50 protein-coding genes and 5 tRNA genes are annotated in these 57,671 nt (G+C 62.2%); 7 read left to right on the plus strand and 48 right to left on the minus strand.

Annotated elements, in window-relative coordinates:
- The 43 genes from F2P44_RS36520 to F2P44_RS02515 form a co-directional block, all read right to left on the minus strand.
- Nucleotides 1-95, minus strand: a 95-nt coding sequence (locus F2P44_RS36520; protein WP_223164990.1) for an IS4/Tn5 family transposase DNA-binding protein, incomplete at its 3' end; no start/stop codon positions are given.
- Between the two features lie 1,186 nt (nt 96-1,281).
- Nucleotides 1,282-2,415: a nitroreductase family protein gene (locus tag F2P44_RS02310; protein ID WP_167084697.1), complete on the minus strand. Its 1,134-nt coding sequence runs from the start codon at nt 2,413-2,415 to the stop codon at nt 1,282-1,284.
- A gap of 9 nt (nt 2,416-2,424) precedes the next feature.
- A complete protein-coding gene (locus F2P44_RS02315; protein ID WP_167084699.1) occupies nt 2,425-3,171 on the minus strand; it encodes a 4'-phosphopantetheinyl transferase family protein in 747 nt (248 codons plus the stop codon).
- A complete protein-coding gene (locus tag F2P44_RS02320) occupies nt 3,168-3,488 on the minus strand; it encodes a RedY/HapK family protein (protein ID WP_167084701.1) in 321 nt (106 codons plus the stop codon). Before F2P44_RS02320 ends, F2P44_RS02315 begins: the two co-directional genes overlap by 4 nt.
- Before the next feature lie 15 nt (nt 3,489-3,503).
- Nucleotides 3,504-6,233 (minus strand): beta-ketoacyl [acyl carrier protein] synthase domain-containing protein, encoded by a 2,730-nt coding sequence (locus F2P44_RS02325; RefSeq protein WP_167084703.1) that lies wholly within the window; start codon nt 6,231-6,233, stop codon nt 3,504-3,506.
- Nucleotides 6,226-7,854 (minus strand): D-alanine--poly(phosphoribitol) ligase, encoded by a 1,629-nt coding sequence (locus tag F2P44_RS02330; RefSeq protein WP_167084705.1) that lies wholly within the window; start codon nt 7,852-7,854, stop codon nt 6,226-6,228. The genes F2P44_RS02325 and F2P44_RS02330 overlap by 8 nt, the downstream gene beginning before the upstream one ends.
- A 153-nt stretch (nt 7,855-8,007) precedes the next feature.
- A complete protein-coding gene (locus F2P44_RS02335) occupies nt 8,008-9,951 on the minus strand; it encodes an aminotransferase class I/II-fold pyridoxal phosphate-dependent enzyme (protein ID WP_223164985.1) in 1,944 nt (647 codons plus the stop codon).
- The gene (locus F2P44_RS02340; RefSeq protein WP_167084706.1) at nt 9,948-10,226 is read right to left on the minus strand and encodes an acyl carrier protein; all 279 of its coding nucleotides are present in this window, start codon (nt 10,224-10,226) and stop codon (nt 9,948-9,950) included. Before F2P44_RS02340 ends, F2P44_RS02335 begins: the two co-directional genes overlap by 4 nt.
- Nucleotides 10,227-10,272: 46 nt before the next feature.
- Nucleotides 10,273-11,295 carry a methyltransferase gene (locus F2P44_RS02345; RefSeq protein ID WP_167084708.1) on the minus strand — a complete coding sequence of 341 codons (1,023 nt, stop codon included), beginning with the start codon at nt 11,293-11,295 and terminating at the stop codon, nt 10,273-10,275.
- 13 nt (nt 11,296-11,308) lie between these two features.
- Entirely contained in the window at nt 11,309-13,822 is a 2,514-nt protein-coding gene (gene pigE, locus F2P44_RS02350; RefSeq protein ID WP_167084710.1) for a prodigiosin MAP biosynthesis aminotransferase PigE, read from the minus strand.
- Between the two features lie 112 nt (nt 13,823-13,934).
- Nucleotides 13,935-16,376, minus strand: coding sequence for a prodigiosin MAP biosynthesis protein PigD (gene pigD, locus F2P44_RS02355; protein ID WP_167084712.1), 2,442 nt, complete (start codon nt 16,374-16,376; stop codon nt 13,935-13,937).
- A gap of 52 nt (nt 16,377-16,428) precedes the next feature.
- The gene (pigC, locus tag F2P44_RS34855) at nt 16,429-20,805 is read right to left on the minus strand and encodes a prodigiosin ligase PigC (RefSeq protein WP_187363222.1); all 4,377 of its coding nucleotides are present in this window, start codon (nt 20,803-20,805) and stop codon (nt 16,429-16,431) included.
- Between the two features lie 128 nt (nt 20,806-20,933).
- Nucleotides 20,934-22,082: a prodigiosin MBC biosynthesis dehydrogenase PigA gene (gene pigA, locus F2P44_RS02370; protein ID WP_167084714.1), complete on the minus strand. Its 1,149-nt coding sequence runs from the start codon at nt 22,080-22,082 to the stop codon at nt 20,934-20,936.
- Nucleotides 22,083-22,898: 816 nt separating this feature from the next.
- On the minus strand, nt 22,899-23,417 hold the full coding sequence (locus F2P44_RS35030; RefSeq protein ID WP_223164986.1) for a tyrosine-type recombinase/integrase: 519 nt from the start codon (nt 23,415-23,417) through the stop codon (nt 22,899-22,901).
- Nucleotides 23,418-23,533: 116 nt separating this feature from the next.
- Nucleotides 23,534-23,971, minus strand: coding sequence for a site-specific integrase (locus F2P44_RS35035; protein WP_223164987.1), 438 nt, complete (start codon nt 23,969-23,971; stop codon nt 23,534-23,536).
- Nucleotides 23,972-24,170: 199 nt separating this feature from the next.
- Nucleotides 24,171-24,244, minus strand: a tRNA-Cys gene (locus tag F2P44_RS02380).
- Nucleotides 24,245-24,308: 64 nt separating this feature from the next.
- Nucleotides 24,309-24,384 (minus strand) — tRNA-Gly (locus F2P44_RS02385).
- 54 nt (nt 24,385-24,438) lie between these two features.
- Nucleotides 24,439-24,514: transfer RNA gene (locus tag F2P44_RS02390), tRNA-Gly, on the minus strand.
- A gap of 53 nt (nt 24,515-24,567) precedes the next feature.
- Nucleotides 24,568-24,643 (minus strand) — tRNA-Gly (locus F2P44_RS02395).
- 77 nt (nt 24,644-24,720) lie between these two features.
- Nucleotides 24,721-24,796: transfer RNA gene (locus F2P44_RS02400), tRNA-Gly, on the minus strand.
- Between the two features lie 76 nt (nt 24,797-24,872).
- Nucleotides 24,873-25,460: a CDP-diacylglycerol--glycerol-3-phosphate 3-phosphatidyltransferase gene (gene pgsA / locus F2P44_RS02405; RefSeq protein ID WP_167084716.1), complete on the minus strand. Its 588-nt coding sequence runs from the start codon at nt 25,458-25,460 to the stop codon at nt 24,873-24,875.
- A gap of 121 nt (nt 25,461-25,581) precedes the next feature.
- Entirely contained in the window at nt 25,582-27,471 is a 1,890-nt protein-coding gene (gene uvrC / locus F2P44_RS02410) for an excinuclease ABC subunit UvrC (RefSeq protein WP_167084718.1), read from the minus strand.
- Between the two features lie 26 nt (nt 27,472-27,497).
- Nucleotides 27,498-27,890, minus strand: coding sequence for a holo-ACP synthase (acpS, locus tag F2P44_RS02415; RefSeq protein ID WP_167084720.1), 393 nt, complete (start codon nt 27,888-27,890; stop codon nt 27,498-27,500).
- A 16-nt stretch (nt 27,891-27,906) separates the two neighbouring features.
- A complete protein-coding gene (gene pdxJ / locus F2P44_RS02420; RefSeq protein ID WP_167084722.1) occupies nt 27,907-28,662 on the minus strand; it encodes a pyridoxine 5'-phosphate synthase in 756 nt (251 codons plus the stop codon).
- Nucleotides 28,663-28,696: 34 nt separating this feature from the next.
- Nucleotides 28,697-29,500, minus strand: a complete 804-nt coding sequence (gene recO / locus F2P44_RS02425; protein WP_167084724.1) for a DNA repair protein RecO — start codon at nt 29,498-29,500, stop codon at nt 28,697-28,699.
- A gap of 24 nt (nt 29,501-29,524) precedes the next feature.
- Nucleotides 29,525-30,427 carry a GTPase Era gene (gene era / locus F2P44_RS02430; protein ID WP_167084726.1) on the minus strand — a complete coding sequence of 301 codons (903 nt, stop codon included), beginning with the start codon at nt 30,425-30,427 and terminating at the stop codon, nt 29,525-29,527.
- Nucleotides 30,424-31,266, minus strand: coding sequence for a ribonuclease III (gene rnc, locus F2P44_RS02435; protein ID WP_229423341.1), 843 nt, complete (start codon nt 31,264-31,266; stop codon nt 30,424-30,426). The genes era and rnc overlap by 4 nt, the downstream gene beginning before the upstream one ends.
- A gap of 26 nt (nt 31,267-31,292) precedes the next feature.
- Nucleotides 31,293-31,700: a DUF4845 domain-containing protein gene (locus F2P44_RS02440; RefSeq protein WP_167084728.1), complete on the minus strand. Its 408-nt coding sequence runs from the start codon at nt 31,698-31,700 to the stop codon at nt 31,293-31,295.
- 17 nt (nt 31,701-31,717) lie between these two features.
- Nucleotides 31,718-32,632, minus strand: coding sequence for a signal peptidase I (gene lepB / locus F2P44_RS02445; protein WP_167084730.1), 915 nt, complete (start codon nt 32,630-32,632; stop codon nt 31,718-31,720).
- The gene (gene lepA, locus F2P44_RS02450) at nt 32,629-34,422 is read right to left on the minus strand and encodes a translation elongation factor 4 (RefSeq protein ID WP_167084732.1); all 1,794 of its coding nucleotides are present in this window, start codon (nt 34,420-34,422) and stop codon (nt 32,629-32,631) included. Before lepA ends, lepB begins: the two co-directional genes overlap by 4 nt.
- Nucleotides 34,423-34,744: 322 nt before the next feature.
- Nucleotides 34,745-35,005 carry a glutaredoxin family protein gene (locus F2P44_RS02455; protein ID WP_167084734.1) on the minus strand — a complete coding sequence of 87 codons (261 nt, stop codon included), beginning with the start codon at nt 35,003-35,005 and terminating at the stop codon, nt 34,745-34,747.
- A 73-nt stretch (nt 35,006-35,078) separates the two neighbouring features.
- Nucleotides 35,079-36,539 (minus strand): DegQ family serine endoprotease, encoded by a 1,461-nt coding sequence (locus F2P44_RS02460; RefSeq protein WP_167084736.1) that lies wholly within the window; start codon nt 36,537-36,539, stop codon nt 35,079-35,081.
- Nucleotides 36,540-36,837: 298 nt separating this feature from the next.
- Entirely contained in the window at nt 36,838-37,437 is a 600-nt protein-coding gene (locus F2P44_RS02465) for a sigma-E factor negative regulatory protein (protein WP_167084738.1), read from the minus strand.
- A 63-nt stretch (nt 37,438-37,500) separates the two neighbouring features.
- Nucleotides 37,501-38,103 (minus strand): RNA polymerase sigma factor RpoE, encoded by a 603-nt coding sequence (gene rpoE / locus F2P44_RS02470; RefSeq protein ID WP_054267245.1) that lies wholly within the window; start codon nt 38,101-38,103, stop codon nt 37,501-37,503.
- A gap of 69 nt (nt 38,104-38,172) precedes the next feature.
- Entirely contained in the window at nt 38,173-38,670 is a 498-nt protein-coding gene (locus F2P44_RS02475; protein ID WP_167084740.1) for a protein YgfX, read from the minus strand.
- Nucleotides 38,671-38,850: 180 nt separating this feature from the next.
- Entirely contained in the window at nt 38,851-40,098 is a 1,248-nt protein-coding gene (gene fabF, locus F2P44_RS02480; RefSeq protein WP_167084742.1) for a beta-ketoacyl-ACP synthase II, read from the minus strand.
- Nucleotides 40,099-40,125: 27 nt separating this feature from the next.
- Nucleotides 40,126-40,365 carry an acyl carrier protein gene (gene acpP, locus F2P44_RS02485; protein ID WP_018059410.1) on the minus strand — a complete coding sequence of 80 codons (240 nt, stop codon included), beginning with the start codon at nt 40,363-40,365 and terminating at the stop codon, nt 40,126-40,128.
- Nucleotides 40,366-40,542: 177 nt separating this feature from the next.
- On the minus strand, nt 40,543-41,280 hold the full coding sequence (fabG, locus tag F2P44_RS02490; RefSeq protein ID WP_167084744.1) for a 3-oxoacyl-ACP reductase FabG: 738 nt from the start codon (nt 41,278-41,280) through the stop codon (nt 40,543-40,545).
- A gap of 55 nt (nt 41,281-41,335) precedes the next feature.
- Complete coding sequence (gene fabD / locus F2P44_RS02495) at nt 41,336-42,283, minus strand: ACP S-malonyltransferase (protein ID WP_167084746.1); 948 nt, start codon at nt 42,281-42,283, stop codon at nt 41,336-41,338.
- A 174-nt stretch (nt 42,284-42,457) separates the two neighbouring features.
- On the minus strand, nt 42,458-43,444 hold the full coding sequence (locus tag F2P44_RS02500) for a beta-ketoacyl-ACP synthase III (protein WP_308609928.1): 987 nt from the start codon (nt 43,442-43,444) through the stop codon (nt 42,458-42,460).
- An 11-nt stretch (nt 43,445-43,455) separates the two neighbouring features.
- Entirely contained in the window at nt 43,456-44,517 is a 1,062-nt protein-coding gene (gene plsX / locus F2P44_RS02505; RefSeq protein WP_167084748.1) for a phosphate acyltransferase PlsX, read from the minus strand.
- Between the two features lie 196 nt (nt 44,518-44,713).
- The gene (rpmF, locus tag F2P44_RS02510) at nt 44,714-44,896 is read right to left on the minus strand and encodes a 50S ribosomal protein L32 (RefSeq protein WP_008449924.1); all 183 of its coding nucleotides are present in this window, start codon (nt 44,894-44,896) and stop codon (nt 44,714-44,716) included.
- Nucleotides 44,897-45,107: 211 nt separating this feature from the next.
- Nucleotides 45,108-45,605, minus strand: coding sequence for a YceD family protein (locus tag F2P44_RS02515; protein ID WP_167084750.1), 498 nt, complete (start codon nt 45,603-45,605; stop codon nt 45,108-45,110).
- 181 nt (nt 45,606-45,786) lie between these two features.
- On the opposite strand from F2P44_RS02515, the gene F2P44_RS02520 reads away from it, so the two are divergent.
- The 3 genes from F2P44_RS02520 to F2P44_RS02530 all read left to right on the plus strand — a co-directional run bounded on the left by F2P44_RS02520 (nt 45,787) and on the right by F2P44_RS02530 (nt 47,809).
- A complete protein-coding gene (locus F2P44_RS02520) occupies nt 45,787-46,389 on the plus strand; it encodes a Maf family nucleotide pyrophosphatase (protein WP_167084752.1) in 603 nt (200 codons plus the stop codon).
- Between the two features lie 5 nt (nt 46,390-46,394).
- Complete coding sequence (locus tag F2P44_RS02525) at nt 46,395-47,141, plus strand: SAM-dependent methyltransferase (RefSeq protein WP_167084754.1); 747 nt, start codon at nt 46,395-46,397, stop codon at nt 47,139-47,141.
- A gap of 209 nt (nt 47,142-47,350) precedes the next feature.
- Nucleotides 47,351-47,809, plus strand: a complete 459-nt coding sequence (locus tag F2P44_RS02530; protein ID WP_167084756.1) for a nuclear transport factor 2 family protein — start codon at nt 47,351-47,353, stop codon at nt 47,807-47,809.
- Nucleotides 47,810-47,921: 112 nt separating this feature from the next.
- On the opposite strand, the gene F2P44_RS02535 is transcribed toward F2P44_RS02530, so the two are convergent.
- Nucleotides 47,922-48,959, minus strand: coding sequence for a chemotaxis protein CheB (locus F2P44_RS02535; protein WP_167084758.1), 1,038 nt, complete (start codon nt 48,957-48,959; stop codon nt 47,922-47,924).
- 312 nt (nt 48,960-49,271) lie between these two features.
- Between F2P44_RS02535 and F2P44_RS02540 the strand changes: the two genes are divergently transcribed.
- Nucleotides 49,272-49,955: a DUF6445 family protein gene (locus tag F2P44_RS02540; RefSeq protein ID WP_167084760.1), complete on the plus strand. Its 684-nt coding sequence runs from the start codon at nt 49,272-49,274 to the stop codon at nt 49,953-49,955.
- Nucleotides 49,956-49,968: 13 nt separating this feature from the next.
- Here the strand turns inward: F2P44_RS02540 and F2P44_RS02545 are convergent, their stop codons facing one another.
- The 3 genes from F2P44_RS02545 to aceA all read right to left on the minus strand — a co-directional run bounded on the left by F2P44_RS02545 (nt 49,969) and on the right by aceA (nt 54,118).
- Complete coding sequence (locus F2P44_RS02545) at nt 49,969-51,219, minus strand: EAL and HDOD domain-containing protein (RefSeq protein ID WP_167084762.1); 1,251 nt, start codon at nt 51,217-51,219, stop codon at nt 49,969-49,971.
- A gap of 67 nt (nt 51,220-51,286) precedes the next feature.
- Nucleotides 51,287-52,498, minus strand: coding sequence for a 23S rRNA (adenine(2030)-N(6))-methyltransferase RlmJ (locus F2P44_RS02550; protein ID WP_229423342.1), 1,212 nt, complete (start codon nt 52,496-52,498; stop codon nt 51,287-51,289).
- 321 nt (nt 52,499-52,819) lie between these two features.
- Nucleotides 52,820-54,118, minus strand: a complete 1,299-nt coding sequence (gene aceA, locus F2P44_RS02555) for an isocitrate lyase (RefSeq protein ID WP_054267231.1) — start codon at nt 54,116-54,118, stop codon at nt 52,820-52,822.
- 544 nt (nt 54,119-54,662) lie between these two features.
- Here aceA and F2P44_RS02560 point away from each other — a divergent pair.
- From F2P44_RS02560 to F2P44_RS02570, 3 genes are read left to right on the plus strand one after another with little or no spacing between them, the layout of a single operon-like run.
- Entirely contained in the window at nt 54,663-54,860 is a 198-nt protein-coding gene (locus F2P44_RS02560; RefSeq protein WP_167084766.1) for a hypothetical protein, read from the plus strand.
- Nucleotides 54,857-55,933 carry a cache domain-containing protein gene (locus tag F2P44_RS02565; RefSeq protein ID WP_167084768.1) on the plus strand — a complete coding sequence of 359 codons (1,077 nt, stop codon included), beginning with the start codon at nt 54,857-54,859 and terminating at the stop codon, nt 55,931-55,933. The genes F2P44_RS02560 and F2P44_RS02565 overlap by 4 nt, the downstream gene beginning before the upstream one ends.
- A 21-nt stretch (nt 55,934-55,954) precedes the next feature.
- On the plus strand, nt 55,955-56,545 hold the full coding sequence (locus F2P44_RS02570; RefSeq protein ID WP_167084770.1) for a DUF8082 domain-containing protein: 591 nt from the start codon (nt 55,955-55,957) through the stop codon (nt 56,543-56,545).
- 66 nt (nt 56,546-56,611) lie between these two features.
- Here the strand turns inward: F2P44_RS02570 and rraA are convergent, their stop codons facing one another.
- The gene (rraA, locus tag F2P44_RS02575; RefSeq protein ID WP_167084772.1) at nt 56,612-57,106 is read right to left on the minus strand and encodes a ribonuclease E activity regulator RraA; all 495 of its coding nucleotides are present in this window, start codon (nt 57,104-57,106) and stop codon (nt 56,612-56,614) included.
- Nucleotides 57,107-57,671: the final 565 nt, after the last annotated feature.

Raw genomic sequence — 57,671 nt, forward strand, 5'->3', positions numbered from 1 at the left:
GCAAAGGTGTCCATCAATGTTCTCGCCCTCTTGTTGAGGCGCCCGTCGCCAAGATTCAGATCGGCAAATTCGTCGTCCGTCCACCGCTGTGTCATCTTGTCCAAGTGCGCCACCCAAAAGGCAAGAGTAAACGCGATCTTGGCAAAGTTTACAAGCCCCTCTGGCAACTCATTGAATGTAAACGACTTTTTGGAACGCTACGGACTTATGTATAAGGGCATGCTTTTACCGATAAAACAGGAGTCCCGTACTACTACTGCAATGTCTACAAGAATTTGGATGATTTGAACGATGAAACGCTGCTCAACTGGTGGGTATGAAACTCAGGGCATCGGACAGTTTAGTACGGTGCTGACGCTGCGATATCTGCGTTCCACTTTTAAGTTGCCCTTGCGTCTGATATAGACGTACTGCGCCGCGATTGCCTGGAGTGTGTGACCAGCCACTAATCGATTCAGATGAATTGTCTTTTTCGCAAGACTGACCTGATCTGATCCAAGTGTGTCGCACTCGCGCATCCGCATCGCTGGTTCGAGCGCCAGTACAAAAAAGCATTAACGCATCTGGCGACTCGGACAGGCAAGCAATGATTCGCGCCTCCTCGTCCGCATCCACGCGCCTGTTGCGCTCAATGTCCACTGTTGTTTTGCCACCATTCGCGGCAGCCAGGTCCGCGTCCTCGGCTGTATAGCTTACGAAGCCGCGCTTGAAAAGCCGGGCGGGTTCGCTAGAAGGATCTGCGGATGGCGTCGGCAAACCCAGTCGATACACCTGGCTAACGCGCCGTGTCGGTGCCTGATTGTGTTCGGAGACAGGTTGTCGATATGCTTCATCCTGCGAATCCACGTTTCGGCCCACTCATAGTTCAGGTCATTGCTATCAACGTCGGCTACGCGTACTCGTATGGTGTCAAGCAACTTCTCCTCGGTGACGAGCACGGACTCATCGTACCTTGTATCGAATTCTTCTCTCGTTGCTTCGGCAGATCGGGCGAGCTGAAGCGGGTGCTTGCGACCTCCCCGCGGAACGGGCAAGGCGACACAGCTACTCATCGGCTCTACACCCCGCTGGATACGCCTGAAGAGCCTGGACGGTGGCAGGTCCGGTTCAAGCATGGCGCGACAGACGCTCACGCCATCCAGACTCTCGTTGCGCCATGGTTGACGTGGATGCTTGCTGGTTCATGGCTCCCCCGTGTTGTTGACCGTGAGGAGATTGTGCTGGCCATGCTGGCCGATGAACATCACGCCACGGGCTTAGCGCTTACTGATGGCGGGAGGATCAGACTGTCTCGCCGTGGGTTTCAATGATGGCGGCAAGCGGCCGACGCAGGCATTCGCCGTGCCGCTGCCTGATCGCACCGAGGCGCGCGAAGAAAACCATGCGCCGGTCGCCGCCGGCCAGGCGCTGCAATTGGCCGCGCGCCCGGTCGTGCTGCAGCATCACGCTGAGCGGGTGCAGCGCAAGTCCGAGCCGCTGCGCGTTCAGCCATACTTCCATCAGGCGCGCGCCGGCCTGGACCATCACCGTCGATGCAAGGTCGTCCGACGGCAGGCTACACAACAGCAGTTGCGCTGAGTCTTTTACCAGCGCCGCCAGTTGCGCCGCCATGTTATGCGGCACGCGCACGATGCGCAGCACTTGCATGACCTCCGGCGCCAGCACACATTGCATGATGCGCGTACGCAGCGGCGACATCGGTCCCATCAGGCTATGCAGATAAAAACCGTCCTCGGCCGGCTTGCGCGGATCGAAATGCAGGTAGCGGTAGGTTTCCTTCCATGCGCGGTAGCTGGAAAAGTCCAGCGCCGCGAATTGCCGTACCAAAGCGGCGGCACGGGCAATGAAGGCCGGGCTGCGTTCCACCCGGATATGCAGTTGGTCCCCGGTCAGCTGTTCCGGCCAGTGCCGTTCCAGCAATTGCGCGAGCACCATGTCACTGCAACTGCTCTCGGCAAACGGCGCGCGATGAGTACGGCGCTGCCGGACGCTGTCTTGCAACCCGGCGAATGCCGTAGCATCTGGAACGCGCTGCGGCTGCACAGCAAGCAACACCAGGCCCCGGCAGCCATGCCCTTGTTCCAGCGATTGCAGGGCCTGCGTATCGAGCATATCCAGCCAGTGCCAGTTGCAGTGAAAGCCCAGCGCATCGAAGGCCGCGCTCAACAAGCCGAGGAACATGCCGCAACTGAGCTGCATTTCCAGCGTAAGACTGGGTAATGCTCTCAAGGTACGCTTACGATCGATGCCCAGCAGCAGCAGCTGCCCATGCTCCGGCCAAGCATATGCCGGCAAAAGTTGCGCCCGCATCCGCCTGTCTTCGATATGCACCAGCTTCCATGGCTGGCAGTTGTGCGACGACGGCGCCTGGCGCGCAATGTCGACTGCTTGTAGCAGGTTTTCTACAAAGTCCATGAACGTCCCTTACCCTTCCCCGTGTGACACGCACTGTCCTACCAGCGCCAGCGCGTAATCGCCGATCAGCCCGCCGTAGCCGCTCAGCTGCGATCCTTGGCTGCTCGGCAACTGTGCCACCAGGCGCGGCGACACGCACCATGCCAAGCGGCCGTCGCAGCCGGTTGCTTCGAGCTCGAGGTCGGCAAACCAGCCGAATATGCTTTTCCCGTGTGCCTTCATGAAGGCTTCCTTGAAGGCCCAGACCGCAGTACAGGCGGCATCACCGCCGGCGGCGCTGACGCGCAATTCATGCGCAGTAAATGCCATCTCGCGTGCTGCATCCGGAAACGGCCTCACACGCTCTATATCGATGCCGACCGGATAAGCACTGGCCGCAGCCACCGCATATCCTTGCGAATGGCTGATGCTGACATGGGCACCGGCTGTCTCCGGCTGGCCGCGATTGTGTTCGGCACTGCTGTTGCCGATGACCAGCGCATGCAAGGGCGATTCGGCACCGGCCTGCGCATGCAGATGCTGTAATGCGGCCTTGGCGGCGACACGCCCGGCCATCCATTCGCGGCGCCGCTTGGCCAGCCGCAATCCGTGCAGCCGCTCGCGCTCGGTATCGCCAAACATGCGTGCGAGGTAAACATGATCATGTTCGCGCCGCGCTACCGCGTCGACCGACACTGCGCTGACAACGCAGTCACCGATGCCCACTGTGCAAGCCGTTTCCGTCTGAGGCAACATGATTGCGGCAATGCCGCTCATGCAGGCGCCCGGTAACCGGCGCCGAGCTGCGTGCCGGCGACTTCCTCCTCCACTTCCGCCATCGTGGAAAAGCCTTCCACCAGCCGCGCGAAGCTCGCGCTGCCCATGTCGCGCTGGAATGCCTCGTCGCTGCTCACCTTGATTACCTCGATATAGTGGAACGGCGCATCATGCGCGCTACTGACCCGGTACACGGCGAAACTGCGCACACTCGGCAATTCCGGACAGGTCGCATAGTCGGTGTCCAGTACCCAGTTTTCGAAAGCCTGCGCATGGCCGATGTCAAGCAGGCGGATTTTATGGATGATGGATTGCATGTGAGACTCCCGTGGTTAGTGAACGCTGCCATCTGCTTGCAGCAGCAGGTGGTAATTGATGCCGCCGGTGCCGAAGGAACTGACCGCCGCGCGCCGGCTGCCGTCGATCGCATCCCAGCGCGTGTTGGCGGTCACCAGTTCGGCCGGGATGCCCGCCAGCGGCAACTGCGGATCGATCCGGCGGCGCAGCAGGGTGGCCGGCAGCGCATGCCGCTGCAAGGCGAGCACCGTTTTCAGCAAGCCGGCGGCGCCAGCGGCGGCGAAGGTATGACCGATGTTGGATTTGACCGAACCGATGCGCAGCGGCACTGCGCGCGCGCCGCCGTACACGCTGCCGATCGACGTCAGTTCCGCCAGATCGCCCAGGCGCGTGCCGGTACCGTGCGCTTCGACGTACTGCACGGTCGCTGGCGCATAGCCGGCCTGCGCGAAGGCGCGGCGCATCGCCAGCGCCTGCCCGTCCGGATCGGGCGCGGTCATCGACACTGCATCGGCGGAGCCGCCAACGCCGGTAATCGTCGCATGAATACGGTCGCCGTCGCGCAGCGCATCGCTGAGCCGCTTGAGCACGAACAGCGCCGCGCCATCGCCCGGCGAGAAGCCGTCGGCATGCTCGGCAAACGGCGCTATCCTTTGTTGCGACAGCATCATTTGCGACGAACAGAGCACCAGATCGCGCAGGTTGGCCGGCAATTCGACGCCGCCGGCCAGCACCAGGTCGTAGCGATGCCGACGCAAGGCCAGCACCGCATTGTTGAACGCTGCCAGTGACGACGCGCAGGCCGCTTCCACCGCGACCGGCATCGCGGCCAGGCCGAAGCAGGCCGACACCAGTGCCGCACTGCCGCTGGCAAGGTAGCCGTCCAGCGTGAAATGATCGATGCCGTGGTCCGCCGTAGCGGCATCTGGCGCGCTTCCCAAGGTGCGCGCCAGTTCAGGCGCGTGCAGCCGGCACGCGAGTTCGCGCTCGCGGCCCAGGCTGAGATTGGAGGCGACCATCACCGCGGTGCGGCCGAGCTTGCCGCGCTTGTGCGCCAGGCCGAAATCGGCCAGGGCTTCGGCGGCGACATGCAGGGTCAGCTTTTGCGCGATATCCAGCCCGGCAGCCCGCTTCGGGAATATTTTATATGCGGCAAGACCGGCATCGTACTGCTCGCGCTGCTTGAGGTCAGCGCCGTATTCCGCGTAGCTCGACAGCAAACCGGCCTCGCCTTCGCCAAAATAGGCGGAGCGCGGCAGCACGTTTTCCGGCAGCGGCTGCACTGCATCAAGGCCGTCGAACAGGCGCTGCGCGAAGTCGGCGCTATTGCTGCAGGGACCGAAGGCACCGCCGATGCCGACGATCGCAATCGGTTCCTGCTGTTCTTGCGCAGGCGGCATAGCGGACGGCAATGCATGACTGGCACTGTCGGGTGCCGACAGCACTAGATGCCATTGCACGCCGGTCAGGCTGCTGCCAAAGACGCCGGCAAGCTGCGGCGCGTCGCCAGGCCAGGCAATCGCAGCATCGGGATACGCCATACCGGCACGCGCATGCAGCGCTGCCGCACTGCGCATCTGCGGCAAGGTTTTTTCGTGCAACGCCAGGCTGCTGCCTGCTACCGCGGCCAGTGCCGCATTGGCAAAGGTATGACCGAATGTGGCGACACTGGCGCCAACCTGCAGCGGCCGCTGCTTGCCCTGCGCACAGGCATCGCTCAAGACGCTCAACAACTGCGGCGCCTGGCTGCCGATGCCGGGCAGCACGCAGTCGATATACTGTTGCGCCGCCGCCGTCACGTCCGCCTGTGCACAAGCTTCATTGATCACATGGAACGCCGCCGTGCCATCAACTGCATACGCCAAAGCCCCCGGCACGTCCTGCCTTGCCGCACCCATGCCGCGCAGCACGCTGTAGATGCGGTCGTTGTCGCGTCGCGCATCGGACAAGCGTTTGAGCAGCAGCGCGGTGGCGCCTTCGCCCATGGGCGTGCCTGCTCCGTCCTGCGCAAAAGGGTGGCCGCCGCAGGCGCCGGTAAAACCCTTTCTTGCCAGTGCCAACGGCGTCAGGAGGCTCTCGATGCGTTGTCCGCTGGCGACGATGACTGCCCTGCTCTGGCCGCTGTGAAGCGACAGGCTGGCCGCCTCCAGCAGCGCGTAGCCGGTCGCATCCGCGCATTCCATTGCCTGCACCGGACCACGCAGCGACAGGAAGGATGCAATGCGCGCCGGAATGCTGCTTGCCATTTCGCCGACCCGGTCATGCGAGGAGGAACCGAAGCGCTCGCGCAATGTCTCCTTCAGGCGCGAAAATTGATCGGCGCTGCCAGCAAGTTCATGCGCCAGGCGCACGCCTTCCACCTTCAATGCGTTGGCGATGGTGCTGTCGAAGCCGAAGCAGGTGCCGCACATGACGGCCACCTCATCGCGCGGCAGATCGCGCTTGTCATACCCGGCATCGCGCACGCACTCGTCCGCCACCTGCAACAGCATCAACATCATGTGCGATACCGATTTGCGGTAGGCCGGCGGAATGCGGAAGCGCTTGAAATCGACTTCCATCTCGTCGAAAAAGGCGCCGTGCCATCCTCGCAACTGTTCGCGCACCTTGCCGTCAGTGTCCCAGTAACGTGCCAGCGGCAGCGGCGCAAAGTGAGACGTCCCCGCCTGCAGCTGGCGCCAGAACGCATCCTTGCCGCGCGCCTGGGGATACAGGCAACCGATGCCGACGATCGCGATCGGCTCGAACACCGGCGGCTTATGCATCGGCGCTGGCGATGTCGTTGCGCTCGCCCGCATGCGGCATGGCTGCGCTGTCGCTGGTGGGGCGAGTCAGTTGCTCCAGCGCGCGGTAGTCGATCTTGCCATTCGCATTCTTCGGCAATTCTTCCAGTTGCCGGGCCAGCCTGGGAATCATGTAGCGCGGAAGGCGGGCGCTGCAGTAGCTCTTGATATCGAGCACGCCAAGTCGTTCGCCGGCATGCCGCAGCGTGTAACAGGCAACGAGGTGTTGCGTATCCCCCGCGCACTGGGCCACGACCGCGACTTCTGCGATACCCGGCATCGCGCCCAGCACCGCTTCGATTTCGCCCAGCTCGATACGGTTGCCGTTGAGCTTGAGCATGCGGTCCTTGCGGCCGTGGTAGTACAGCAAGCCGTTCTCGATGCCGACCAAGTCGCCTGTGGCATGCCGCCCGTGCTGGTGGTTGACGTGATTGGCCGCTTCCTGCCGGCGCCAGTAGCCCGGCGTCACGCACGCGCCAGAAACGACCAGTTCGCCGATCGCATGTTCGCCGCTGACCGGCTTCCCGTCCGCGTCGACAATTTCCGCAATCACGCCGGGCAGCGTGCTGCCGATATAGACTGGCTTATCGCGGGCCATGTCAGCGTCGCGCACGTGGTAGTACAAGCAGACGTTGGTCTCGGTCGGGCCGTACAGGTTATACAGCGCGCATGCCGCAGGCAGGCAGGATTTCAATGCCTGCAGTTGCCGTATCGGGAATACCTCGCCAGCGAACAGCACATGGCGCAACGATGCGGCAAGCTCGGATGTCAGCTCGCCGCTGCCAGCGAGCAGCGCGAGTGCCGACGGCACGCTGTACCAGACGCTGACCTTGTGTCGCCGGATGCCGGCGATCAGTGCCGCCAGATCGCGCTGCTCGTCCTCGCGCACGATCCATACCGCAGCGCCGACTGCGGCAGCGGCGAAGTAATCGAAGGTGCTCAGGTCGAAATGAAAACCGGCATGGTTGGCGAAGACGTCGTGCGGCGTCATCTTCAATTCCGCCAGTGCCCAAGCGATGAAACTGTGCAGGTTAGCGTAGCTGATCTGCACGCCTTTCGGCACGCCTGTCGAGCCGGAGGTAAACAGGATGGCGGCGAGATCGTCCACAGCGGCGGCGAATGGCGGCGCCAGTTCGACCGACGGCTGTATTGCGGCAAGCTTCATGATCGCAGTGTGACCAAGCGGCGCATCATCGCCAGGCACATCATCCACGATCAGCACCAGTTTCAGCGTATCGCACTGCCATCCGTCCAGCGCACGGAAATGTGCGGCATCCGTGACCAGCACCGTCGGTTCGGCGCTGTCCAGGATTTTCCTTGCGCGTTGCGCCGGCTGCGTGCCGTCCAGCGGCACATAGACGGCGCCGATTTCCATCGCCGCATAGAGCGACAAGGCATAGTCCCGGCATTTCGGCAGCCAGATGGCGACGCGGTCGCCATGCTGTGTTCCATGGCGCGCAAAATGGGCAGCGCGCTGGCGCACGGCCTGGTAGAACTGTCTATAACTGATGGCGTCAGGATCAACGAACGCAGGACGATCGGGATGTTGCTGCGCGGCGCTGCGCAGGTAATCAATGACTGGGGTGAAGGTTGGAGTGCTCATGTTCTTTTGTTAATTAGATTGAGGTGCTGCACTTCTTTGTAAAAAAGAGGGTACCCGGTCCTGTGCCGTTCCCGTGCGCGCAGATTGCGATCCGGGATACGGCACCTCCCCCCTTACAGAGGGGGAGGAACCGTCAGTCCTTCACCTGAACACCTATCCCCGCACCTCCACCCCCACCTCCTTGGCCGCATCCACCAGTATCTGCGCCGCCTCATCGAGATCATCGGCCGTGTGCTCGCAGCTCACGCTGATGCGCAAACGCGCATCGCCGACAGCGACGCCGGGAAACACCACGGTCTGGCAATACAAGCCGCGTGCACGCGCCGCGCGTCCAAATTCCAGCGTCTTGCGATCATCGCCGACCACCACCGGGATGATCGCGCTGGCGGAATGCTCAAGGTCGAACCCGGCTTCCAGCAAATGGCCGCGCAAGTGATGGACGTTGCGCCACAGCTTGCTGATGCGCTGCGGCTCTCGCTCCATCACGTCGATCGCGGCGATCAGGCCGGCCGCGACCGCCGCCGGGATAGTGGCTGCAAACACATAGGAATGCGAATAGAAACGCAGGTAATCGACCACCTCCTCGTCGCCGCAAACGAAGCCGCCGACGCCAGCCAAGGTCTTGCTCATGGTGCCGACTTCCAGGTCCACCGCGCCCTTCATGCCGAAATGCTCGGTGGTGCCCGAACCGGTGCGGCCAAGCACACCGGTGGAATGCGCATCGTCAATCAAGACCCGCGCACCGTATTGCTTCGCCAGCGCGACCAGGCGCGGCAAGTCGACCACATCGCCGTGCATGCTGAACACGCCGTCGGTGACGATCAGCTTGCCGCCGTCGTGGTCGGCATATTTCTGTAGAATATTTTCCAGTCCGTCCAGGTCGTGCGGATAAATCTTGCGCGCTGCGCCGGCCAGCTTGCAGCCGTCCTGGATGCTCATGTGGTTCAGCGCATCGGTAAAGATCAGATCGTTCTGCCCGGCCAGCGCGGAAATGCAACCCAGGTTGGCGGAATAGCCGGACGGGTAGACGATACATGCCTGCCTGCCCTTGAGCTTCGCCAGCCGCCGCTCCAGTTCCATGTGCAGCACATTGGTGCCGCCGATCAGGCGGCAACCGGTATTGGTGGCACCGTATTCGCGCACGCCCTTGACGATCGCCTCGATCACTTCCGGATGATTCGCCAGGCCCAGGTAATTGTTCGACGCAAACATCAGGAATTCCCGGCGCTTGCCGCTGACCTCGTCGTAGATCACCGCACGGTTGCTGCAGCGCGATTCCAGCGGCATGCCGTACCAGTACAACTGTTCTTGCTGCTTGCGCTGATAGAAGGTATTGAACTCGCGCGCCTTGTGGAACAGGTCGCGATGCGGGATGTTGACGAAATCCCTCATCGTACGCGCGTCGTCCGCTGCCGGCTCTGCCGCCACGGAAAGCGCACTGGCGTCAGCATGGCCGAGGTTGTCGATGAACTCCGACCACTTCTTTTCTTCCGTCGCCGACGGCACTGCCATTGCCGGCGCTGCCGGTTCCAGCATGTCCAGGTGCACGAGAGGGCGCAGATGCGCGATGACCTGTGCAATGCTGGTCAAGCCTGTGGGAAAAGTGACGGCGGCAATCCCAAGCAACTTGGGAAGCTCGGACAACACGGCTGCCTGGGTAACGGAGTCGATGCCGAGATCACTCTCCAGCTCGGCATCCGGCGCGAGGTCGCCCGGCTTGTAACCGGTGTGGCGGCTGTAGGCGGCGATGACCGCCGTCGTCAGCGCATCGGCTGCGTGCTCCGGCACGCAGGGTCGCTGCGGCAAGGCAAGCGTCTTTCCGTCCTGTTCCAGGCATTGCCCGATATGCGCCAGCACCAGCGCAATCGTGCTTGTCTGTTGCGGATTTTGCCGGCTGGGCAGGCCGAGCGCCTTGTAAAGCTCCGCAAGGGTTGTGGCCAGCGTCACCGAGTCGATCCCGAGATCGCTCTCGAAATCAGCATCCGGCACGAGGTCGGCGCGTGCGTAGCCGGTGTGGGTTTGGAACATGCCCAGCACATACGCCTGCAGTCCTGCGTCCGGCGTTGCGATATGGTCGATTACCTGCTCGTTCATCATGCTCCCCCCGCTGCCGCTGCCAGTGCCGGCCGGCTTTCGCTTTGCAAGCGCTCGACCAGATCGAGCATGTGCTGCACCGATTTGAAATTGCTCGGGACCACCTCCTTCAGAGGCACCGTCACGCCGGCTTCCCGCCGCAGCAGGTCGACCAGATCGAACAAGGCACTGGAATCGATGATGTTCAATTCCAGCAAGGGCGTGTCCAACGCAAACTGCTGGCACTCGCCGCCGAGGTAGTTCTCCGCGATATACGCGAGAAGCTTGTTTCCTAACATGGTGTCCTCTCCTTCGATGATGTTTTCAGGTTGCTGACAGGCGCGCTCATTTCCGCTTTTCGCCGATGAACAAGGTGCGCGGCCCCGGTATCGCCTGCACCCTTGCATTGACGAAGCCCGCTTCCGTGAAGCGTTGCAGGTATTGCGCGCAGGTCGATTCGATGCCGCCGTCAGTGGACACCAGCATGTTGATCGACAGCAGCGACGTGAACAGTGGGCCGCTTTCGTCATCGGCCAACGGTGTCTCGCTGGCGATGAAGGTGCCGCCCGCCGGCAGCGCCTCGTGGATGTGACGAAGGATCTGCATCTGGATGTCCGGCGCATAGTCGTGCAGCATCCAGCCGAGATGAATCAGGTCGTGTTCCCCCTTGGGGATGGTGCCGCTGATGACGTCGCCCGCCACGATCTTGATGCGCTCGGCATAACCATGCTCGGCGATCTTGTCGCGCACGAAGCTGGTCGCCTGCGGCAGTTCGCAGATGCTCAGGCCAAGCTGTGGATAGCGCGCAGCGACAGCCATCGGCAAGGTGCCGATGCCGCTGCCGATATCCATGAATTTGCTGTAGCCGGAAAAATCGAATCCCTGCAGCATGCCCTCGATAAAGGGTTGCGCGAAAATGCCGAGGAATTCCTGGAAATCAACGACATCCTGCGGGTTCTGGTACAGGATGCTGAACCAGCTGCGCTCATCACCGAAAGCCGCCTGACGCTGATCCTTGTCCTCATGCACCCCTTGCGCCGTATGTGACCACAGCGGATACAGGAAGGTATCGATATGGCGGCCGAGCCAGCCCAGCCATTGCGCTGAACCACTCACCATGTAGTCGCGCGCGGCCTTGGTGAGGCTGAAATGATCCTCCTCCTTCGCCAGCAGGCCGATGGCAGTCAAGGCGATCAGCAGGCGCTTGCCGGATTGCAGCGGAATCTTGCGGTGCTCGCAAATGGCTTCTGCCGTTGCCGGGCCTTGCTCCAGCGCGTCGAAGACTTTCAGTTCCAGGGCGGCAGTAATCGTCTTGGTCTTGAAAAATCCCATCATCAAGTCAACGATCTGCTCTTTATTCATTTCCATGTTTCGGTTCCCATTAATTTAAAAAGGTGGACATTTCTTCGCAGACGGTCGCGAACGAACGCACGAAGTGATCGATTTCTTCCCGGCTGATCACCAGCGGCGGCTGGATGCGGATCACGGTCGAACTATTGGCCGTGACGAAGGTGAGGATGCCGTGGTCATTGCTGAGCTTGGTGACGAAGCGCATGCAGAACATCTCGGCCAGCGACTCTTCCATCTTGCTCATCGCATCGGCCAGGTGCTGCTTCACTTCATCGGGGAAGAAACGGTAGGTCAGGTGCCAGTCGCCCGGCAGGCGCGTGCCGAATTCGCGTGCGCAGGCTTCCACCGCGCCCGCGAAATCGTTGTCGAGCTGGATGCCGAGCATCAGGCCGCGCCCGCGCACTTCGGCGATGAACGGGTAGTGCTCGGTGGCTTTTTCCAGCTCCGCCTTGAAGTAGGTGCCGAGTTCGTCCGCGCGTTCGGCCAGACCCTGCTGATGCAGGCCGTCGAGCGCGGCCAGGCCGGCGACCGCGGCGATGTTGCAGCCACCGAAGGTGGATGTGTGCAGCAGGAAACGGCCCATGGTGCCGTAGGCGGCATCCCATACCTGCGCGCTGCTGAGCGTGGCGCCGATCGGGATCAAGCCGCCCGACAGCGATTTCGCCAGCACCATAATGTCCGGCTCAAGTCCTTCCCACTCGCTGGCGAACATGCGGCCGGTGCGTCCCAGCCCGGTCTGGATCTCGTCGACGATCAACAGCGTGCCGGTCTGGCGGCAGATCTCTTGCGCCGCCGCCAGGTAACCGGCCGGCGGCATCTTGACGCCACCCTCGCCCTGGATCGGTTCGACAATATAGGCCGCCACCTCTTCGGATAGCAATTCGTTGCGCAATGCCTCGAGATCGCCGAAAGCGACGCCGACACAGCCCGGCACCAGCGGCCGGAAATGCTTCTTGTGCTTTTCGCGGCCGGTCACCGACAAGGCGCCCAGCGTCTTGCCGTGGTAACTGTTTTGCGCGTACACGAAGCGGGTGCGGCCGGTGGCGGCACGCGCCAGTTTCAGCGCCGCCTCCACCGCTTCGGTGCCGGAGTTGCTGAAGAACACACGCTCGAGTTCGCCGGGCGCAATCGCGCACAAGCGCTCGGCCAGCCTTGCGGTCTCCTGCGGCAAGGACACGTATTGCACGAAGTTGGGCGTCGAATCGGTCAGGAACTTCTGGATCGCATCGGTCACGATGCGCGGATTGTGGCCGAGGTTCAGGCAACCGTAACCGGACACCATGTCGAGGAATTGCCGGCCTTCGGTATCGGTCAGCGTGCATTGCTCGGCGCGATCGAACACATGATCGCAGCGCTGCATGCCGAGGAAGTCGGCCAGCATTGGATTGATGTGGCTGCGGTAGCGCTGCAGCGTCTGGGTACGACGCTGTTCGCCGTCATCCGCCTGTGCCGGAGCCGACTCCTGGCGCCGGTGATAACGAGCCAGGCCGCTGATGATTTTCTCATTGATGCGCTCACCCCAGGACGCCAGCGGGAATGCGTAAAAGCCGTGGCGCTCAGCCAGCGCACCGATCTCCAGCACCTTTTCCGGCTCCAGCGTGCGCCCGATGGAAAAGCACTCGGCGCGCCCTTCCAGGGCCAGCACCATGGTCTCGGTCAGGCAGCCGTTGATCTGCTGCTTGATCGCCATGTTCAATGATTCCCCGCCCAGCTTCACCTGCGGCGAGGCGGTCATGCAGCCGCCGTCGATCACCAGCGTGTCGGTACGTGGCGGCGAGCTGCGGACCGCATCGCGCGGCAAGGCAATATCGACCACGATCGAACCCGGCAGCAGGCGCGCCTCGTCGATCACGTCGCCGGACGAGGTAGCCGATGCGAAGATGCGGTTGTTCGCATAGCAGTCGTCGATGCTGTCGCGCAGCGTCACCTGCGCATGCCATCTCGACGGCAAGTGTTCCAGCAATTCATCCCGACTGGCGCTGCCGCTGCGGTACAACAGGTCGAGGCGGCAGCCTTGCGCCAGCAACAGTTTCGCCAGAGACAGGCAGATCGAGCCGGGGTAACCGACAATCGCCACCTGTGCCTCCTGCGGGCGTAGTTGCAGCCATTCGAACACCTGCAGCAGGGCCTTGTAAGCGGCATAGGTCGTGAGCGAATTGCCGCTGGTGACCGGCAGGCTGGCGCGCTCGGCGGTGACCAGGCCGCGCTTGCCGATGATGGACGTGAAGCCTCCCAGGCCGACCAGCTGTGCGCCCTGTTTGCCGAGCGTATCGATGCCTTCGAAGATGCGTTCCTGCACCTCGCGCGCCGACGCCAGCATTTCATCAGCGGTCAGCGGCAGGTAGTGCACGACGCCTTCGCAGGTGGCGCCGGTGGCGGAACGGATCTGGCCGAAGTCGACGAAGGGAACCATGTTTTCGCGGCGCCACAAGTCACGTTGGTAGCCGCTTTGCAGGTCTTTCGATTGACGCTGCAGCAGGTCGAGCATCTTCACGTAACGCTTGAGTCCGACCGACGTCGGATGTGCGATGAATCCAAATTTCATTGTTTTTCCTGATACTTGTTTCTGATGGGGTTCATTAATTTAGCTGCCGTCACACGTTATCCCCTCCTCCTGGCAGGGGAAAGCAGCCCGTCCGCGCACGCCTTATCTGTCGTCACACGATCAAGGGCACATCTTCCGCCACGGCAGCCGGCTCAATCTGCATCGCATCGCGCTGCCATCCGGTCGCCGTCGCCAGGCTGATGCCGTCGCCTTCGTTGTTATGCCCAACCACCACCGAGAACAGATTGATGCGCCCCGGCTTCTGCAGCGCCTCGGCCAGCATGTCGGCGTCGAAGCTGTCGAGCGTGCGCGCGCAGACCTGCAGACCGCAGATGTCTTCTTCCCAGTCCGCGGACATCAGGTTCACCAGACGCATCTGGCGCGAAGTGCGGTTGAACAGGATGCGCTCCTGGTAGGTGTTGATCACCGAGTGGCCGCCGTTCATAAAGTAGAAGACGGTGAAGTTCTTGCGCATGCGGTCCGGATAATTGAGCGCGTTCTCGATAAAGCTCGGCAGAATGTCGGGCACCAGGCCCTTGGCGCCGTCGCCGATGAAGGCGACCACGTTGGTGCCGCTGGTGTACGCGACGCTCAGCGTGGCCTGCAGCGCATCACCCATCAGCGCCCGTCCGTACCAACCGGAAAAGCCGCGCCGGGTGCGCGCGACATTGCGGATCGCCGAGATGCCGCAGCGGCCGACGTCGTACAAGCCGGTGTAGTCGTAAGCGCGCTCGACGATCAGCTTTTCCACCAGGTGATTCAGGCGCGCGAAAAAATAGTTCGGGCTCATCGGTGTCGACGGCAGTTTGCTTGCCACATCCGACGGCGTGTCCGCCACCGACGCCATCAGCCGGCAGCGGCGTTCGCGCAAGGCCGGCGAGACGTCGAGGTGGCGCTCCACATGGCGCAGGAAGCTACGGTAGTCCATCACCAGCCCATGGTCGGTAAAGGGTGACATGTGGGCGGCGTTGCGGGTCAGTTGCACGATTCTCAGCTTGCGCATCAGCCGGCCTTCCGAAAACGGCGTACTGACCTGCCCAAGCTTGCTTTTCATGAAGAACAGGCATTGCTGCGACTGCGGATTGAGCTTGTCCCTGGTATGCAAGTAGTTGTACACGCGCGGACTGTAGCCGTACACTGCCAGCGTGCCGAGGTAATTTGGAATGCGCTTGCCGTCGCGGTACTTCGGCACCGAACCGGGATGGGTGAGGGAGTCGGTCAGCGCGATGCCGGCACGCTCCGCGATCGACAAGGTCAACGCCAGTTCTTCCTCATCCATCGGCCCGCATTGCCACAGCAGCCGTTCCGGCCCTTGGTTGATGATCTTCATCACGTCCTGCAAAACATCCTGCATCGCCTCGTCGGGCGCTGCCGTGCACTCCTTGAGCGCAGGTGCAAACAGCGCCGGATCGAGTTCGTCGCCGGCGTCGAGCACTGCCTGCGTCGCCAACAGCACCACCGGCCCCTGCCCTGCGTCGTACAGCGCCACCGCGCGTCGAAGGTCTTGCGCGATATTGTCGGCGTCTTCCATGTACACATAAGCAATGCCGCGCGCCTGCAGCACCGCACGCGTATCCTCGTCGCGGGAAATCGTGCCCTGGAACGCAAACCACTGGCTGGCACGGTTTTCCGCGCAGACGATGAAGCCCTTGGCGCGCGCCTCGCGCAGGTTGGCGAGCGTACCCCGGAATTCGTCGATCATGCCGCTGGTAACGATCACTGCGAACGGCTTCTTGTACAGCTGCCAGTTGGCCAGCGCGCCGCAAGCCAGGCTGTGTTCGCTCGGTCCACGTAGCACCAGCGCGCCAAGCCGGTTCGCTTCCACGTCAAAATAAGTGATCAGATTCGACACCAGCGAACCGGTGAAGTAAAAACCGAGCCAGTCACTGCCGGCGCGCGCGGACAGGAAGCCGGTCAGGAAAGCGGCCAGCGTATTCCTGCGCAGGCCGCGTGTGTCGGTCTTGGCGCGGCGATTGACATAACTGTGTTCGAGGAAATCCATCCACAGGCAGAGCAACTGCGTCTGCAGCACTGCCCTGTCGGACGGCAGGATGCATTCGATGTATTCCATCGGCTGGTAGCGGATGCGGTTCTCTTGCGGCGAGGCGAATACCGCCGTCGAAAACGACGAGCAGAATGCCGGCACCGCCGCCTCCTGCAGGCGCGTGTGGAAGCTGGCAAGCTGTTCGTCGATTTCTTGCGGGCTGATGCCATCGTACAGCGGATCGGCGTAATCGATGAACAGCATGCCAACCTGGAAGCCGCCCTGCGTGGGCGTGGCGGTAATCTTGCCGAACGCCGCCTCCAGACTGTCGGCCTGGATCACCTTGATCGCCAGGCGTTCCTGACGCGCGGCGAGGAAGCGCACCGCCTTGTCGCACGCCTCGCGATATACCGGGTTCGAGACCGACTGCGCTGGTGCATAGTCGATGTCGGCATCAATTTCCACGTGCTGGAATACGTCGCCGCGCACATCGTTCAACACACTGAAACCGGTTTCAAAGAACTCGCGGCGGCGCGTGACAACAACCACGCCTATAGCCGTCATATCCATATTTCTGTCCTTTAGTGGAAAATTGAAATCTGCGGAGATCACTACCGAATGTTTATGCGCTCGCTCTCTGCTCGACCAGCGCTTGGTCGGTATCGGCAACGCGTTCCTCGATGCGCACCACGCCGCCGTCACCGTCGAGGTAGATCAGGTCGCCGGTGCGTATGGTCTGGGTCGCCTGCTTCGCATTGACGACCGCCGGAATACCGAACTCGCGCGACACGATGGAGCTGTGCGACAAGGCCGAGCCGATGTCCGCGACCACCCCGGCCGCCAGCACGAACAGCGGCGTCCACGATGCATCGGTAAAGCGTGCCACCAGAATTTCGCCCTGGCGGAATTCGCCCACCTGGCGATTGAGGTCGGTGATCACGCGGGCGCGCCCCACCGCCACGCCGGGGCTGGCGCCGAGGCCATGCAGCAGGTCGCCCTGCGCCGCGTCCAGCAACGCCTGATCGTCGAGGCGCGGCACATGGCCGCCGATCAGCGCCATTGGCGGTTCCTGCAGGCGCTCGTTGAGCAGATGCTGCTGGCGGTTGCGCGCAATCAGTTGCGGAGCAAATGCCTGCTGCGCCGTTTTGCGCCCGGCCACGTAATCGCGCAATTCGTTGAAATCGATGTACGCCAGGTCCTGTATGCCACACACACCCTCCGCCGCGACGCGGCGCAGCACCTCGACGATGATTTTGCGGTAGAACCAGGTCTCGGCGATGTAGGTCGGACGCGTCGCTTCGCGCCGTTCCGCCATCTTCGCGTAGGCGGCGATCACGAAGCGGAATGTCATCCTTGCCTTGAGCGGCAGTTTGTCCAGCAATTGCCGCGTGTCTTCTTCGCGCGCCTTGTCGATCGTCGCCAGGCGCGATTCAAGCTGCACATCGCTGCTCAGGTACAGACGGATGATTTGCAACAGATAGGTCGGATCGTCGTTCCAGCGCGGAATGCTCAGTTCGAATTCCTGGCGGCCACGCGAACCGAACTCCGCGAGGAAGGCGCCGAAATGCTCGTCCCAGAAACGGCGCCCCTCTGCATGCTGCTGCAAGCTATCCGCCAACTGCGCCAGCGGCGTCTCCAGGAACAGGGTGCGCAGCACCGGCAAGCGCTCGACGTGCGCTGCCAGTTCGCACACGCCACGCGTCACCTCGATGGTACGCAGGCTGTTCATCGATGCCTTGATGCGGTTCTGCAGCCCTTTGCCTTCGTTCCCCAGCCACTTCTCGCACAGCTCCGCCAGCGCATCGTACAGCGCGAACGATTGCAGGAAGAACGGCATGTAGGCCGCGCAGGATGCGAGGAAGTAGCGGTCGATGCGCTGCAGTTCGGCATCGAGCTGCGGCAGGCTCATCTTCTCGAGATCCAGCTTGCCGAAGCGCTCAGTTTCGCGCTGGCGCAAGGCGATCATCTTGTTCACCGTGCCGCCGGCAGTGGCCAAATTATGTACCTGGCATACCATCCAGTAGAGGCTGCTCTTGAAGAATTGGAACCCGGACACCGGTTCGCCGTAGGGATTTTTGTAGTGCGTGAAGTCGACGTCGGCTGTCGCGTAGCGCCGCGTGAACTTCATCGGCTCGTGCGTGGGAGGGCATTGCGTCAGCAGCCGCGCCGATGCGGAAATGTTCAGGTACACATGCCCCTGCAGGTAGCCGACGTAATACTGCGAGCTGCCGATGTCGAGCAAGCCCATGGTCTTCACAGCCGGGCCGTGCACGTGGTGCTGGTAGAAGCGGGTGAAGGACAGTCCGAGCGGCGTCATCAGCCCGGTCAGGATTTCGCCGGTGTCCATGCGCGAAAACATCGTGTTGTCGCGCACCTGCTGACTGGTTTCCTGCGCGTCGCCGTACTGCTTGCCGGCGCTGGAAGCAGTCACCGTGATCGGCCGCGCCTGCAGTATCCAGATACTGTCATCCTTCAGTGCCCATTCGATATCCAGTTCGCAGCCGTAATGGCGGCGAATCCGTGCGGCACAGGCCGCCAGTTCGGATGCCTGCATATCGCTCAGGCTCGGCTGATCAACGAATGGCGGCGCTACCTCCTGCATCGCGACGCCATCGGCAGTGCGCGCACACATCACCGGCTTGGCCCGGATAATTCGCTCGATCAGCGCATGACTGTCGCTGTCCACCACATAGGTATCGGTGCTCGCCTGGCCCGACACCACGCCCTCGCCCAATCCCCAGCAAGATTCGATCACCGTGCGCCCGGCATCGCCGCTGATCGGGTCGGCGGTGAACAGCACGCCGGCAGCATCGGCAACGATCATCTGCTGGATCACCACCGCGATGCCGCCGTCGGCCCGCTTGCTTCCCTGATAGGCAAGCGCGCGTTCGTTCCACAGCGACGCCCAGCAACGCTTGACGCAATCGAGCAGCGCGCTCTCGCCCTCCACGTGCAGGAAGGTGTCGTACTGGCCTGCAAATGATTGTGCATCGCCGTCTTCATTGACGGCGGAAGATCGCACCGCGACCCGGCCGCTACCGAGTTCGCGATAGGCGGCGACGATCGCCTCCTGCAGCGCGGGCGGCAACGGCGCTTGCGCAATGCGTGCGCGGATCTCGGCGCAGCTGTCGCGGTCGACCTTGTCCATGCCGTCGATCCAGGCCGCCAATCCGGATGCCTGCAAAAAATCATGACAGGCATCGACCGTCACGCAATAGGCGCGTGGCACCGGGAAGCCGGCGCCGATCAAGGTATTGAGCGAGTTAGCCTTGCCGCCGAAACGCTGCACGCCGGCCGCAGGGTTGCCGGCAATTTCCATCACATGCAGGCCGGAAGGCAGTGCTTGCGCCACCATCGTCCCGGCCGCCGTGCGCTGCAGGTATGTCTGCGCCTGTTGTGCCGCAGCGAACCCTGCGCTCACTGCGCTCTCCAGGTTGCCGATGCCGACGCTGTCCTGGTTCGCAAAGGAAACCCCACCCACCGGCTGCGACGCCTGCACAAACAAGTCGGCTTTCATTTGCCCGCGCGAAGCGACCACCAAGGCCCGCGGCCAGCGCCAGATCCGGATGTCTTCCACCTCGTCAGAGGATAGTCCCTTCGCCTGCAGCATTTCCGACACTTCTTGCAAGGTCGCCTGCTGCAGCTGCGCAAACTCTGTCTTGCCGAGTTTGCCCTGGTTGAGCCGATCCGCCACCGGCTTCAGCAAGGTCAGCACACCGGCTTTCTTGCCGTCGTCGCGGTCCAGCCAGTTGGCGACCACGCACACGCTGCTGCGGCACCAAGCCAGCGGCGCAGCGGCGGCGGTATCTCCTTCGATCACATAGCCGCCGAAGTATTCAGTCCAGGCAGGGTTGCGCAGGTAGACGTTGGCGATGCAGTAGTCGCGGTGCTCGATCTCACGTATCGCCTGCTGCTGCTGCGCCGGCAAACCGGAGACCGCATCCAGTGCTGCATGCTTGGGCGCGGCCCACACCACCGCGCCGGCGCTGACCTCGCTCTGCACGCCGCCACGTTCAAAGGTGATGCGGTAACGTTCGCCATCACGCGCAACCGTCTGCACGCGCGCACCGGTTGCAATACGGCAGTTGCCACGCTCGCGCAACGCCGCCTGCAGACGTTCGCTGAGATAACCGTTCCCGCCGGGGAAGGTCACCAGCGTGCCATACAAGTAGCCGACCAGGAAGTGCAGCCCGACATAGGCGGACACATCCGCCACCGACAGACATTCCACTTTCAGGGTCGTCTCGACCGCATCGCGCACCAGCGGGCCGAACTTCACATCCGGCACCAGCGCCGTTGGCAGCCGCGCACGCACTTTCTCATCGAACAATAGTTCGGCCAGCGAGATCGAGTCGAACTGTTCCATCTCCTCGCGCGTCCAGCCGCATCCGGCTTGCCACGGTAGCGCCGGATACTTGCCGCCATCCTTGCGGAAGCGCTGCAGGTAGGCATATAGTTCCGCAAACACCGGATCGCCCAGCTTCTTCGGCGCCGCGATGAATTTCTTGCCGCGCAATGCGGCGCCGAGCAGGTTGCATGTCAGTCCATACATCGCCGGGTTCAGCAACTCCTTCGGCTGCTTCAGCAGCCCCAGTGTGACCTCCCCCAGACCGCGCAGCAGATGGTGTGTGTTGAACAGCACGAATTGACTGTCGCCGGTGGAGCGCCATGCATTGGACAAGCCGAGCCCGCTCAGCAATTGCGCCGTGTCCGAACCGGGCACCGGCTCCTGGAAGCAGCTGCCTGCTGTGGCGAAGCGTAGTTCACCGCGCTGCCCGCTGCGCGCCGCGCCGCCCACCGTGCTCTCCCGCTCCAGCACCAGCACGCGATGGCCAGCAAGCTTCCAGGCTGCCGCGAGGCCGGACAGCCCGCCGCCGACCACCACCACGTCGCAAGCGCCGGCCGGGTCGCCTTCCCCTGCACCGCGATCGTCCGCAACGGGAATGGCCGCTGCACCTGTTTCATAATCCTTGCTGGGGAATTTTTTCTGCGTTGTCATTTTCTGCCTCTATCTTTTCCTGGGTTGAACAGCTGCCTTCAAACAGCCAGCTTTGCAAGACCGTTGGACACAACTAGCCACGGACAAGCCATGTTGTCCGGCGCGTATGCGAAACCGAATGATTCGGGCTAACGCAGCCCCATGTGCCGTGCGATGAACTCGCGCTGTATTTCATTGGTGCCGGAGAAGATGCGCGCCGGCAGTGCATCGAGCAGCAAGCGATCGATGCCGGTCTCGCTGCAGACACCGGCGCCACCAAAGATCTGTACCGCGTCCAGCCCGCATTGCACCGCGCACTCGGACACCCACAGCTTGCTTTGTGCGATCGCCTCTTCATGCGGCAGGCCCTGATCGTAGAGCCAGCCGGCGCGGTACAGCAGCAGGCGCGATGTTTCCAGGCGCAGCTTGAAGTCGACCAGCCGGTCCGACACCGCCTGGTTGTGTCCGATCGGACGGCCGAACTGCTTGCGTTCGCGCGCATGCGTGACGCATTGCTCAAGCACGCGCTCCATCGCGCCGACATAGGCGGCAAACAGGCAGCCGCGCTCCCAGATCATGGAGTCATGGAAGATGCTCGCGCCCGCGCCTTCCTCGCCCACGCGCGCCCATGCGGGTACTCTGCAGTCGTCCAGATGGACGCTGCCCCAGGGCGAGGTGCACAGGCCCGACTTGCGCTCACCGGTAGTGACTGTGAGGCCATGCGTTGCGCGCGGGATCAAAAAGGCGCTGATGCCGAAATAGGATTGGTGCGCATCGGTCTTCGCATACAGCAGGAAGACATCGGCCACCGGCGCATTGGTGACGAAACATTTTTCGCCGTTGAGGATGTAGTGCTCGCCGTCGCGCCGCGCGCTGCTGCGCATGGCGAATGCGTCGGAACCGGAGCCGGGCTCGGTGATCGCATTGGCGGCAATCAGGCTGCCTTTCGCCATGCCAGACAGGTAGCGCTCGTGCAGCTCGCGCGAACCATGGCGCCACAGCGGCACAGCGCAAGCGAACATGTGTGCACACAAGGAGAACACCAGCCCCATGTCGACGCAACCTCGGCCGAGCGCCTCCACCGCGAGCATGGTATCGAGCGCACCGAAGCCGGAACCGCCCCACTCTTCAGGCAAGGGCAAACCGGCCAGGCCGATCTCTGACGCCTGCGTCCACTTGTTGCGGTCGAAATGGGAAGACGCGATGCGTTCGCTGGCCGAGGCGGACAACACGTCGCGGGCAAAACGATGGATGTGTGAAACAGTTTCTTGCTGCTCGCTGCTGAGACGAAAATCCATGCACCTGCCCTCTATTTGGTGCAGCGGCAGTAGCGGCTGCACATGTTTTTACTGGAAGTTCCCTTGGCAATACATCATCACGCCTGCACGATCCGTACCGCTACAATTGCACTGCACTACTGTCTAACAGCCTGTTCGAGATCTTTTAACCTAGAAACGGCAGTTGACCGCTCAATTTCGAAGCGCTTCCACCTGGAGCTCCGCATGAGCATTGACTTTCGCTGCTTCGATACCGTTCACCAGTTGGGTGAGAGCGCTACAGGGTCGATTGCACACTTTTTCGGCTCCCTGGCGGCGTTGTTCGTCGTAGCAGAACGGGCCACGCAAACGAGGCGCAACGCCGTAGCGCGCCCATCAGGTTAAATTCCACCTCTTTACGGTGATTCCGGCGCCGCACTTCAGTTAAATTAAATATTAAAAAATACATGTATTCCAGAACGTTGAACATTAATCATGTTGAATTCAAATGTCTAGTTACGGTGCATATTTCAAGTCGATTCCGACATTTTTCGGCCTACCTGGAGGCTAAGCAGGCTAAGCGGGCTAAGCGTTCAAAGCCCAGCGGGCGGGGAAATTTGGTCGCAATTTTACCGGTTCAACATGTCGGTATATGTATCGGAACAGGACGGTTGACGCGTTTCAGTACGGAATCCATAGGCACTGCTGCCCGCGCCACTCGGCACCTGCAGGATGCGGCGTTCGGCGCCGCGGCCAGCATCATCGGCGCGGCAACGTTGACCGACACGGCCTGCGCCACCGCCAGCCGATCCTGCTGGTGCAGCGCCCCGACCGCTTCCACCACGCCCGCATTGTTAATCAACAGCACGCGGGTACAGCCGCCGCGGTCATGCCGTAGCGCGTCACCGGCCAGCCAGCGTGCCAGCGCCCCGGTGCCGGCAAGATCGGTGTCTGGGCCATGGCCTGCGCCACAGCGTCGAAGACGGCATGAAATTGTGCGCCCATCCTGGCGCGGGACTCGCGCCGGCCAAGCTCGGCAACGATGAAGTCGAACAGATCTTTCCGCAGCTCCAGGTTGGGACCGGCCAATGCCAGGACGTCGTGGGCGAGCCATGTGGTAAGCGTTCGGATGTCGCCGGCAAGCGCATGCGCCTTCATTTCCAGGTCTGCCTCGGCGTAAATGTTTGTCGTATCCAGCGGCACATGTCCCAGCCAGGCCCGGATCGTGTTGATGTCGACGCCAGCGCGCAGCAAGTGAATGGCCGTCATGTGGCGCACCAAGTGCGGGCTGACGCGCTTATCCTTCATCGTAGGGATTGATGTTGCAGCGAGTGCGCCATAGTGCGTGACGATGCGATGTATACCGAAACGTGTCATCGGCTCACTTGTACGACCAAGGAACACGCTCGCCGCGCTGCAAACGTCCAATAGTCAGCTTCGCAACTTCGTCGGCACGAGCGCCGCTGTTGTAGAGGAACAGGAGCAAGGCATAGTCACGTGCGCCCATGACGGTCCGGCGCTGCCAGCAATGCGTCCATCTCCGATTTCTCGAGATGGCCGACCATGGTCTTGGCCGTTTTCTTGAACGGGATTGATCGCACCTCGCTGCACCATGACAGATGAAGCGGCGAATGCATGCCGATGAAGCGTGCCAGCGAGTGGATCGCGCTCAGCCGCAGATTGCGGGTGGCGCCGCTGCAATGCCGATCATGTTCGATATGGTCCAGAAACCGGCGAACGATGGCTGGAGAGATATCCCCAACCGTCATCCGGTCGATTGCGAGGCCACCGATCTTGGCCGCGAACGGCAGCAGCAATATCAACGTGTCGCGGTAGCTGACCTGGGTGTTAAGTGAGAAGTTACCTTCCGCCACCATATGCTCGAGCAGAAAGCGCCGTATCCATGGGCCAAGCAGGTTCCGGTCATTCATGATCATCTCCGCACTGTGCGGGGGAGGTGGGGAATTTTTCCATCGTTTCGGTTAGCCAGCGCATGGGATCGATGCAGATGTCACCGCAGTGGCCGGGGCGGACATTGCCATTGCCGCGATCCGATGCAGCGACATGAAAACAAAAACCTGGACAAAAAAATAGCCCACGTCGCGGTGGGCTATTTATTAACACATGTTCTGGAGGCGAGGACGGGAATCGAACCCGTCTAAACGGCTTTGCAGGCCGCTGCATAACCTCTTTGCTACCTCGCCAGAGACTTGCTGCGCCACCCTCTTGAGGGTGACAAAAAAGGAAGCGATGCTTCCCTTTGAATTCTGGAGCGGGAGAAGAGTCTCGAACTCTCGACCTCAACCTTGGCAAGGTTGCGCTCTACCAACTGAGCTACTCCCGCATTGGAGTCCTGCATATTACCCGTTACTGCCACTTGCAAGCAAATCCAGAAAACTGGAGCGGGAGAAGAGTCTCGAACTCTCGACCTCAACCTTGGCAAGGTTGCGCTCTACCAACTGAGCTACTCCCGCATTGGAGTCCTGCATTCTACTACTTACCGCCACTTAAAGCCAGATCCAGAAACTGGAGCGGGAGAAGAGTCTCGAACTCTCGACCTCAACCTTGGCAAGGTTGCGCTCTACCAACTGAGCTACTCCCGCATTTTTTCAAGACAATGATTATCGCAGAAACCAGGCAACATTTCAAGGGCAACCTGACGACGTTTTCTCCAAGTATCTGGAGCGGGAGAAGAGTCTCGAACTCTCGACCTCAACCTTGGCAAGGTTGCGCTCTACCAACTGAGCTACTCCCGCTTTGTTACAACATCGTCACAACAGGGCGGCATTATAGAGGATCTGGACAGGCTGTCAAGGCTGGATCGGTTTTACTTCATCCATCCATCATGCCGCCCTTTTCCTTGATCAGCGGCCAGGCCAGGCGCATGTAGTAAAACATCGACCAGACGGTCAGCACGGCGGCCAGGTACATCAGATATTCGCCGAGGCGCTGGGTGTCGACGACGCGAAACAGCATGTCGTGCCACAGCAGCAGCGGAATGGCGGTCATCTGGGCCGCGGTCTTGATCTTGCCGATCGAGCTGACCGCCACCGAACGCGATGCGCCGATCTGCGCCATCCATTCGCGCAGCGCCGAAATGGCGATCTCGCGGCCGATGATGATGAAGGCGATGAAGTGTTCGACCCGGTCCAGGTGCACCAGTACCAGCAGCGCGCCGGCCACCATCAGCTTGTCGGCCACCGGATCGAGGAAGGCGCCGAAGGCCGAAGTCTGGTTCCAGCGCCGCGCCAGGAAGCCGTCGAACCAGTCGGTGACGGCGGCGACCACGAACACCAGGGTCGCCGCCGTATCCTGGTCGGAGCGCGGCAGCCAGTGGGCCGGCAAGTAGTACACGCCCACAACGAGGGGAATCAGGGCTACACGTAACCAGGTCAGGAGAATCGGGATATTAAAGGGCATAGAGGCGGGCGCACTGGTTAAGCGTTGATAGATGCTTGCGCCGCTAGTCTACCTTGCTAATGATCTTTTAACCAGTTTGGACCGTGCGCACCGATGCCGGCGCACGGCCGCTCAATGACGCTCAGTGCAGCTGCTTGTAAATCTCTTCGGCCAGCTGGGTCGAAATGCCTTCCACCGACATCAGGTCTTCGACGCTGGCGTCGACCACGCCACGCAGGCCGCCAAAGCGCGCCAGCAGCTTCTGGCGGCGCTTGGCGCCAATACCCTCGATCTCTTCCAGGCGCGAGGTCTGGCGCGTCTTGGCGCGCTTGGCGCGCATGCCGGTGATCGCAAAGCGGTGCGCCTCGTCGCGGATCAGGGCGACCAGCATCAGCGCGGCCGATTCCTTGCCCAGTTCCTGAGAGGCGCGCCCGTCGACGAACATCAGGGTCTCCAGGCCGACCCGGCGCCCTTCCCCCTTGGCCACGCCAACGATCAGCGAGATATCCAGGCCAAGTTCGGCGAACACCTGGCGCGCCATTTCGATCTGGCCCTTGCCGCCGTCGATCAGCACCACGTCGGGCATGATGCCGTCGCCATTGGCGACCTTTTCGTAACGGCGCATCAGCACCTGGCGCATGGCCGCGTAATCGTCGCCCGGCGTGATGCCGTTGATGTTGTAGCGCCGGTATTCGCCGTTCTGCATGGCGTGGTGATGGAACACCACGCACGAGGCCTGGGTCGCCTCGCCCTGCGTGTGGCTGATGTCGAAGCACTCGATGCGCAGCGCATCGAGATCGGTCGCGTCGAGCGCGAGCGCCTCGGCCAGCGCGCGCGTGCGCGATTGCTGCGAGCCCTGTTCGGACAGCAGGCGCGCCAGCGAAATCTCGGCGCCCTTGTGCGCCATTTCCAGCCACTGGCGGCGCTGCCCCTGCGGCTGGAAGATCAGGTTGATGCGGTGCCCGCACTGCTCGGTGAGCGCCACCATCAGGGCCGGCTGGTCGAATTCGATATTCAGGATCAGCACCCCGGGGATGAATTTTTCGCTGTAGTGCTGCGCCAGGAAAGCGGCCAGCACTTCGACTTCGATCGAGCCTTCGGCAATCGCGGCGGCGTCGCTGACCTGGGTCGGAAAGTAGGCGCGGTCGCCCAGGTGGCGCCCGCCGCGCACCATCGCCAGGTTGACGCAGGCGCGCCCGCCCTGCACCACCACGGCGATGATGTCGACGTCGGCGTCGCCGCCGGTTTCCATGCTTTGCTGGTGCAGCACGCGCGCCAGCGACTGGATCTGGTTGCGCACGGCGGCGGCCTGCTCGAATTTGAGTTCGCCCGCGAACGCGTGCATCTTCGCTTCCAGGTCGGCCATCACTTCGCTCTGGCGCCCGCGCAAAAAGCGGGCGGCATTGTCGACGTCGATCTTGTAGTCGTCGCGCGTGATCAGGTCCACGCAGGGACCGCTGCAGCGGCCGATCTGGTGCAGCAGGCAGGGGCGCGTGCGGTTCGAGAACACGCTGTCCTCGCAGGTGCGCAGCATGAACACCTTCTGCAGGATCTGCATCGATTCCTTGACCGCCCACGCGCTCGGGAACGGCCCGAAATACTGGCTCTTCTTGTCGACCGCGCCGCGATAGTAGGCCATGCGCGGCACGTCCTGGCCGCTGATCTTCAGATAGGGGTACGATTTATCGTCGCGGAACAGGATGTTAAAACGCGGCTTGAGCGTCTTGATCAGGTTATTTTCGAGGATCAGCGCCTCGGCCTCGCTGTGCGTGACGGTCGTTTCCAGGCGCGCGATGCGCTCGACCATCATGGCGATGCGGGGGCTCGACAGGTTCTTCTGGAAGTAGCTCGACACGCGCTTCTTGAGGTCGCGCGCCTTGCCCACGTACAGGACCGCATCGACGGCGTCGAAATAGCGGTACACGCCCGGCAGGTTGGGCAGCTTGGCGACAGTGGCGAGCACCTGTTCGCGCGCGGCGACGGCGGCGCCAGGATCTGCATCGGGGCTTGCGTTGGAAATCACATCGGTCATTGCAGCATCAATCCGGGTCAATTAAATCAGGCTTGCCGGGTAACGATCACGAAGGCGACGCCGTATTCGGCTTCGTCGCTCACCGTCACCTGGGCAGTGAGCCCATTTTGCCGCATAAAGGCGTCGAGCGCGCCACTGCACACCATGACGGGCTGGCCGGCCGGCGTGTTGAGCATCTGCGCGCTGCGCCAGGCCATCGGCGCGCGCAGGCCCAGGCCGATCGCTTTCGAGAACGCTTCCTTGGCCGCGAAGCGGGTGGCCAGGTAGCGCACCCCGCGCACCGCATTCTGCGCGCGGCGCTGGCGAAATACCGCCAGTTCATCCTCGCCCAGGATCTTGGTGGCGAAGCGCTCGCTGCGCGCCAGCGCCGCCTCGATGCGCGCGACCTGCACGATGTCGGTGCCGATCCCGTAGATCATCGGCGCGGCGCGGGGCTTATGCCGCCAGGCGCGCGGCGACCATGATGGCCTTCATCTCGCGCACCGCGTTTTCGAAGCCGGCAAACAGCGCATGCGACACGATCGCGTGGCCGATATTGAGTTCGCCGATATCGGCGATGGCCGCGATGGCCTGCACGTTCTGGTAGTGCAGGCCGTGGCCGGCGTTGACCTTCAGCCCGCGCGAGACGCCGAAGCGGGCCCCACGCCGGATGCGCTCCAGTTCGTGCGCCAGTTCGCCCTGGCCTGCCTCGGCGTAGCGTCCAGTGTGCAGTTCGATCACCGGCACACCCATGTCGGCGGCCGCGCCAATCTGCGCTTCGTCGGCGTCGATAAACAGGCTGACGCGAATGCCCTCGCCTTGCAGCTGTTTGACGGCCGCTTCGACTTGCCGGTAGTAGCGGATCACATCGAGGCCGCCTTCGGTGGTCACTTCCTCGCGCCGCTCGGGCACCAGGCACACATCCTGCGGGCGCACGGAACAGGCGAAATCGATCATCTCGCGCGTCACGGCCGCTTCCAGGTTCATGCGCGTCATCAGCTGCGGGCGCAGCGCGATCACATCGGCATCCTTGATATGGCGCCGGTCTTCGCGCAGGTGCAGGGTGATCACGTCGGCGCCGGCCTGCTCGGCCAGCATGGCCGCGCGCAGCGGGTCCGGATAGACGGTGCCGCGCGCATTGCGCAAGGTCGCCACATGGTCGATGTTCACGCCCAGGTCGATGACCGGGCCATTCGGTTGGAGGAAGCTCATGATGGTTGCTCGGTTGCTTGGTTGGGTGATGAATCTATAACTGCATCAGGTCGATCAGGATCTGGCGCGTGTTCAGGGGTGATCCGCCCAGCTGGTGGGCCAGCAGGAAGCGCATCAGCACCTTGCTCTGCGCCTGCGTGACAGGGTCGCTGTAATCTTCGCGCTCCATGTCGATCAGCGTCTTGCCGCTCACCGCCGGCCAGCTGTCCGATTCGCGTGCCAGGCGCGCGCCGCGCTCGGGATCGACCACGTACTCGCCATCCGGTTCGACTTGCGCGCGCGTGCTGGTGCAGCGCGTCAGGTCGGCGGCCACGCCTGTCTCTTTAAGTAAGGCCCGTTCGAATTTTCGCAAGACGATCGTCGCCGGTTCGTTGTGGGCCAGCTGGTTCAGGGTCGAGACGTAGTGGTCGAACAGGGCTGGATGCGGGTCGTCGCGCGCGATCAGCTTGACCAGCAGTTCGTTGAGGTAAAAGCCGCACAGCAGCGCGGTCTTCTCCAGAGGGAGCATGCCGCCCACCCACTCGGCGTCGATCAGGGTGCGCAGTTCGGACTTGCCGCTCCAGGCCGCTTGCAGCGGCTGGAAGGTTTGCAGCACGCCGCGCAGTTTCGACAGCGGCCGCTTGGCGCCCTTGGCGACCAGGCCCACGCGGCCGAAGTCGCGCGTGAACATGTCGACGATCAGGCTGGTTTCCTTGTAGGGATAACTGTGCAGCACGAACGATGGCTGGCCGCCGACCCGCTCGCCGCGCTGGGGAACGCGCCGCCTGGCAGGCGCCGGCTGTGGCGGCGCCGCACTCGCCGCTACGGCGACGGTCAGGTCGGCGTCGTTGGTGGGCATGCGGGTGGCGGGGCTGCTCCGCGCTTACTCGTAACCGTAGGCGCGCAGGCCCGCTTCATTGTCGGCCCAGCCGGATTTGACCTTGACCCAGATTTCCAGGTACACCGGGCCGCCGAACAGCTTTTCCATGTCCAGCCGCGACTGGGTCGAGACTTCTTTCAGGCGCGCGCCCTTGTTCCCGATGACCATCGACTTGTGGGTGTCGCGCTCGACCAAAATGGCCGCGAAGATGCGCCGCAAGTCGCCTTCCTGTTCGAATTTTTCGATCAGGACGGTGCTGGTGTAAGGCAGTTCGTCGCCAACCAGGCGGAACAGCTTTTCGCGCACGATTTCGGAAGCGAGGAATTTTTCGCTGCGGTCGGTAATATCGTCCGGGCCGAACACCGGCGCGTTTTCCGGCAGGAGCCGCTTGATTTCATTTTGCAGGCCGTCGAGCTGGAACTTGAGCTTGGCCGACACCGGCACGATGGCGGCGAAATCATGCTTGGCCGCGATCTGCTGGGCGAACGGCATCAGGGCCGCCTTGTCCTTGACCCGGTCCGACTTGTTGATGACCAGGATGCACGGCACGTCCGTCGGCAGCAGGTCGATCACCTGCTGGTCGGCCGGGCCGAAGGTGCCCGCTTCGATCAGGTACAGGATCACGTCGGCCGAAATGAGCGTATTGGTGACGGTCTTGTTGAGCGTCTTGTTGAGCGCATTCGAGTGGCGCGTCTGGAAGCCCGGCGTGTCCACGTAGATGAACTGCGCGTCATCGACGGTCTGGATGCCGGTGATGCGGTGGCGCGTGGTCTGGGCCTTGCGCGAGGTGATCGAGACCTTGGCGCCGATCAGCACGTTCATCAGGGTCGATTTGCCCACGTTGGGGCGGCCGACGATGGCGATATAGCCACAACGGAAGGTGTCTGGGGTAGTTGTGGTATTCATGCTGATTTCGTTTCTGGATGCGGGTGTTGAGGGGTTTTGGCGTCGACCGGCAGCGTGCTGTCGTCGTCGGCGTCGGGCTCGGCGTCGCTCTGGATGGTGGCGATGCCGGCCAGTTTGAGCTGGGCGGCGCGCGGCTTGGCCTTGCGGCCGGCCGGCGGGGTTTTCAGCAAGGCTTGCTCGGCCACTTCGAGCGCGAGCTTGGCGGCGGCCTGTTCGCCGGCGCGGCGGCTGCCGCCACGGCCGTAGACCTGGATGCCGAGCTTGGGCACCAGGCATTCGATCTCGAATTCCTGGCTGTGCGCGGCGCCATGGGTGGCCACCACGTTATAGGTCGGCAGCGAGATTTTTTTACTTTGCAAGAATTCCTGGAGCAAGGTCTTGGCATCCTTGCCGAGCGTGCGCGGGTCGACCGAGTCGAGAATCGGGATATAGAAGGCGCGGATCACGTCGCGCGCGGCATTGAAGCCGGCGTCGAGGAAAATCGCGCCCAGCAGCGCTTCGAGGGTGTCGGCCAGGATCGAGGGCCGGCGAAAGCCGCCGGACTTGAGCTCGCCCTCGCCCAGGCGCAGGAATTGCGACAATTCCAGCTTCTGGGCGATTTCGTAGAGCGATTGCTGCTTGACCAGGTTGGCGCGCAGGCGCGACAGGTCGCCTTCGTCGATGGCGCTGAAGCGCTCGTACAGCACCGACGCCACCACACAGTTCAGGATCGAATCGCCGAGGAATTCCAGGCGCTCATTATGCAAACTGCTGTGGCTGCGGTGCGTCAAGGCTTGCTGCAACAGGCCAGCATCCTGGAACGTATATCCTAAGCGCGTTTGCAATAACTGAAGATTCATGTGTCGGACTTCTTGGTTGGACTGCCTTAACGGATGGGTTCGGCTGGTTTTTCAGGAATCTTGCCGCTCGGATCGGTGGTGCCGGCGTAATCGATCAGCAGGGTGACATTGGTGATCAGCGGGATGCGCGCGGTGTAGGCAAACGCGACCTGGGTCTCGCCGGTATCCTTGGTGATGATCAGGTCGGTACCTTTGATGGATTCGATGCGGTTGATGTTGGCATGCTTGTCGAAGGAAAGCTGGATATCGCGCACCGTCCCCTCGACCTTCTTGGCCGAGACGATGCCGGCCTGGACCGCGCGGTATTCCAGAAAGGTCGGGAAGACTTTCATGGCAAACATGGCAATAAAAGTAATGATTGCCAGCAAAAAAATCAGGCCCGACAAGGAGACACCCTGCTGTTTCGCCAGATTGACCGGTTTCGATCCGTACATAGTAAATCCCTTTGACGTTAGTGAATGCTGCCGATGCGGCCAAGACTGCCCAGGTTCATCCAGACAAAAAACGCCTTGCCCACGATATTCTTATTCGGGACGAAGCCCCAATAACGGCTGTCGGAGCTATTGTCCCGATTATCGCCCATCATAAAGTAATTGCCGGGAGGTACGATACAAGTAAATTTATCGACGGTATAGGTGCAACCTTCCCGGTTCGGGAAGTTCTTGACCTGGTCCAGGTTGTAGACAGCCTTGCCGTCATCGTTGAGGATGCGGTGCTGCACGCCGGTCAGGTCTTCCGTGTATTGCTTATGGTACACGGGCGACTCGTCGTCGAGAAATTCGGGGAGCGCCGTGTACTTCAGTTCCTGGCCATTCACGGTCAGGCGCTTGTTTTCATAGATGATTTTATCACCGGGAATGCCGACCACCCGTTTGATGTAATCCTGCGACATATCGTCGGGATACTTGAACACCATCACGTCGCCGCGCTGGGGATCGTTGACATCGATGATTTTCTGGTTCAGCACCGGCAGGCGGATGCCGTAGGTGAACTTGTTTACCAGGATCAGGTCGCCGATGACCAGGGTCGGCACCATCGAACCCGAGGGAATCTTGAACGGCTCGTACAGGAAGGAGCGCAGGATGAACACCAGCGCGATCACCGGGAAAAAGCTGCCCGAGTATTCGATCCAGGTCGGCTGGCGCAGGATGGCCGCTTCGATCGACTGGCGGCTGGTGCTGTCGACCTTGATGCCTTCGGCGCTCAGCTTGGCATTGCGCGCGTCGAAGGCGGCCAGGGCCGCATCGGCCGCGGCACGCCGCTGGCGCGCGAAGTGAAACACATCCAGGCACCAGACGATGCCCGTGATCACCATCAATACGAACAGGATCAGTGCAAAATTCCCTAAGATAAACTGCAGGTTCATTTATCGTCCACTTGTAAAATTGCCAGGAATGCTTCTTGTGGAATTTCCACCGAGCCGACCTGCTTCATGCGCTTTTTACCGGCCTTCTGCTTCTCAAGCAATTTCTTCTTGCGGCTGATATCGCCGCCATAGCACTTGGCCAGCACGTTCTTGCGCAGCGCCTTCACGTTTTCGCGCGAAATGACGGTGGCGCCGATGGCGGCCTGGATCGCCACGTCGAACATCTGGCGCGGGATCAGTTCGCGCATCTTGGCGGCCACCTGGCGGCCACGGAACTGGCTGTTGGCGCGGTGCACGATGATGGCCAGCGCATCGACTTTTTCGCTGTTGATCAGCATGTCAACCTTGACCACGTCGGCCGCCCGGTATTCCTTGAACTCGTAATCCATCGAGGCATAGCCGCGCGAGGTCGACTTGAGGCGGTCGAAGAAATCGAGCACGATCTCGGCCATCGGCATTTCGTAGATCAGCTTGACCTGGCGCCCGTGGTAGCTCATGTCCATCTGCACGCCGCGCTTGCCGATGCACAGGGTGATCACCGAGCCCACGTATTCCTGCGGCATGTACAGATTGACCGTGACGATCGGCTCGCGCACTTCCTCGATCTTGGACGGGTCCGGCATCTTGGAGGGATTGTCGACCCGGATCAGGGAACCGTCGCGCATGATCACTTCGTACACCACGGTCGGCGCCGTGGTGATGAGGTCCATGTCGAATTCGCGTTCCAGGCGTTCCTGCACGATTTCCATGTGCAGCAAGCCGAGGAAGCCGCAGCGGAAGCCGAAGCCCAGCGCCTGCGACACTTCCGGCTCGTACATCAGGGCGGCGTCGTTGAGCTTGAGCTTTTCGAGCGAGTCGCGCAGCGCATCGTACTGGTTCGCTTCGACCGGGAACAGGCCGGCGAACACCTGCGGCTGGACTTCCTTGAAGCCTGGCAGCGGCGCGCTGGCCGGCTTGGCGGCGTGGGTGACCGTGTCGCCCACCTTGGCGGCCTTGAGTTCCTTGATGCCGGCGATGACAAAACCGACCTGGCCGGCGGAAATTTGCGGCAGGGATTGCGATTTCGGGCTGAACACGCCCACGCTCTCGACCAGCTGCACCGACTCGGACGCCATCAGCAGGATTTTTTCTTTCGGTTTCAGGGTGCCGTTGATCACGCGCACCAGCATCACCACGCCGACGTAGTTATCGAACCACGAGTCGACGATCAGCGCTTGCAGCGGCGCGTCCGGGTCGCCTTTTGGCGGCGGTACGCGGGCGATCAGCGATTCGAGCACGTCTTCCACGCCCAGGCCGCTCTTGGCCGAGCACTTGACGGCGTCGGTCGCATCGATCCCGATCACGTCTTCGATCTCGGCAATCGCATTGGCCGGATCGGCGTGCGGCAAGTCGATCTTGTTCAGAACCGGCACCACTTCCACGCCCAGGTCGAGCGCGGTGTAGCAGTTGGCCACGGTCTGCGCTTCCACGCCCTGCGAGGCATCGACCACCAGCAGCGCGCCTTCGCAGGCCGACAGCGAGCGCGACACTTCATAGCTGAAGTCGACGTGGCCGGGCGTGTCGATCAGGTTCAGGTTATACACCTGGCCGTCGCGCGCCTTGTAATGCAGGGCCGCGGTCTGCGCCTTGATGGTGATGCCGCGCTCGCGCTCCAGGTCCATCGAATCGAGCACCTGGGCTTCCATGTCGCGGTCGGACAAGCCGCCGCAAATCTGGATGATACGGTCGGCGAGGGTCGATTTGCCGTGGTCGATGTGGGCAATGATGGAAAAGTTACGTATGTTGTTCATTAATGCAATTCAAAACCAAGTAGGGAAGGACGACATTCGGGATGGTCGCGCGCTCTTTGCTGCACCAGCTTGCTGCACCAGCTTGCTGCACCAGCTTGCTGCACCAGCTTGCTGCACCAGCTTGCTGTGCCGGCTTGCCGTAGTGGACGACGCCGCCCCATACGAAAAAAGCGCTCCGTGGGGGGCATGGCTATCCCCAGGCGAGCGCCTTATCAAGCGAGAGAAGCTGTCAAGCTCAGGACAGAAGCTATTTCCGACCCCCGCATTTTACCGGATTTCAGGGTAGAAAGCCGGTCTATTGCCGAATTCCGTGTAAACATTGTTAAATCAACACAGGCGATGCCGCCAGGTAGGCGCGCACGGCCGCCTCGTCGAGGAAGTAGTGGCACAGCTCGGGGGCGGCCGGGTCGCCGAACAGGACCGGCACCAGTTCGTCGAAGCGCTCGACCAGGGCCGGGTCGGCATCGACGTCGATCACCTCGACGGCGAAGCGCAGGGTGTCGGTTTGCAGGGCGTTGAGGGCGTCGAGCAGGTCGTCGCACAGGTGGCAGTAACTGCGGGAATACAGGGTGAATCGAATCATGGCATCGCGTTGTTAAAAAGGAAAAACCGGCGGCCAGGGGGCGCCGGCGGGCATGGGCGTTCCAGGGCGTCCCTCAGGTCTTGGGATGGATCACCACGTACTGGGTGGCATCGTCGCGCCGTACCAGCACCACGGCATTTTTCTTGGTGTCGAGCCGGCCGACCAGGGCATTGAACTGTTTCGCATCCTTGACTTCGACATTGTTCAGTTGCAGGATCAGGTCGCCCGGGCGCAGGCCGGCGCGCGCCGCCAACGCTTCGCTGGCATCGACCAGCACGCCGGCGTCGATCTGCAATTCCTTGCGCTGCGCCTCGCTCAGGTCCGACACGTGCAGGCCCAGCGCGTTCGCGGGCTGGTTCGGGGCCGGCTTTTTGGGGCCGGGCTTGCGCGCGGCCTTGTCGTCGTCGAGGGTGACGATGCCCACCGTGATCTCTTTTTGCCGGCCCTGGCGCCAGACCGTCACGACAGCCTTGCTGCCCACGGCCGTGGCGCCCACCAGGCGCGGCAAATCGCCGCTGCGATCGATTTCCTGGCCGTTGAACTTGAGGATGATGTCGCCGACCTTGATCCCATCCTTGTCGGCCGGACCGCCCGCCTCCACCCGCACCACTTCGACCCCGCGCGCCTTGTCCAGGCCCAGCGCCTCGGCCACCTCCCTGGTGAGTTCATCGATCTCGACGCCCAGGCGCCCGCGCGTGACCTTGCCGCTTTTCTTGAGCTGGTCGGCCACGCGCATGACTTCATCGATCGGCACGGCAAAGGAAATGCCGTTATAGCCACCGGACAAGGTGGCGATCTGGGAGTTGATGCCGATCACCTCCCCGCGCATATTGATCAGGGGGCCGCCCGAGTTGCCGGGATTGACCGCCACATCGCTCTGGATCAGCGGCAGGTAATCGCCGGTATCGCGCGACTTGGCCGAAATGATGCCGGCCGTGACGGTATTGTTCAAATTAAACGGCGAGCCGATCGCGATCACCCATTCGCCGACGCGGATCTTGCCGGAGTCACCGATGGTCAGGCTGGGCAGTTGCTGGGCGTCGAGCTTGAGCAGGGCCACGTCGGAACGCTTGTCGGAGCCGAGTACCCTGGCCTTGAATTCGCGCCGGTCGGTCAGGGTGACCAGCACTTCGTCGGCACCGTCGACCACATGGGCGTTGGTGAGCACATAGCCGTCGGCCGACATGAGAAAGCCGGAACCGACGCCGCGCTGCACTTCATCTTCCTGGGACGGGGCCGGCAGCGGCGGCTGGGGCGCGCGCCGCCCGCGCGGGTCCTGGGCGCCATGGTAGCGGCGCAGCAGGTCGAGCAATTCATCCTCGGTCGGGGCGCGCTCGCCGGGCTTGAGTTTTTCGGTGGTGCGGATGTCGACCACCGCCGGCCCCACCTTGTCGATCAGGTCGGTGAAATCGGGCAAGCCAGTCACCAGCGGCACCCCCACCGGGGCGGCGCCGCCAGCCTGCGGGACGGCGCCCAGGGCGGCAGCGGCGATGAACAAAGCGGAGAAGAGCTTGCTGCCAGCGGAAAGTGTCATGGTGGTCGGATAGGGGGAATCGGATAAAGATTGACGTTATGGTAAGCCAAAACGCCAACCTTGTCGCGGCGGGTGTCGGCCGCCGGTCCGCCGCCGCGTGGTTTGCCTGAAAACGCCGCCGTGGGGCCAGGTCTCGACCGAAACGCCATGGCGGGCGCCGTAGCGGACGCCGTAGCGGGCGCCGTAGCGGACGCCGTAGCGGGCGCCGTAGCGGACGCCGTAGCGGACGCCGCTTGCGGCGCCATCGGCCGGCGCGGGCGGCATGCAAGGCAAGGCTGGCCGGGTTGCTGCGATAGAATCAGGACACCGAGGCGATGGCCGGCTTGGCCGCGCTGACCGCCTTGGGATCGGCCATGCCATCGGCCATGCCATCGGCCATGCCATCGGCCATGCCATCGGCCATGCCATCGGCCATGCCATCGGCCGCGCCATCGGCCTTGGCATCCCGAGTGGCGCTCACACCGTCTGGCTGCGGTTCGGTGATGGCCTCGCTCACCGGTTCCGCGACAGCGATCGCGTCCGGGGCATCGGGGGCGTCGCTGCCGCTCACGGGGATGGCGGCATCGGCCACCGCCGCCTCGCTGATGCCGGTCACCGGCCCGGCCGCACCGGCGGCCACGGCGGGCGGTGCGCGCCGCGCCAGGGCCGCGCTCGATGCGCGCAGCACGCGCTTGCCGGGCGGCGGCTCGGCTGCCAGGCGCGCCGCCAGTTTGCTGGCGAAGTCCCCGGACAAGGCGGGCCCGCCCGGATCGCGCATGGCGTCTCGGATGCGGTGGTAAAGGTCCCACGCGTGCTGGCCCTCGACCGAATGCAGGGCCGCGTCAGGCAAGGTGGACGGCGACAGTTCGTGGTCGCTGAACGCCGAGATCTGCTCCCGGACTTTTTTCGGGGTGTCCATCAGTATTTCCATCACTGTTGAGTGTGACCAAAAGTTAACCGATTAGAGCGATCATCGCTACGTTTAACGTCGTTTGTCAACCGGCATGTCGAGTAAAGGCCTCAACTTTTCCGCAATCACTTCGCGCGCCCGGAAAATCCGGCTACGCACCGTGCCGATGGGACATGACATGACTTCCGCTATTTCCTCGTAGCTCAACCCTTCAATTTCGCGCAGGACAATCGCATTCCGCAATTCGTGCGGCAGCGCCTCCATCGCGGCATTGACCGTATAAGCGATCTGCTTGCTTGCCAACACCGATTCCGGGGTGTTGATGTCACGCAAGCTGTCCGCATCGTCAAACGCTTCGGCGCGCTCCGCATCCGACTCGGTCGACGTCGGTGCGCGCCTGCCCTGGGTGACGAGAAAATTCTTCGCCGTATTGATTCCGATCCTGTACAGCCAGGTATAGAAAGCGGAATCCCCCCTGAAATGCCGCAAGGCCCGATACGCCTTGATGAATGTTTCCTGTACCACGTCCTCGGCCTCGGCCGGATCATGCACCAGGCGCGACACAAGCCGCATCAGCCTGCGCTGATATTTGCTGACCAGCAGGTCGAACGCCTGCCTGTCGCCAGCCTGGACGCGCTCAACCAGCAGTTGATCACACTCGCGTTCTGTCGTCACTGACCCTGCCCTCTTGGCTGCAGCAGCGGCCCGTCCCACTGTCTATAGAGTTGGCCGCTTGCAATAAGTTCAAAGTATTTTGTTATTTCCGACAAATTTATTGTCCCGCCCGGCAATGGCCCTGAGGGCCACCGACAACATCCGGAATTGCTCGCGGGCCAAACTGTCCGGCCAGATGAGCAGCACACTGACGAGCTTGCCACCGGGTGAGCCCAGCAGCAGGAGCAGGCTGTGCGGCCAGAGAGTCGATCCGGGAAGCAATTGCAGCACATCCGCCCGGGCCGGTACTGCGCCCAAGCTCTGTTGTACCGTCAGGCGAATCTCGCCGAGTCCAGAAATATCAATCCTGCGCCGCATTTCCCCCTGTGCCGATGCCCTGCATGCAAGCATTGCTGCCAAGGCGCAAGCCCCAGCGCACAATGCCGGCAAAACGCTGGCCGCGCCAATGCCCGCTGCCCAGCGCCAGACGAGCGCAAGAGCAACGGCCAGATTGAGCGCGGCATAGCCCAGCAAAACCAGACGCAAGGAACGCGACGGCCTGATGCAGGCGGAAACCGCAATCGACATAATCAGTAGGAAAGGTGCTGCGGGGCGCCAGTGCGTGATGGTGCACTGGGCAAATCGGACCCCGGCGAGAGCCGCCGGCGTTTCATCGACGCCCACACTTGAGACAAGTGCGGACGCCGAAAGTTCATGCTACGACGCGAAAATTTTCCTGCGCGTCATTGCACCAAGGATTTTCCTGGCTCAGGCCTTGCCGAAAACCAAGGTACCGTTGGTGCCGCCGAAGCCGAACGAGTTCTTCACCGCGATGTCGATCTTCATTTCGCGCGCCGTGTTGGCGCAGAAGTCCAGGTCGCAAGCGGGATCCTGGTTGAAGAGGTTGATCGTCGGCGGCGAGATCTGGTGATGCATCGCCAGCACCGTGAACACCGCTTCCAGGCCGCCGGCGCCGCCCAGCAGGTGGCCGGTCATCGACTTGGTCGAGTTCACCACCAGCTTGCCGGCGTGCGCGCCGAAGGTCTTTTTCAGCCCCTGCACTTCGGCCACGTCGCCCTGCGGGGTCGAGGTGCCGTGCGCGTTGACATAATTGACCTGGTCGGCATTGATGCCGGCATTGCTCAGGGCCGACTGCATGCAGCGGCTGGCGCCACTGCCGTCTTCGACCGGTGACGTCATGTGGTAGGCGTCGGCACTCATGCCGAAGCCCAGCAGTTCGGCGTAGATTTTCGCGCCGCGCGCCTTGGCGTGCTCGTACTCTTCGAGCACCATCACGCCGGCACCTTCGCCCAGCACGAAGCCGTCGCGGTCGCGCTCCCAGGGACGCGAGGCGGTGGCCGGATCGTCGTTGCGCGAGGATAGCGCGCGTGCCGAGGCGAAACCGCCCAGGCCCAGCGGCGAAATGGTCGCTTCGGCACCGCCGGCAATCATCACGTCGGCATCGCCGTACTCGATCAGGCGGCCAGCCGCGCCGATGCTGTGCAGGCCGGTGGTGCAGGCCGTCACGATGGCCAGGTTCGGACCGCGCAAGCCGTACTTGATCGACAGGTTGCCCGAAATCATGTTAATGATCGAGGCCGGTACGAAAAAGGGCGAAATGCGGCGCGGGCCGCGCTTGGCGTAATCTTCCTTGGTGTCTTCGATCAGCGGCAAGCCGCCGATGCCGGAACCGATGATGACCCCGATGCGCTCGGCATTTTCTTCGGTGACGACCAGTCCGCAATCCTGCATTGCCTGGATACCCGCCGCCATGCCGTAATGGATAAACGTATCCATGTGGCGTGCATCCTTGGCAGGGATGTAATCCTCGATATTGAAACCCTTGACTTCGCCCGCGAAGTGGGTCGAAAAAGGCTGCGCATCAAACCTGGTGATGTTGGCAATGCCCGACTTGCCGGCCAGTGCCGCGCTCCACGTCTCGGCAACCGTGTTGCCGATTGGTGAAACGCAGCCCAGCCCGGTGATGACGACACGACGATTTCGTGAACGGCTCAAGCGATTCTCCCGAGAAAATTGTAAAACTTAGGCCTTGACGTGCGCCGTAGCGTAGTCGATTGCCTGTTTCACGGTGGTGATCTTTTCAGCTTGTTCGTCAGGGATTTCCATTTCGAATTCGTCTTCCAGTGCCATCACCAGTTCGACGGTGTCGAGGGAATCCGCACCGAGGTCGTCAACGAACGAAGATTCGATTTTGATGTCTACTTCTGCAACGCCCAGTTGCTCAGCGACGATTTTTTTAACGCGTTGTTCGATATCCGACATGTTATGGCTCCATTGTGTGTGTTACGGAAAGTGCGCGCATTTTATCAGGTTTGCGCGGTGAAAAACTAATTTCGGTGTCTGCCGCAAATTCCACCGAACGTACTGCTAAATGACGAGAATTTCCTTTATCTGATCCGTGCGCAGGGCCGCAAATGGGATCAGGCAAAGCACTCCACATCAATTCATATACATTCCGCCGTTCACGTGCAGGGTCGTGCCCGTGATATACGCCGCTTGCGGTCCGGCCAGGAAGGCGACGGCGTGGGCGATGTCTTCCGGCGCGCCCAGGCGCCCCAGCGGAATCTGGGTCAGCAAGCCAGTGTGCTGCTCGGCACTCAAGGCCTTGGTCATATCGGTATCGATAAAGCCGGGCGCAATACAGTTGACCGTGATGTTGCGGCTGCCGATTTCACGCGCCAGCGCCCGGCTCATGCCGGCCACGCCGGCCTTGGCCGCCGCGTAATTCATCTGCCCCGCATTGCCGGCCGAACCGACCACCGAGGTGATGTTAATAATACGCCCATGCTTGGCTTTCATCATGCCGCGCAGGACCGCGCGCGACAGGCGCCCGACCGCCGTCAGGTTGGTGGCGATGACACTGTCCCATTCCTCGTCTTTCATGCGCATGGCCAGCTGGTCTTGGGTGATGCCGGCATTGTTGACCAGGATCGACAGGCTGCCGAAACCCTTTTGCACCTCGTCCACGACGGCGGCGCAGGCGGCGGCATCGGTCACGTTCAGGACCGCGCCCTTGCCGCCGAATTCGGCGAGATAGGCGGAAATGGCTTGCGCGCCACTCTCGGTGGTGGCGGTGCCAACCACTTTCGCGCCCTGGCGGGCCAGTTCGAGTGCGATGGCCTTGCCGATGCCGCGCGACGCGCCCGTGACCAGGGCGATTTGATTTTCCAGTTTCATTGCTGTCCTTTTGTTCTGATGTTCTGCGATGCCCTGCGATACTGCACCAACTTGATCAAGCCTGATTGAGGCTGCTCAATACGCGCTCCAGCGAAGCCTGATCCACCAGCGCCTCGCCCACCAGTTGCGCATCGATGCGCTTGGCCATGCCGATCAGCACCTTGCTCGGCGCCGATTCGATTACCTGGGTGACGCCCTCGGCAGCCATTTTCTGCATGGTTTCGACCCAGCGCACCGCACCGGCGGCCTGGCGCACCAGCGCATCCTTGATCGCTTCGGGATCGTTCAGGATAGCCACGTCGACGTTGTTGATCAAGTCGATCCGCGGCGCCGCAAACGGCACATCCTTCAGATACGCGCGCAGGCGGTCCGACGCTGGTTTGAGCAGCGAGGAGTGGAACGGGGCCGACACCGCCAGTTTCATGGCGCGCTTGGCGCCCTTGGCCTTGGCCAGTTCGCAGGCGCGCTCGACGGCGCCATTGTGGCCGGCGATCACGATCTGGGTCAGTTCGTTGAAGTTCACCGCCTCGACCACTTCAGCCGGATTGGCGGCAGCTGCTTCGGCGCAAATCGCGCGCACCTCGCCGGCCGGCAGGCCGAGAATGACGGCCATGCCGCCCTGCCCGACCGGCACCGCTTCCTGCATGGCCTGGGCCCGGAAACGCACCAGCGGCACCGCATCCTTGAAGGCGATCACGCCGGCCGCCACCAGGGCCGAATACTCGCCCACGCTGTGGCCGGCCACGACCGACGGCACGGCGCCGCCGGCCGCGATCCAGGCGCGGTACACGGCCACCGAGGCGGTCAGCATGACGGGCTGGGTATTGGTGGTCAGGTCCAGCTCTTCCTTGGGACCGTCGGCAATCAGCTTGCCCAGGTCGAAGCCGAGCGCTTGGTTGGCTTCGGCAATGGTTTGCGCGACCACCGGGTTGCCGGCGAAGCCGGACAGCATGCCGATGGCCTGCGAACCCTGGCCGGGAAATACGAACGCGAATTTACTCATGGAATGATGTCCTCCTGTTTTGTTTTTTATGGCGTCATCCGCACCAAGGACTGGTGCGGGCAAGAATGAAAGAAACGGCGAAGGAACTGGCGCCGGCGGCGCTCCCGGGCGTTCCCGCGCCGGGCGCCGCCGCGCGGGACGCCACCGCGCCGGGCGCCGCCACGCCGGAACCCATCACATGCGCACCAGCACGGCGCCCCAGGTGAAGCCGCCGCCGACGCCTTCCATCATGACATTGGCGCCGGCCTTGATGCGGCCGTCGCGCACGGCGATGTCGAGCGCCAGCGGGATCGAGGCGGCCGAGGTGTTGCCATGCTGGTCGACCGTGACCACCATTTTATCGAGCGGCAAGCCCAGCTTTTTCGCCGTGCTTTTCATGATGCGGATATTCGCCTGGTGCGGCACCAGCCAGTCGACCTGGCCGGCCGTCATCTGCGCGTGTTCGAGCACCTCGTTGGCGACCTGTTCCAGGACGGTGACGGCCAGCTTGAAGACCGCCGGGCCATCCATGTACAAAAAGCCGCTGCCGGCGATCGCGCCGCCGGCCAGGGTGCCCGGCACGCTCAGGATATCCGAATAGCGCCCGTCGGCGTGCAGCTTGGTGGACAGGATGCCCGGCTGGTCCGACGCGCTCAGGACAATGGCACCGGCGCCGTCGCCGAACAGCACGCAGGTGGTGCGGTCGTTGAAATCGAGAATGCGCGAAAAGACTTCGGCGCCGATCACCAGCACGGTCTTGTGCGCACCCGACTTGATGAAGGCGTCCGCCACCGAGACCGCATACACGAAGCCGCTGCAGACGGCTTGCACGTCGAAGGCGGCGCTGTTGTTATGCATGCCGAGCTTGCGCTGGACGATGCAGGCGGTGCTGGGAAAGCTGCCATGGAAATCGGGGGTCGAGCTGGCCACGATGACGAGGTCGATTTCCTCGGCATGCTTGCCGGCCATCTCGAGCGCCTTGATGGCGGCCGCCACGGCCAGGTCCGAGGACAGCTCGTCCGGCGCTGCGTAATGCCGGTTCGAAATGCCGCTGCGGGAGACGATCCACTCGTCCGAGGTTTCGATGCCCTTGGCCGCCAGTTGCTCGGTCAGGTCGCCGTTGGAGACGCGCTTGGCCGGCAGATAGCTGCCGGTGCCGATAATTTTGCTGTACAAGGTCATTGCTAGCCGTCCTACGAGTGGGTTATTCCTGGCACTTCCGGGTCAGGCGTGCGGGGCATCAATTCGGTGATCATGGCCGAGAGCTGCTCCTGCACATTGTATTTTGCCGCGTCGAAGGCGCGTTTGATCGCCCACTCATACGAGTACGCATCGGCGCCGCCGTGGCTCTTGAACACCAGGCCGCGCAAACCGAGCAGGCTGGCGCCGTTGTAGCGCGATGGATTGAAACGGTTGGAAAATTTCTTCAGGGCGCCGCGCCCGATGATGGCCCCGAGCATGGTCAGCGGATTGCGCTTGAACTCGGTGGTCAGGGCATCCTTGACGAAGCGGCCCAGTCCCTCGGCCGCCTTGAGCGTGACGTTGCCGACGAAGCCGTCGCACACCACGATATCGGTGGTGCCCTTGAAGATATCGTTGCCTTCGACGTTGCCGTAGAAATTCAGGGAGCCGCGCTCGTGGTCTTCGCGCAGCAGCTTGGCGGTGGCCTTGACCACTTCATTGCCCTTGATTTCCTCGGTACCGACATTGAGCAAGCCGATGGTGGGACGCTTGATGCCTTCCATGGCCGACACCAGCACCGAGCCCATGATGGCGAACTGGTGCAGGTGATGCGGCTCGCAGTCGACGTTCGCGCCCAGGTCCAGCATATAGGTCGGGCCGTCTTTCTGGTTGGGAAGGATCGAGCAAATGGCGGGACGGTCGACCCCGGCCATGGTCTTGAGCACATAGCGCGAGACCGCCATCAGGGCGCCGGTATTGCCGGCCGACACACAGGCCTGGGCCTTGCCGTCCTTGACCAGCTCGATCGCCACGCGCATCGACGAATCCTTCTTGCGGCGCAGGGCGATTTCGATGGGATCGTCCATCGTCACCACTTCGGACGCATGCAGGATGGACAGGCGCGGATGGCTGTCGGCTTTGTGTCTTTTAAGTTCTGCGCGCAACTCGTCCTGCAAGCCGACCAGAATCATTTCTGCTTCGGGTTCGCTGTTGAGGAAAGAGAGTGCTGCGGGGATAGTAACTGAGGGGCCATGATCGCCGCCCATGCAGTCAATGGAAATTTTAATTGTCATTTTGTGGATTCGTACCGCGACTCAACAGCGTGTGGCGGCAGGATGCGATCTGGAAGTGGGCGAGCGCCAAGCAGAGTCTGCGTAATTCGAAATGACGGTGTGCAAAGGTGGTTTGCAGCCGGTGACAAAGAAAAAGCGGTGCGACGCACAAAAAAGTCGTTGCACCGCTTTCATCTTACTCAAACTAAAACGTCGATTACTCGTCGTTTTTGGTTTTGAGAACTTTGCGACCACGGTAAAAGCCGTTAGGGCTGATGTGGTGACGCAGGTGCGTTTCACCGGTGGTTGGCTCGATACCCAGTTGTGGCGCGACCAGGAAGTCGTGCGAACGGTGCATACCGCGCTTCGAAGGGGATTTCTTGTTTTGCTGAACTGCCATGATGACTCCTAATACATAAGTTCTAAAATTCTAACACAATCGATCAGCAAATACATGCGAATCGAGTATCCCAGCGGCAAAACTCTTTGCCGACATGTTTAACGCCGTCCTACCTTTACTACCAATGCCATACTCGACCACAACACGCGTTTGACACGTTCATTACACTTGCTTGTTCTGTATTTCAACCTTGCCGTGCGTCGCAGCGCGACTACTCGGGCTTGAGGTTCTTAAGTTCCGCAAACGGCGAGGGCTGGTCGGACTTGGCCGCGTCGAGCAGCTTATTGTCCGGACACACCTCGTGCTTGGGCACTTGCGGCAGGGCCAGCAAGGCCTCGTCCTCGAACAGGTCGCGCACATCGCATTCGCGGCTGCCGACGATGACGTCGATGCTCTCGTCGTTCAGTATTTCCTCGATCTCGTCCGCATGCTCGTCATCCTTGCCGAGCATCAGCACGGTAGACGAATCCATCTCGTAAGCGTACGGGACCAGGCAACGCTGGCATACCAGCTGGACCGTGCCGGAGACCGACAAGGTCAGTTGCGGATAGCCCATCTTGCTGGTCGACCCATCGATGGTCCAGGCGATCTGGCCCGACTGGTCGGCACAATCCTTGTTCAACCGGCTCATTTCAGCGACAGGCGTGACGCCTTCGCGATGGCCGTTGCTTCGACAAAACTCAAAAGCGTCGATGACAAAAGCACTCATTGCAGAAATTTTCCCCGGAAAACCTGCGATAATAACAGGCTTCTCGTTGTGGAGTCAAAGACTTAGCGCGATTATTTGGGCATGGCCCCCGCGCGCTGTTGCTGGCGCGATCACGCCGTGCCCGCCAGATGAATCCCGCTGCGCCCACCAAGAGGGCCAGCCAACCAGACCAAAGTACGACATGATACCAACTTCCACCGCCCCGCGGCTAATTCTTGCATCGGGTTCCGCTTACCGGCGCGAATTGCTCGAGCGCCTGCGCCTGCCGTTCGAGGTGCTGGTGCCCGATATCGATGAAACGGCGCTGCCCGGGGAACTGCCCGAGACGACCGCGCTGCGCCTGGCGCGCGCCAAGGCCCAAGCGGTGGCGGCGCGCGCGCCGGGCAGCGTCGTCATCGGTTCCGACCAGGTGGCCACGCTCGACGGCCAGCAGATCGGCAAGCCCGGCAACCACGCCAATGCCCTGGCCCAATTGCAGACGATGCGCGGGCGGCGCGTGGTGTTCCACACGGCGCTGTGCCTGTGGGATGGGCGCAGCGGCACGTCTCAGCTTGAAAATGTGCAGACCTTCGTCACCGTGCGCAACCTGCCCGACGCCGAACTCGACGCTTACCTGCGCATCGAACAGCCCTACGATTGCGCCGGCAGCGCCAAGAACGAAGCGCTCGGCATCGCCATCTTGGAACGCATCGACAGCACCGACCCAACCGCCCTCACCGGCCTGCCCCTGATCGCCCTGACTGGCATGCTGCGCCAGGCCGGTTTTACCTTCTTTCAACAGTGAGTACCATGCCCGGCATTTTATATTTGATCCCCAACACCCTCGGCGCGGCCGACCCGGCCAGCGACGCCCTCGCGCACATCATTCCCGAGCAAGTTCAGGCGCTGACCGCGCGGCTCGACTATTTTGTCGCCGAAAATGCCAAGACCGCGCGCGGCTTCCTGAAACTGATTGCCGTACGCCATCCCCTAGCCAAGCCGCTACAGGAAATCGAAATTGCCGAACTGAACGTGAACACCCCGGCGCAAGCACTGGCGGGCTTGCTGGAACCCCTGCTGGCCGGTCGTGATTGCGGGCTGGTGTCGGAAGCGGGCGTGCCGGCGGTGGCCGATCCCGGCGCCGACCTGGTGCGCCTGGCGCACGAGCGCGGCATCCAGGTGCGCCCGCTGGTCGGGCCATCGTCGCTGCTGCTGGCCGTGATGGCGAGTGGCTTGAACGGCCAGAGCTTCGCCTTCAACGGTTATCTGCCGACCGACGCGGCCTTGCGCACCAAGCGCATCAAGGAACTGGAAACGCGTTCGCGCGCCGAAAAGCAAACCCAGCTGCTGATCGAAACACCCTACCGCAACGGCGCCATGCTCGAAGCCCTGGTCGGCGCCTGCCAGCCGGGTACGCTGATCTGCGTTGCAACCGACCTGAGCCTGCCGACAGAATCGATCCGCACCTTGAACGGGGGCAAATGGAAGTCGCTGCTGGCGGCCGGCAAGGCGCCCGACTTCCACAAGAAGCCGACCGTGTTCCTGCTACTGGCGTAAGCTGCCAGCGAGGCGATGGCCGGTCATCGCGCTTCCCACTGGAGCGAGAAATCCGGCAAGACAGGACAACGCTGTTCCGCTGTCGGCAGTGGCACCGCCATCACCGAGATCCTGGCGTAAATTGTTTTGCCGGCCGGGGCCCGCTTTACATTGCATGGGGCCAAGTTTTGTGTTTTCATGCTTGTGTTATCCAACACACAAGGTTGCCCATGAAACGCTCTTTAATGTTTCTTTTGATCGCGCTATCGCCACTGGTGGCACAGGCAGCCGATGCCAGCGATACGCAGTTGATCGAACGCGCGGTACGCGACTATATAGAGTCGCAACACACGACCGATCCGGCACGCATGGAACGCGGCGTTGACCCCCAGCTCGCCAAGCGCACGTATTGGCAGGCGGCCGACGGCACCGAATTCATCATGAAAACCGACTTTGACACCATGGTCAAGGTTGCCAGGACCTACAACAAGGACGGCACGAAATTCCCGGCAAAGCCACGGGTGGACATCAAGATCCTCGATGTCGACCAGCGCGTGGCAACCGTCAAGCTGACCGCCGACGAGTGGATTGACTATATGCACCTGTATAAGAACCAGCGCAGCGAGTGGAAGATCATCAATGTACTTTGGCAGTACCATGACACGGCACGCCAAGTCAGCAAAAAATAAATTTGTTGTTCGCGTGCTTGTGAGACACGATCCCCGTCCCGTTTTCGGAAGCTGCCGGACAGTTGTCAATACCACCGTGCCGGCGCGCGGGCACTGCCCAACGATCGGGCTTCTAAGGAAGAGGATCGGTGTTGGCCGTATTGGAGTGCAGCATCGCTTTGATGCGCCGGATATGGATGTTCGATTGCTCCACCCGCTCGACATAGGATGGACTGGCGCTGCCTTCCGCGCCCATCCTGACGAGCAGATTCTTGTTCTCTTCGAACATGCGCAGGGCTACCCAGAGGGTTTCCTCCATCTTCGCCGTCTGCTCCGCCAGCAGCGTTGCCGCCGTGTACGCGTGACCGGTATGGCAACGGAAGCGTACATGGTTTCCAATCTTCATTTGCCACAACACGCCGCCGCATCCGGGACAGTTGAACGGCACCTGCGCACCAAGGAACTCGACCGATTCCAGGTCGCTCAACACGCGCTGGGCAATCTTTGCCTCAACGGCGATATCGTCAGGAACAGGGATGCGTGCTGCGCGCTCGGGAACCGCAAGCCGTGTCAGCAGGCTGCCCATCGACGCCAGCGGCACGCAGTGATCGACCTTGACATGATTGAGCACGTTTTGCGGCATATCCGGATACGCGGCGTCGGCCGGATCCTGGACGATGCAGATGCCACCGCAACGTCGGATCACCTCCATGCCCGACGTGCCATCGTCGAGATAGCCGGTGAGGATGACACCGATGACCCGGTTCCCGAATTCAACGGCGGCGGAACGGAACAGGGGATCGATCGCGGGCCGCGCCCGGTTTTCGCGCGCGCCCTTGGTCACCAGGGTTTTGCCTTGCGAGATCATCAGATGGTGATCCGGCTGCGCCAGATAAATACAAGCACTCTTGATGACTCCGTGCTGTACCGCTTGTTTGCAGGGCAAATTTCCCTTGTCGGCAAGCACCTGCAGCATCGCTTCGTTCGAGCTTGTCGCCGCCATGTGATGGACGATCAGAATCGCGGCGGGGAAATCCGCCGGCAGTTGCGCAACGAGGGCGCTCAGCGCACTTTGTCCGCCGGCGGAGGTACCGATCACGATGACCGGGAAGTCGCTCCGTCGCGTCGCAGAATCCGCGTTCGACGTCTTTTTCGTGGATGTTGCCGTCATCAGAATTCCTGTGATTTGCCTATGCAGGGTGCCGTCCGGAATGATGCCATACAAGACGCGCCGGCAGCGCGCAAGAGCGCGGTGATGGAGAGGCCGGTGACGAGGTCATCGTTTCCGTCGCCCTATCGTGACGATCGCCCCAGCGATCGGATCGCGGCCAAGCAGCGGCAAGATCGCCATGCCAAGGCCATGCATGCCGGCTTCTGTTTCCACACGAGAAAACGCGCCGCACGCCCCGATTGTCAGCACGCGGGCGCGGTGCTATCCTGCACCAGCCTTGCCATCCGCCCCACTCGCAGAGGAAATGCCCGCATGCTCCGACTATCCCAGTCCGCCCCGCTGAAACTGCCCACGCTGACGTATCGCAGGCCGCAGGAAGGGCGCGATTACTGGGTGCAAGATGATTTTTTACCGGATGCACTGGCCATTTCGCAGCGCTGCTACGGCCAGACCGAGTGGCAGCTGGGCGCGCCGCACCGCGCCGAACCCTGGCCTGGCATGCGCAGCCCGAACGCGCTCACGCCGGACGAAATGGCGTATGTCGAAGCATGGGTTAAAAAGGTCACCGGCGCCAAACGCCTGTGGCAAGAGTCGACCCCCGAGGGCAGTACGCTGAACCATAATCACGTGCAACTGGTGGGCATGGACGAGTCCGCAGCGCGCCCGCATACCGATTCACGCAAGCTGTGCCGCTACGCCTGCGTGATCTACCTCACGCCCGACCCCGACCCCACCTGCGGCACCTCATTTTTTCGCCTGCGTTATCCGAACGGTTCGCTCGGTGGCAATATCTGCAGCCCGCCGCACGCCAACCTGCGCGAAGCGCTGGGCGTGAAAGCCTTGCCGCCGGATGCCTGGCAGGAAGAAATCCGTATCGAAAACCGCTTCAACCGCATCCTGCTGTACCGGGGCAACCTGGTGCATTCGGCCACCGGTTATTTCGGCTTCGAGCAGGCCGACAGACGCATGACGATCGTGTTTTTCTGGATGGCGTAGGGGCCGCACCCGCTCAGGCCACCAGCTCGTTCACCCAGCCGAAGGCGTCCATCTCGATCTCGCGCATGGCCTTGGCACTGAGGCCGAGGGCCTTGAGCGACCTGGCCAGTTCCGGGCCGCGCCTGGGGTTTTCCAGCAGCTCGACCACGCGCAGCATGTCGCCCAGCACGCCTTCGCGCTCCAGCAGGGCGGCCCGCACTTCGTCGGCCACCACCACGGTCCCGAGAACATCCTGCGTCGACATCGAAAACAGCGCATCCATCAGCGACATGATGCCCACCGTAAAACCGGTCTCGGCGCTGGCGCCCTGCACTTTCTGCGTCATCAACTCCATCAGCTTGCCGCGCGTGGTGGCCATCTGCAGCAGCGGCGAATTCAATTCGACCGCCGCCCCCGGCTTGGCGTACAGCAGGATTTGCAGCCAGCGCTGCAATTGCTGGCGTCCCAGCACGTACAGCGCCTCGGTCAGCGAATCGATGCGTTCGCGCACGCCGGCCGCCGGCGTGTTGACCAGCCGCAGCAGGTTCAGGCTGATCAGGGGATCGCGCTTGACCGCGCGCTCGATCTCGGCATTGTCGGCGTCCGAATTGATCAGGTCGAGCAGGCGCAGGATGACCAGTTCCGAGGGCGCGATTTTCTTGCCGCTCAAAATCGCCGGGCGCGCGAAATAATAGCCCTGGAAAAACTCGAAGCCGAGCGCCATGCAGGCCTCGAATTCCTCGACCGTCTCGACCTTTTCGGCCAGCAGCTTCTTGTTGCGTCCGTCCAGGGCCGCCACCAGCGCCGGCAAGTCGCCCGCCGGCACGGCCTGCACATCGATCTTGATGATGTCGACCAGGTCGAGCAGCTTGCGCACGTCCTCCGACTGGTCGATGACATCGTCGAGGGCGAACTTGAAGCCGAACTCCTTCAGTTCGCGCACGCGCGCGATCACGGCCGGCGTGGCCTGCACGGTTTCCAGGATTTCGAGAATCACCTTGTCGTGCGGCAGGAAGCGCACGAAGTCGCTCATGAGGACGATTTCGTCGACATTCACGAACGCCAGGCGCTCGCCGACCACCTTGGCCATGCCGAGCTGGGACGCGTGCGAGATCACCGCCGCCGTGGCGGCAGCGTGATCGGTCACATTCGCGTCGCCACCCCCTGCGCTGCGAAACAAGAGTTCAAAGGCAACCAGTCGCTGGTTGCGTCCGAGAATAGGCTGGCGTGCGAGGAAAAAATCGTCGGATGGCAGCGCCAGCTCGGCCACGGTATCAATAGGCATGGGAAATCCGGAAATCAGGGGCGCCGGCTGCGGCGCCTCCTGCGATGACTATACTACGGCGCCACGCCTAGGGACGGCGCGGGCCGCTGTTGCGCGGGCCGGTGGGACGGGCGCTGGACCCGCCTTCGGTGGGACGGCCGCTCTTGCCGGCAGCGCCGGTGGGACGAGCGCTCTTGCCGGCCACGCCGGTGGCAGCGCCGGCAGGACGGCCGCTCTTGCCGGCCACGCCGGTGGCAGCGCCGGCAGGACGGCCGCTCTTGCCGGCCAGGCCGACGGCAGAGCCGGCCGAACCTGCGCCAGGGCGCTTGACGGCCGGCGCACGCGGGGCGCCGCCAGCCTGGCCGGGCGTGCCGGCTGGCGCTTGCCCGGGCAGGCGCAGGCTGCCGGTACCGGCGGTCGGGCTGGCCTTGCGGGCGTTACCGACCGGCATGCGCACAGCCCCGTTGGCGCCGGTGCGGGCGCTGGCGGTACCGGTCACCTGGGTGCCTTTTTCGATCACGTAGGTGGCGTCGGCATTCTTGCCCAGCACTTGCACCAGGTAAGGCATGACCTGGCGCAAGGTCGGCTCCAGGGTGTACGGCGGGTTGATGATGAACATGCCGCTGCTGTGCAGGCCGAAGCCATCCGGACCCGGGGTGGTGATGGTCAGGGTGACGTTCAGCCATTCCTTGGCCGCCAGGCGCTTGAGCTTGTCGGCGAACTGGCGCGATTCCATGCGCTGCAGCACCGGATACCAGATCGCGTAAATGCCGGACGGGAAGCGCACCAGCGCATCGTCGAGCGCGTCGCGCACCTTGCGGTAATCCTGCTTGTCTTCGTACGGCGGGTCGATCAGGACCAGCGCGCGGCGCGATGGCGGCGGCAGCAGGGTCTTGAGGGCGTGAAAACCGTCGCCGCGTTCGATCAGCACACGGCGGCCGCGCGCGCTCGGGCGCTCACCCTGCGCTGCCGCGTGCGCTTCGACCTTGCGGAAATTATCGGCCAGGATCTTGCTGTCGGCCGGATGCAGCTCGAACAGGCGCAGCTTGTCGTGCTCGCGCATGACCTTGTCGGCGCAGTACGGCGAACCCGGGTAATAGCGCATCTTGCCGCTCGGATTGAGTTCCTTGATCAGCTTGACGTAGTCGGCCAGTGGCTTGGGCAAGTCATTGCGCTCCCACAGCGGGCCGATGCCGGTTTCGTATTCGGCGTTCTTGGACGCGTAACCGCCATCGAGCGCATACACGCCGGCACCGGAGTGGGTGTCGATATAGGTGTAGGCCGTGTCTTTCTGATTCATGTACTCGTGCAGCTGAATCTGCACGAAATGCTTCAGGACGTCGGCGTGATTACCCGCGTGAAAGGCGTGGCGGTAGCTCAACATAGCTTGGGTATTCCATAAAAAAGGGGGATCTGAGCCGCCATTATCCTCTATAAAGACGGTTCGGACGCAAAAAGCGCGTAAATGCACAACGCCCTCCCCCTTGGCCGCGCACCCTGGACCAGGGGCGGACAAGGGGGAAGGCGCTGTGCGTTTCCACCCGTGGGGGCGCGGGATGGCCCGTCTCCAGGCCATCCCGCTGGCGGCGCCCCTTGTGGAAGCGCCGCGGATCAATAGCGTTTAAGCTACTTTCTTTTCGTCGAAGAATTGTTCATCTTCGGTCGAACCATGCAGCGCGGTGGTCGAGCTCTGGTTTTGCTGGATGGTCTGGGTGACGGCGTCAAAATAGCCGGTACCGACTTCGCGCTGGTGCTTGACGGCCGTGAAGCCCTTGTCGGCGGCGGCGAATTCGGCTTCCTGCAGTTCCACGAAGGCCGACATCTGACGGCGCGCATAGCCGTGCGCCAGGTTGAACATGCCGTAGTTCAGGGCATGGAAGCCGGCCAGGGTGATGAACTGGAACTTGTAACCCATGGCGCCGAGTTCTTTCTGGAACTTGGCAATGGTGGCATCGTCCAGGTTCTTTTTCCAGTTGAACGATGGCGAGCAGTTGTAAGCGAGCATCTTGCCTGGGAACTTGGCGTGCACGGCGTCGGCGAACTGCTTGGCGAAGGCCAGGTCCGGCTTGCCGGTTTCGCACCAGACCAGGTCGGCGAACGGCGCGTAGGCGATGGCGCGCGAAATGGCTTGCTCGATGCCCGGACGGACTTTGTAGAAGCCTTCGACGGTGCGCTCGCCGGTGCAGAATTCGCGGTCGTTATCATCCACGTCGGACGTCAGCAGGTCGGCCGCTTCGGCGTCGGTACGGGCGATCACCAGGGTCGAGGTGCCCATCACGTCGGCCGCCAGGCGCGCTGCGGTCAGCTTTTCGACCGCTTCACGGGTTGGCACCAGCACTTTGCCGCCCATGTGGCCGCATTTCTTGACCGACGCCAGCTGATCTTCGAAGTGAACGCCGGCGGCGCCCGCGTCGATCATCGACTTCATCAGTTCGTAGGCGTTCAGGACGCCGCCGAAACCGGCTTCCGCATCGGCGATGATCGGTGCGAAGTAATCGATGTCATCCTTGCCTTCGGACCACTGGATCTGGTCGGCGCGCTGGAAGGTGTTGTTGATGCGGCGCACGACCAGCGGCACCGAGTTGGCCGGATACAGCGATTGGTCGGGGTACATTTCGCCAGCGACGTTGGCGTCGCCTGCGACTTGCCAGCCGGACAGGTAGATGGCTTTCAGGCCAGCCTTGACCTGCTGCATGGCCTGGTTGCCGGTCATGGCGCCGAGCGCATTGACGAAAGGCTCGTTATTCACCAAATCCCACAATTTTTCCGCGCCGCGCTTGGCCAGGGTGTGCTCGATCTTGAGCGAGCCGCGCAGACGCACCACGTCGGCTGCGGTGTAGTTACGTACAACGCCCTTCCAGCGAGGGTTGGTGTCCCAATCTTTTTGCAGGTCTGCTACTTGCTGTTCACGAGTTGCCATGGTGTTCTCCTAATTGAAGCCGAGTTAAGAAACGAAATGCCTTAGACAAATCATAGACCGTTTTGCGCGCTGCAACAACACTCTTATATAAGACATATAACTAAATTAAATTCGCTTTAAATCAACAACTTGAAAATCAAATCCCGCGATGCGAAATGAAATTTCTCTAAATGGAAGCGGCCGGGCGCGCTTTATTGCGGCACCGTTTTGCATTGTGAAATGGCATGCGCGCCTGATGAAATCGCCGGGCCACGGACCGCCCGCGATGGGCGCACCCCAGGCGACGCGCTAGGCGACGCGCTAGGCGGCGCGCTAGGCGACGCGCCAGGCGACGCCCGCGACGGGTTTCCACGACGACAACAATAGGGCGCCAGAGTGTTGCAGCGAAGACACACGCACGGGCAATTCTCACGAAAAACAACGAGAATCCGCCTAAAACACATGCCTTTCGTAAAGCCCGGTATAATAATGTGCTTACGGGCAACCCTGCATCACTGCTGTCGTAATCCGCCCCCACCTCTCCCAACAGATTGCGGCGCGGGCCATGACAGACAGTGCAATCCTACCAACCAACACCTCCGAAATATCGATCTCGCCGCACGGCAGAACGAGCGAGATGGTTGCCAAATATGAAAAGTCCGGCGCCCTGTTGAGTGCCGGCCCAGCCATCGGTATCTTGATGTCCGATGCGCTGGACGATCTGCCACGTCAAGCAGACCTACATTACGAATGCACCTCATGAACTCAAAATTTAATCTTAATATTTTCCACAAAGTACTCATTACCTTGCTCGCGGTCACGCTCATTCCGCTTTGCACCTTGTGGTACATGAGCAACCGCGCGGCGCAGCGCGAGTTGACCGAGAATGTGTCGACCAACCTGGTCTCGACCATGAACACGGTCGCCACCGGCATCAACGCCTGGGATGACACCAACCTGCGCGCGATGACCCAGACCACCCGTCTGAAAGACATGATCTCGATGAAGGCCGAGCTGCAAAATCCGATCCTGGCCACCACCGGCGCGACCTACGAATGGTCGTACCTGATGTTTACGATCTTGCCGGACGGCACCAACGTCGGCCGCAATGACGGCGGCGCCCTGACCCCGTACGGCGACCGCGGCTACTTCCAGCAAGTGATCAAGGGCCAGCCAGTGGGCCGCCAGGTCGTGATCGGCAAAACCAGCGGCAAGCCGGCGCTGATCCTGGCCACCCCGATCCGCAACGCCGACGCCTCCCTGGTCGGCGTGCTGGCCATGTCGATGTACCTGACCGACATTTCCAAGATCGTGACCGATACCCGCATCGGCGACACCGGCCGCGCCATCCTGCTCGACGCCAGCCACAAGGTGATCGCCCATGGCGATGCCTCCAAGGTGCGTACCGCGCTGCAAGATTTCAAAGCCTACCCGGCACTCACGGTGACCGGCATCGCCGATGCCCCGACCGTATACACCACGGAAGACCGCAAAGTGATCGGTTTCATGCGCAAACTGCCACAGGGCTGGACTTTGCTGATCGAACAAGATTACGATGAAGCATTCGCAACAATGAACAAGATGGAACGCGAAGCGCGCATCCTGATCGCCGTCACCATGGCGCTGGTCATCGGCGTGGCGATTTTCCTCGGCAAGGCACTGACCAGCCCGATCAACGAACTGACCGCGATTGCCCGTCAGCTCAGCAACGGCGAACTGCAAGTCAATATCCCGCAAACGGCCCGCGGCGATGAAATCGGCTCGCTGGCCCGTGCCATTGATCGTCTCGGCGTCAGCATCCAGCTGGCAATGGATCGCCTGCGTAAGAAGGTTTGATACGGATGAGGGGTTACTAATATGTCACAGTCGGATTTCATTCCGTTTATCGATGTGGTCGACCAGATCGCCAGCTTTTGCTCGCAACGGGTCACCGGGACGGCGTTGCTGATCAGCGACGACAACCGCATGGCCCAGGTCCACCTGCAAGGCGGCAAGATCGTCTTCATCCTGTGCCGCGGCCGCCGCGGCCGCGATGGGCTGGCGATCATGCGCACCATGCAGAATGCGCGCCTGACCCTGGACAAGGCCGGCATCGTCAATGCTGACGGACTGGACTGGCCGACCGAGATCGTGCTGGGCTACCTCGACGGCACCCTGGACGACTTGCCTGGCAGCGGCGTACTGGGCGGTGCAGCAGCGCGCCCTGCCGCCGCCGCGCCGCGTCCTGCCGCCACGCCCGGCCTCACGGCCGACATCAAGACCACCTTGCAAAAGTGCCTGGTGAAGTATGTCGGACCGATGGCCGAAATCGTCTGCAGCGACCATTTCGATGGCGCCACCGATGTGCGCGCCGTGGTCATGGCCCTGTCCAAGGAAATTCCGAACGAGGACCAGGCCGCCAAGTTCAAGATCGACGTCGCCAAGGCGCTCGACATGCCCGCGTTCTAAGCAACACTGCGCGCGGCGGCCAAGCCGCCGCGCGCAGTGTTGTTGCGCTCCTCCTTCGCGCCCGCCTCAGGCCAGCTTCTGCTGCGCCACCACGATGCCATCGGCATCGGCATACAACCAATCCCCCGGCTGCACCGCCACCCCGCTGACGCAGATGCGCACATTGCGTTCGCCCGCGCCCAGCTTGCTGCTTTTGCGCGGATGGGTACCGAGCGCGCGCACGCCGATGGCGCAGGCATTGATTTCGTCACTGTCGCGCACGCAGCCATCGACCACGATCCCGCTCCAGCCATTGTTCTGCGCCAGCAGCGCCAGTTGGCCGCCGACCAGCGCGCGCCGCAGGCTGGCGCCGCCATCGATGACCAGCACATTGCCATTGCCCGGCGCTTCGAGGGTGGCGCGCACCAGGGCATTGTCTTCGAACACCTTGAGGGTGGTGACGCTGCCGCAAAAGCGCAGCTGCCGCCCGTAATGCGTAAACAGGGGCGGCAGCACGGCCAGGCGGCCGTCTTCCAGCAGTTCGGGGTGGTCGTCGCACAGGTCGGTGGTGGCAAAGCTCATGTCGGTTCGCTCGCAAAAGAGTGGAAATGAGAATGATTTTAAGCCATCGGCGCGCCACGCTCCCCTGCCGTGGCTCCGACCGTGGCGGCGGCGTTCCGGTTCCCGTCCCGGCAAGGCATTCGCGGCGCGCGTGATGTGCCACAAGCGCGCTGCAAACAGGACAGATGGGCAAGCGCCGCGGCGCGATAATCGACCCCTCTTTCTCGACAAGGGGGCATGCATGCTCAGCACGCTGTCACAGTTCCGGCGCCTGTGGGACATCGTCACCGCCATCGCCAAATTGCCGCACGCCCAACTGCAGTTCGACCCGGCCCTGGCGCCCGCCGAGGTGAGCGCCGCCTACCGCAACTTCACACGGCGCCACCCGCGCTACCGCATCATCGGCCACAAGACCATTGGCGCGGCCCTGGTCGACATCGACCAGTTCGCCACGCCCGAGGAATACCGCGCATCGATCGGCGAACGCAACTGGGGCGGCCATTTCGCGCGCCGCGCCCAGGCGCGCGGCTACCGCTTCGCCAGCATCGAGCGCAACCGCTACGCCGACGATATCCATGCCATCAAC

It is taken from the genome of Massilia frigida, from assembly GCF_011682175.1.
Lineage (GTDB): Bacteria > Pseudomonadota > Gammaproteobacteria > Burkholderiales > Burkholderiaceae_D > Telluria_A > Telluria_A frigida.

Coding starts and splice junctions, on each gene's coding strand:
- F2P44_RS02570 (WP_167084770.1), top strand. CDS start 55,955: ATGTCACAGTCGGATTTCATTCCGTTTATCGATGTGGTCGACCAGATC.
- plsX (WP_167084748.1), bottom strand. CDS start 44,517: ATGACAATTAAAATTTCCATTGACTGCATGGGCGGCGATCATGGCCCC.
- F2P44_RS35030 (WP_223164986.1), bottom strand. CDS start 23,417: ATGACACGTTTCGGTATACATCGCATCGTCACGCACTATGGCGCACTC.
- F2P44_RS02550 (WP_229423342.1), bottom strand. CDS start 52,498: ATGAATCAGAAAGACACGGCCTACACCTATATCGACACCCACTCCGGT.
- F2P44_RS02345 (WP_167084708.1), bottom strand. CDS start 11,295: ATGGAAATGAATAAAGAGCAGATCGTTGACTTGATGATGGGATTTTTC.
- acpS (WP_167084720.1), bottom strand. CDS start 27,890: ATGATCTACGGGATCGGCACCGACATCGTGCAGGTCGCGCGCATCGAG.
- F2P44_RS02540 (WP_167084760.1), top strand. CDS start 49,272: ATGCTCCGACTATCCCAGTCCGCCCCGCTGAAACTGCCCACGCTGACG.
- recO (WP_167084724.1), bottom strand. CDS start 29,500: ATGCCCACCAACGACGCCGACCTGACCGTCGCCGTAGCGGCGAGTGCG.
- F2P44_RS02560 (WP_167084766.1), top strand. CDS start 54,663: ATGACAGACAGTGCAATCCTACCAACCAACACCTCCGAAATATCGATC.
- F2P44_RS02455 (WP_167084734.1), bottom strand. CDS start 35,005: ATGATTCGATTCACCCTGTATTCCCGCAGTTACTGCCACCTGTGCGAC.
- fabD (WP_167084746.1), bottom strand. CDS start 42,283: ATGAGTAAATTCGCGTTCGTATTTCCCGGCCAGGGTTCGCAGGCCATC.
- F2P44_RS02330 (WP_167084705.1), bottom strand. CDS start 7,854: ATGAGCACTCCAACCTTCACCCCAGTCATTGATTACCTGCGCAGCGCC.
- pgsA (WP_167084716.1), bottom strand. CDS start 25,460: ATGCCCTTTAATATCCCGATTCTCCTGACCTGGTTACGTGTAGCCCTG.
- F2P44_RS02465 (WP_167084738.1), bottom strand. CDS start 37,437: ATGGACACCCCGAAAAAAGTCCGGGAGCAGATCTCGGCGTTCAGCGAC.
- fabG (WP_167084744.1), bottom strand. CDS start 41,280: ATGAAACTGGAAAATCAAATCGCCCTGGTCACGGGCGCGTCGCGCGGC.
- rraA (WP_167084772.1), bottom strand. CDS start 57,106: ATGAGCTTTGCCACCACCGACCTGTGCGACGACCACCCCGAACTGCTG.
- era (WP_167084726.1), bottom strand. CDS start 30,427: ATGAATACCACAACTACCCCAGACACCTTCCGTTGTGGCTATATCGCC.
- pigD (WP_167084712.1), bottom strand. CDS start 16,376: ATGGATATGACGGCTATAGGCGTGGTTGTTGTCACGCGCCGCCGCGAG.
- pigA (WP_167084714.1), bottom strand. CDS start 22,082: ATGGATTTTCGTCTCAGCAGCGAGCAGCAAGAAACTGTTTCACACATC.
- F2P44_RS02525 (WP_167084754.1), top strand. CDS start 46,395: ATGCCCGGCATTTTATATTTGATCCCCAACACCCTCGGCGCGGCCGAC.
- F2P44_RS02310 (WP_167084697.1), bottom strand. CDS start 2,415: ATGGACTTTGTAGAAAACCTGCTACAAGCAGTCGACATTGCGCGCCAG.
- rnc (WP_229423341.1), bottom strand. CDS start 31,266: ATGAATCTTCAGTTATTGCAAACGCGCTTAGGATATACGTTCCAGGAT.
- rpmF (WP_008449924.1), bottom strand. CDS start 44,896: ATGGCAGTTCAGCAAAACAAGAAATCCCCTTCGAAGCGCGGTATGCAC.
- F2P44_RS02320 (WP_167084701.1), bottom strand. CDS start 3,488: ATGCAATCCATCATCCATAAAATCCGCCTGCTTGACATCGGCCATGCG.
- F2P44_RS35035 (WP_223164987.1), bottom strand. CDS start 23,971: ATGAATGACCGGAACCTGCTTGGCCCATGGATACGGCGCTTTCTGCTC.
- F2P44_RS02520 (WP_167084752.1), top strand. CDS start 45,787: ATGATACCAACTTCCACCGCCCCGCGGCTAATTCTTGCATCGGGTTCC.
- F2P44_RS02545 (WP_167084762.1), bottom strand. CDS start 51,219: ATGCCTATTGATACCGTGGCCGAGCTGGCGCTGCCATCCGACGATTTT.
- F2P44_RS02530 (WP_167084756.1), top strand. CDS start 47,351: ATGAAACGCTCTTTAATGTTTCTTTTGATCGCGCTATCGCCACTGGTG.
- pigC (WP_187363222.1), bottom strand. CDS start 20,805: ATGACAACGCAGAAAAAATTCCCCAGCAAGGATTATGAAACAGGTGCA.
- F2P44_RS02515 (WP_167084750.1), bottom strand. CDS start 45,605: ATGAGTGCTTTTGTCATCGACGCTTTTGAGTTTTGTCGAAGCAACGGC.
- pigE (WP_167084710.1), bottom strand. CDS start 13,822: ATGAAATTTGGATTCATCGCACATCCGACGTCGGTCGGACTCAAGCGT.
- F2P44_RS02460 (WP_167084736.1), bottom strand. CDS start 36,539: ATGACACTTTCCGCTGGCAGCAAGCTCTTCTCCGCTTTGTTCATCGCC.
- F2P44_RS02440 (WP_167084728.1), bottom strand. CDS start 31,700: ATGTACGGATCGAAACCGGTCAATCTGGCGAAACAGCAGGGTGTCTCC.
- F2P44_RS02475 (WP_167084740.1), bottom strand. CDS start 38,670: ATGTCGATTGCGGTTTCCGCCTGCATCAGGCCGTCGCGTTCCTTGCGT.
- F2P44_RS02500 (WP_308609928.1), bottom strand. CDS start 43,444: ATGACCTTGTACAGCAAAATTATCGGCACCGGCAGCTATCTGCCGGCC.
- F2P44_RS02565 (WP_167084768.1), top strand. CDS start 54,857: ATGAACTCAAAATTTAATCTTAATATTTTCCACAAAGTACTCATTACC.
- pdxJ (WP_167084722.1), bottom strand. CDS start 28,662: ATGAGCTTCCTCCAACCGAATGGCCCGGTCATCGACCTGGGCGTGAAC.
- lepB (WP_167084730.1), bottom strand. CDS start 32,632: ATGAACCTGCAGTTTATCTTAGGGAATTTTGCACTGATCCTGTTCGTA.
- F2P44_RS02315 (WP_167084699.1), bottom strand. CDS start 3,171: ATGAGCGGCATTGCCGCAATCATGTTGCCTCAGACGGAAACGGCTTGC.
- F2P44_RS02340 (WP_167084706.1), bottom strand. CDS start 10,226: ATGTTAGGAAACAAGCTTCTCGCGTATATCGCGGAGAACTACCTCGGC.
- uvrC (WP_167084718.1), bottom strand. CDS start 27,471: ATGACCGATGTGATTTCCAACGCAAGCCCCGATGCAGATCCTGGCGCC.
- acpP (WP_018059410.1), bottom strand. CDS start 40,365: ATGTCGGATATCGAACAACGCGTTAAAAAAATCGTCGCTGAGCAACTG.
- aceA (WP_054267231.1), bottom strand. CDS start 54,118: ATGGCAACTCGTGAACAGCAAGTAGCAGACCTGCAAAAAGATTGGGAC.
- F2P44_RS02325 (WP_167084703.1), bottom strand. CDS start 6,233: ATGCATAAGCCGCCGGTGTTCGAGCCGATCGCGATCGTCGGCATCGGT.
- lepA (WP_167084732.1), bottom strand. CDS start 34,422: ATGAACAACATACGTAACTTTTCCATCATTGCCCACATCGACCACGGC.
- F2P44_RS02335 (WP_223164985.1), bottom strand. CDS start 9,951: ATGATGAACGAGCAGGTAATCGACCATATCGCAACGCCGGACGCAGGA.
- F2P44_RS02535 (WP_167084758.1), bottom strand. CDS start 48,959: ATGACGGCAACATCCACGAAAAAGACGTCGAACGCGGATTCTGCGACG.